Origin of the sequence: Variovorax boronicumulans, from assembly GCF_019352895.1 — a bacterium.
In the GTDB taxonomy this organism is placed as follows: domain Bacteria; phylum Pseudomonadota; class Gammaproteobacteria; order Burkholderiales; family Burkholderiaceae_C; genus Variovorax; species Variovorax boronicumulans_A.
Map to the genome: position 1 here is coordinate 1,901,642 of NZ_JAAAFX010000004.1, position 55,117 is coordinate 1,956,758.

53 protein-coding genes and 1 pseudogene (2 of these 54 cut by a window edge) are annotated in these 55,117 nt (G+C 68.5%); 25 read left to right on the forward strand and 29 right to left on the reverse strand.

Annotation, left to right across the window (positions count from 1 at the left end):
- From gshA to K0H49_RS10370, 3 genes are all read left to right on the forward strand, one after another.
- Nucleotides 1-238 carry the end of a glutamate--cysteine ligase gene (gshA, locus tag K0H49_RS10360; RefSeq protein WP_257624651.1) on the forward strand. Its footprint begins 1,319 nt before the window's first position, so the window shows 238 of its 1,557 coding nt (coding positions 1,320-1,557); its start codon lies beyond the left edge, outside the window; its stop codon occupies nt 236-238.
- Between the two features lie 150 nt (nt 239-388).
- Nucleotides 389-757 (forward strand): response regulator, encoded by a 369-nt coding sequence (locus tag K0H49_RS10365; RefSeq protein WP_219211778.1) that lies wholly within the window; start codon nt 389-391, stop codon nt 755-757.
- 96 nt (nt 758-853) lie between these two features.
- On the forward strand, nt 854-1,771 hold the full coding sequence (locus tag K0H49_RS10370) for an SDR family NAD(P)-dependent oxidoreductase (RefSeq protein WP_219211779.1): 918 nt from the start codon (nt 854-856) through the stop codon (nt 1,769-1,771).
- Nucleotides 1,772-1,781: 10 nt separating this feature from the next.
- Here K0H49_RS10370 and K0H49_RS10375 read toward each other — a convergent pair whose 3' ends face one another.
- A complete protein-coding gene (locus tag K0H49_RS10375) occupies nt 1,782-3,992 on the reverse strand; it encodes a hypothetical protein (RefSeq protein WP_219211780.1) in 2,211 nt (736 codons plus the stop codon).
- Nucleotides 3,993-4,161: 169 nt separating this feature from the next.
- Here K0H49_RS10375 and K0H49_RS10380 point away from each other — a divergent pair, with 169 nt between their 5' ends.
- Complete coding sequence (locus K0H49_RS10380; protein WP_219211781.1) at nt 4,162-5,025, forward strand: D-amino acid aminotransferase; 864 nt, start codon at nt 4,162-4,164, stop codon at nt 5,023-5,025.
- A 56-nt stretch (nt 5,026-5,081) separates the two neighbouring features.
- On the opposite strand, the gene K0H49_RS10385 is transcribed toward K0H49_RS10380, so the two are convergent.
- Nucleotides 5,082-5,510: a CBS domain-containing protein gene (locus K0H49_RS10385; RefSeq protein WP_219211782.1), complete on the reverse strand. Its 429-nt coding sequence runs from the start codon at nt 5,508-5,510 to the stop codon at nt 5,082-5,084.
- Nucleotides 5,511-5,718: 208 nt separating this feature from the next.
- Between K0H49_RS10385 and K0H49_RS10390 the strand changes: the two genes are divergently transcribed.
- The 6 genes from K0H49_RS10390 to K0H49_RS10415 all read left to right on the forward strand — a co-directional run bounded on the left by K0H49_RS10390 (nt 5,719) and on the right by K0H49_RS10415 (nt 12,262).
- On the forward strand, nt 5,719-6,132 hold the full coding sequence (locus K0H49_RS10390) for a PaaI family thioesterase (protein ID WP_219211783.1): 414 nt from the start codon (nt 5,719-5,721) through the stop codon (nt 6,130-6,132).
- A 91-nt stretch (nt 6,133-6,223) separates the two neighbouring features.
- Nucleotides 6,224-7,180 carry a ribosome biogenesis GTPase YlqF gene (gene ylqF, locus K0H49_RS10395; protein WP_219211784.1) on the forward strand — a complete coding sequence of 319 codons (957 nt, stop codon included), beginning with the start codon at nt 6,224-6,226 and terminating at the stop codon, nt 7,178-7,180.
- Between the two features lie 165 nt (nt 7,181-7,345).
- Nucleotides 7,346-8,572 carry an ABC transporter substrate-binding protein gene (locus K0H49_RS10400; RefSeq protein ID WP_219211785.1) on the forward strand — a complete coding sequence of 409 codons (1,227 nt, stop codon included), beginning with the start codon at nt 7,346-7,348 and terminating at the stop codon, nt 8,570-8,572.
- A gap of 107 nt (nt 8,573-8,679) precedes the next feature.
- Nucleotides 8,680-9,555, forward strand: a complete 876-nt coding sequence (locus tag K0H49_RS10405) for a branched-chain amino acid ABC transporter permease (RefSeq protein ID WP_183023303.1) — start codon at nt 8,680-8,682, stop codon at nt 9,553-9,555.
- Nucleotides 9,556-9,560: 5 nt separating this feature from the next.
- Complete coding sequence (locus K0H49_RS10410; RefSeq protein WP_219211787.1) at nt 9,561-11,528, forward strand: branched-chain amino acid ABC transporter ATP-binding protein/permease; 1,968 nt, start codon at nt 9,561-9,563, stop codon at nt 11,526-11,528.
- A gap of 11 nt (nt 11,529-11,539) precedes the next feature.
- Nucleotides 11,540-12,262, forward strand: coding sequence for an ABC transporter ATP-binding protein (locus K0H49_RS10415; RefSeq protein WP_219211789.1), 723 nt, complete (start codon nt 11,540-11,542; stop codon nt 12,260-12,262).
- 132 nt (nt 12,263-12,394) lie between these two features.
- Here the strand turns inward: K0H49_RS10415 and K0H49_RS10420 are convergent, their stop codons facing one another.
- Nucleotides 12,395-12,616 carry a hypothetical protein gene (locus tag K0H49_RS10420; RefSeq protein WP_219211791.1) on the reverse strand — a complete coding sequence of 74 codons (222 nt, stop codon included), beginning with the start codon at nt 12,614-12,616 and terminating at the stop codon, nt 12,395-12,397.
- A gap of 184 nt (nt 12,617-12,800) precedes the next feature.
- On the opposite strand from K0H49_RS10420, the gene K0H49_RS10425 reads away from it, so the two are divergent.
- The 9 genes from K0H49_RS10425 (at nt 12,801) to K0H49_RS10465 (ending at nt 22,219) form a co-directional block, all read left to right on the forward strand.
- A complete protein-coding gene (locus K0H49_RS10425) occupies nt 12,801-13,736 on the forward strand; it encodes a succinylglutamate desuccinylase/aspartoacylase domain-containing protein (RefSeq protein WP_219211793.1) in 936 nt (311 codons plus the stop codon).
- 162 nt (nt 13,737-13,898) lie between these two features.
- A complete protein-coding gene (locus K0H49_RS10430; protein ID WP_374122330.1) occupies nt 13,899-15,497 on the forward strand; it encodes an ABC transporter substrate-binding protein in 1,599 nt (532 codons plus the stop codon).
- Between the two features lie 130 nt (nt 15,498-15,627).
- Nucleotides 15,628-16,605, forward strand: coding sequence for an ABC transporter permease (locus K0H49_RS10435; protein ID WP_219211795.1), 978 nt, complete (start codon nt 15,628-15,630; stop codon nt 16,603-16,605).
- On the forward strand, nt 16,602-17,564 hold the full coding sequence (locus K0H49_RS10440; protein WP_219211804.1) for an ABC transporter permease: 963 nt from the start codon (nt 16,602-16,604) through the stop codon (nt 17,562-17,564). The genes K0H49_RS10435 and K0H49_RS10440 overlap by 4 nt, the downstream gene beginning before the upstream one ends.
- Nucleotides 17,565-17,572: 8 nt before the next feature.
- Nucleotides 17,573-18,568 carry an ABC transporter ATP-binding protein gene (locus K0H49_RS10445; RefSeq protein ID WP_257624653.1) on the forward strand — a complete coding sequence of 332 codons (996 nt, stop codon included), beginning with the start codon at nt 17,573-17,575 and terminating at the stop codon, nt 18,566-18,568.
- A gap of 7 nt (nt 18,569-18,575) precedes the next feature.
- Nucleotides 18,576-19,613, forward strand: a complete 1,038-nt coding sequence (locus tag K0H49_RS10450) for an ABC transporter ATP-binding protein (protein ID WP_219211808.1) — start codon at nt 18,576-18,578, stop codon at nt 19,611-19,613.
- Nucleotides 19,610-20,497 carry an N-formylglutamate amidohydrolase gene (locus K0H49_RS10455; RefSeq protein WP_219211811.1) on the forward strand — a complete coding sequence of 296 codons (888 nt, stop codon included), beginning with the start codon at nt 19,610-19,612 and terminating at the stop codon, nt 20,495-20,497. Before K0H49_RS10450 ends, K0H49_RS10455 begins: the two co-directional genes overlap by 4 nt.
- Nucleotides 20,494-21,699, forward strand: a complete 1,206-nt coding sequence (locus tag K0H49_RS10460) for a M20 aminoacylase family protein (RefSeq protein WP_219211812.1) — start codon at nt 20,494-20,496, stop codon at nt 21,697-21,699. Before K0H49_RS10455 ends, K0H49_RS10460 begins: the two co-directional genes overlap by 4 nt.
- A 40-nt stretch (nt 21,700-21,739) precedes the next feature.
- A complete protein-coding gene (locus K0H49_RS10465) occupies nt 21,740-22,219 on the forward strand; it encodes a hypothetical protein (RefSeq protein WP_219211813.1) in 480 nt (159 codons plus the stop codon).
- Between the two features lie 73 nt (nt 22,220-22,292).
- Here K0H49_RS10465 and K0H49_RS30960 read toward each other — a convergent pair whose 3' ends face one another.
- The 3 genes from K0H49_RS30960 to K0H49_RS10480 all read right to left on the reverse strand — a co-directional run bounded on the left by K0H49_RS30960 (nt 22,293) and on the right by K0H49_RS10480 (nt 24,957).
- Complete coding sequence (locus tag K0H49_RS30960) at nt 22,293-23,264, reverse strand: asparaginase (protein ID WP_219211814.1); 972 nt, start codon at nt 23,262-23,264, stop codon at nt 22,293-22,295.
- Nucleotides 23,261-24,043 carry an aspartate/glutamate racemase family protein gene (locus tag K0H49_RS10475; protein ID WP_219211818.1) on the reverse strand — a complete coding sequence of 261 codons (783 nt, stop codon included), beginning with the start codon at nt 24,041-24,043 and terminating at the stop codon, nt 23,261-23,263. The genes K0H49_RS30960 and K0H49_RS10475 overlap by 4 nt, the downstream gene beginning before the upstream one ends.
- Nucleotides 24,044-24,144: 101 nt before the next feature.
- Complete coding sequence (locus K0H49_RS10480) at nt 24,145-24,957, reverse strand: helix-turn-helix domain-containing protein (RefSeq protein ID WP_219211820.1); 813 nt, start codon at nt 24,955-24,957, stop codon at nt 24,145-24,147.
- Between the two features lie 147 nt (nt 24,958-25,104).
- On the opposite strand from K0H49_RS10480, the gene K0H49_RS10485 reads away from it, so the two are divergent.
- The 3 genes and pseudogenes from K0H49_RS10485 to K0H49_RS10495 all read left to right on the forward strand — a co-directional run bounded on the left by K0H49_RS10485 (nt 25,105) and on the right by K0H49_RS10495 (nt 28,447).
- The gene (locus K0H49_RS10485) at nt 25,105-26,430 is read left to right on the forward strand and encodes an MFS transporter (protein WP_219211822.1); all 1,326 of its coding nucleotides are present in this window, start codon (nt 25,105-25,107) and stop codon (nt 26,428-26,430) included.
- A 14-nt stretch (nt 26,431-26,444) separates the two neighbouring features.
- Nucleotides 26,445-27,905 carry an N-acyl-D-amino-acid deacylase family protein gene (locus tag K0H49_RS10490; RefSeq protein WP_219211823.1) on the forward strand — a complete coding sequence of 487 codons (1,461 nt, stop codon included), beginning with the start codon at nt 26,445-26,447 and terminating at the stop codon, nt 27,903-27,905.
- A gap of 59 nt (nt 27,906-27,964) precedes the next feature.
- Nucleotides 27,965-28,447, forward strand: a pseudogene (locus K0H49_RS10495) (GFA family protein).
- Between the two features lie 70 nt (nt 28,448-28,517).
- Here the strand turns inward: K0H49_RS10495 and K0H49_RS10500 are convergent.
- From K0H49_RS10500 to K0H49_RS10550, 11 genes are all read right to left on the reverse strand, one after another.
- A complete protein-coding gene (locus tag K0H49_RS10500) occupies nt 28,518-29,345 on the reverse strand; it encodes an alpha/beta fold hydrolase (protein ID WP_219211826.1) in 828 nt (275 codons plus the stop codon).
- Nucleotides 29,346-29,364: 19 nt separating this feature from the next.
- Nucleotides 29,365-30,405 (reverse strand): ABC transporter ATP-binding protein, encoded by a 1,041-nt coding sequence (locus K0H49_RS10505; protein WP_307886034.1) that lies wholly within the window; start codon nt 30,403-30,405, stop codon nt 29,365-29,367.
- Nucleotides 30,402-31,421 (reverse strand): ABC transporter ATP-binding protein, encoded by a 1,020-nt coding sequence (locus K0H49_RS10510; RefSeq protein WP_219211829.1) that lies wholly within the window; start codon nt 31,419-31,421, stop codon nt 30,402-30,404. Before K0H49_RS10510 ends, K0H49_RS10505 begins: the two co-directional genes overlap by 4 nt.
- 2 nt (nt 31,422-31,423) lie before the next feature.
- Nucleotides 31,424-32,278, reverse strand: a complete 855-nt coding sequence (locus K0H49_RS10515; protein WP_219211832.1) for an ABC transporter permease — start codon at nt 32,276-32,278, stop codon at nt 31,424-31,426.
- Between the two features lie 6 nt (nt 32,279-32,284).
- Complete coding sequence (locus K0H49_RS10520; protein WP_219211834.1) at nt 32,285-33,202, reverse strand: ABC transporter permease; 918 nt, start codon at nt 33,200-33,202, stop codon at nt 32,285-32,287.
- 30 nt (nt 33,203-33,232) lie between these two features.
- Nucleotides 33,233-34,753: an ABC transporter substrate-binding protein gene (locus tag K0H49_RS10525; protein WP_219211836.1), complete on the reverse strand. Its 1,521-nt coding sequence runs from the start codon at nt 34,751-34,753 to the stop codon at nt 33,233-33,235.
- A gap of 12 nt (nt 34,754-34,765) precedes the next feature.
- Nucleotides 34,766-36,868, reverse strand: a complete 2,103-nt coding sequence (locus K0H49_RS10530; protein WP_219211846.1) for a beta-galactosidase trimerization domain-containing protein — start codon at nt 36,866-36,868, stop codon at nt 34,766-34,768.
- On the reverse strand, nt 36,865-38,388 hold the full coding sequence (locus tag K0H49_RS10535) for an amidohydrolase family protein (RefSeq protein WP_219211848.1): 1,524 nt from the start codon (nt 38,386-38,388) through the stop codon (nt 36,865-36,867). The genes K0H49_RS10530 and K0H49_RS10535 overlap by 4 nt, the downstream gene beginning before the upstream one ends.
- A gap of 1 nt (nt 38,389) precedes the next feature.
- Nucleotides 38,390-39,247 carry an MTAP family purine nucleoside phosphorylase gene (locus tag K0H49_RS10540; RefSeq protein ID WP_219211852.1) on the reverse strand — a complete coding sequence of 286 codons (858 nt, stop codon included), beginning with the start codon at nt 39,245-39,247 and terminating at the stop codon, nt 38,390-38,392.
- A gap of 20 nt (nt 39,248-39,267) precedes the next feature.
- Nucleotides 39,268-40,599, reverse strand: coding sequence for an amidohydrolase family protein (locus K0H49_RS10545; protein ID WP_219211855.1), 1,332 nt, complete (start codon nt 40,597-40,599; stop codon nt 39,268-39,270).
- 169 nt (nt 40,600-40,768) lie between these two features.
- Nucleotides 40,769-42,250: an aminotransferase-like domain-containing protein gene (locus K0H49_RS10550; RefSeq protein ID WP_219211857.1), complete on the reverse strand. Its 1,482-nt coding sequence runs from the start codon at nt 42,248-42,250 to the stop codon at nt 40,769-40,771.
- A 381-nt stretch (nt 42,251-42,631) separates the two neighbouring features.
- Here K0H49_RS10550 and K0H49_RS10555 point away from each other — a divergent pair, with 381 nt between their 5' ends.
- Entirely contained in the window at nt 42,632-43,705 is a 1,074-nt protein-coding gene (locus K0H49_RS10555; RefSeq protein WP_219211858.1) for a porin, read from the forward strand.
- Nucleotides 43,706-43,756: 51 nt separating this feature from the next.
- On the opposite strand, the gene K0H49_RS10560 is transcribed toward K0H49_RS10555, so the two are convergent.
- Nucleotides 43,757-44,710, reverse strand: coding sequence for a LysR family transcriptional regulator (locus tag K0H49_RS10560; protein WP_219211860.1), 954 nt, complete (start codon nt 44,708-44,710; stop codon nt 43,757-43,759).
- 130 nt (nt 44,711-44,840) lie between these two features.
- Between K0H49_RS10560 and K0H49_RS10565 the strand changes: the two genes are divergently transcribed.
- Entirely contained in the window at nt 44,841-46,088 is a 1,248-nt protein-coding gene (locus K0H49_RS10565) for an MFS transporter (RefSeq protein ID WP_219211862.1), read from the forward strand.
- Here the strand turns inward: K0H49_RS10565 and K0H49_RS10570 are convergent.
- The 8 genes from K0H49_RS10570 to K0H49_RS10605 form a co-directional block, all read right to left on the reverse strand.
- Nucleotides 46,058-46,768 (reverse strand): ABC transporter ATP-binding protein, encoded by a 711-nt coding sequence (locus K0H49_RS10570; RefSeq protein WP_219211864.1) that lies wholly within the window; start codon nt 46,766-46,768, stop codon nt 46,058-46,060. The genes K0H49_RS10565 and K0H49_RS10570 overlap by 31 nt on opposite strands.
- On the reverse strand, nt 46,765-47,661 hold the full coding sequence (locus K0H49_RS10575) for an ABC transporter permease (protein ID WP_219211866.1): 897 nt from the start codon (nt 47,659-47,661) through the stop codon (nt 46,765-46,767). The genes K0H49_RS10570 and K0H49_RS10575 overlap by 4 nt, the downstream gene beginning before the upstream one ends.
- Nucleotides 47,658-48,806: an ABC transporter substrate-binding protein gene (locus tag K0H49_RS10580; protein WP_219211868.1), complete on the reverse strand. Its 1,149-nt coding sequence runs from the start codon at nt 48,804-48,806 to the stop codon at nt 47,658-47,660. The genes K0H49_RS10575 and K0H49_RS10580 overlap by 4 nt, the downstream gene beginning before the upstream one ends.
- Nucleotides 48,803-49,228: an ExbD/TolR family protein gene (locus K0H49_RS10585; protein ID WP_219211870.1), complete on the reverse strand. Its 426-nt coding sequence runs from the start codon at nt 49,226-49,228 to the stop codon at nt 48,803-48,805. The genes K0H49_RS10580 and K0H49_RS10585 overlap by 4 nt, the downstream gene beginning before the upstream one ends.
- A gap of 39 nt (nt 49,229-49,267) precedes the next feature.
- Nucleotides 49,268-49,693 carry an ExbD/TolR family protein gene (locus tag K0H49_RS10590; RefSeq protein ID WP_219211872.1) on the reverse strand — a complete coding sequence of 142 codons (426 nt, stop codon included), beginning with the start codon at nt 49,691-49,693 and terminating at the stop codon, nt 49,268-49,270.
- Nucleotides 49,694-49,695: 2 nt separating this feature from the next.
- Entirely contained in the window at nt 49,696-50,562 is an 867-nt protein-coding gene (locus K0H49_RS10595; protein ID WP_219211873.1) for a MotA/TolQ/ExbB proton channel family protein, read from the reverse strand.
- 97 nt (nt 50,563-50,659) lie between these two features.
- Nucleotides 50,660-51,319, reverse strand: coding sequence for an energy transducer TonB (locus K0H49_RS10600; RefSeq protein ID WP_219211874.1), 660 nt, complete (start codon nt 51,317-51,319; stop codon nt 50,660-50,662).
- 327 nt (nt 51,320-51,646) lie between these two features.
- Nucleotides 51,647-51,793 carry a hypothetical protein gene (locus K0H49_RS10605; RefSeq protein ID WP_219211875.1) on the reverse strand — a complete coding sequence of 49 codons (147 nt, stop codon included), beginning with the start codon at nt 51,791-51,793 and terminating at the stop codon, nt 51,647-51,649.
- Nucleotides 51,794-51,860: 67 nt separating this feature from the next.
- Between K0H49_RS10605 and K0H49_RS10610 the strand changes: the two genes are divergently transcribed.
- Nucleotides 51,861-52,832, forward strand: a complete 972-nt coding sequence (locus tag K0H49_RS10610) for an aldo/keto reductase (protein WP_219211876.1) — start codon at nt 51,861-51,863, stop codon at nt 52,830-52,832.
- A 71-nt stretch (nt 52,833-52,903) separates the two neighbouring features.
- On the opposite strand, the gene K0H49_RS10615 is transcribed toward K0H49_RS10610, so the two are convergent.
- The 3 genes in view from K0H49_RS10615 to K0H49_RS10625 are tightly spaced (at most 36 nt apart) and all read right to left on the reverse strand, a layout consistent with a single transcriptional unit that may run on beyond the window.
- Entirely contained in the window at nt 52,904-53,911 is a 1,008-nt protein-coding gene (locus tag K0H49_RS10615; RefSeq protein ID WP_219211877.1) for an aldo/keto reductase, read from the reverse strand.
- Between the two features lie 36 nt (nt 53,912-53,947).
- Complete coding sequence (locus K0H49_RS10620) at nt 53,948-54,565, reverse strand: GrpB family protein (RefSeq protein ID WP_219211878.1); 618 nt, start codon at nt 54,563-54,565, stop codon at nt 53,948-53,950.
- Nucleotides 54,566-54,570: 5 nt separating this feature from the next.
- A protein-coding gene (locus tag K0H49_RS10625) for a TauD/TfdA dioxygenase family protein (RefSeq protein ID WP_219211879.1) crosses the window boundary here: on the reverse strand, nt 54,571-55,117 show its 3' portion. The gene runs 395 nt beyond the window's last position; only the last 547 of its 942 coding nucleotides appear in the window; its start codon lies beyond the right edge, outside the window; the stop codon is at nt 54,571-54,573.

Sequence of the window (55,117 nt, forward strand, 5' to 3'; positions counted from 1 at the left end):
CAACTCGTTCACCTCCTTCGTGCGGGCGCAGTCCGAGGCCACGCGCCAAGCCCTGCTCACGCTGCCCTTCGCGCCCGAGGACCAGGCGCGTTTTGCACGGGAGAGCGCCGACTCGATCGGCGCGCAGAAGGACATCGAGGCGGCCGACACCATGCCCTTCGAGGTCTATCGCCAGCAGTACGTGTCGCCGGCCCGGCTGGGCCTGAGCGAGCGAGCCCGCAGCGCCGCGACGGCCTGAGCCGCTGTCGTTTGGGGCCCGGCAGGGGCAGGCCGTAGGCATAGGCCTACCGTCATTGGACTGCATGGCCCACCGCCCGGGCCCGGGGGGGAGAGCGATCATGGAACTCAGAGATTCTTCTGAGCCGCACGACCCGTGACCCCTCTTCTCATGCACTCCAAGACCTACCTGGTCGAAGACAACCCGGTGATCCGCGAAAACCTCACGGACTTCCTGGAGGATGCCGCCGACACCACCGTGGTGGCCCACGCCTCCACCGAGAACGAGGCCGTCACCTGGCTGCACAGCCACCGCGACGACTGGGACATCGCAATCGTCGATCTGTTCCTGCTCGAGGGCAACGGCTTCGGTGTGGTCGATGCGTGCCGTGACCGCGCGGACCATCAGAAAGTGGTGGTGCTGAGCAACTACGCCACCACCGACATGCGCGAGCGCTCGCGCCGGCTCGGCGCCGACGCCTTCTTCGACAAGTCCGCGGAGATCGACCAGCTGCTCGCCTACTGCCGGATGGAGCGCTGAAGCGAGCGTCGGGCGCGTCGCTGTCCCGTGCGTGCTGCCCATGGGTGCGGGCTTGAGGTACAACCTCGGGTCCGAATTCATGGAACACCCAAAGAGATGAACAGCTCGATCGATTTCAAGGGCCGCGTCGCCATCGTCACCGGCGCAGGCGGCGGTCTGGGGCGCCAGCACGCGTTGGCACTGGCGGCGCGTGGCGCCAAGGTGCTGGTCAACGACCTGGGCGGCGCACGCGACGGCTCGGGCGGCTCGGTGAGCGCGGCGCAGGCCGTGGTCGACGAGATCGTGGCCGCGGGCGGCGAAGCCCTGGCCAATGGCGCCTCGGTCACCGACTACGAAGCGGTGCAGGCCATGGTGCAGCAGGCGATCGACGCCTGGGGCCGGGTCGACGTGCTGGTCAACAACGCCGGCATCCTGCGCGACAAGAGTTTCGCCAAGATGGAGCTGGCCGATTTCAAGCTGGTGGTCGACGTGCACCTGATGGGCGCGGTCCACTGCACCAAGGCGGTCTGGCCGCACATGACGGCACAGAAGTACGGCCGCATCGTGATGACGACTTCGTCTTCCGGCCTCTACGGCAACTTCGGCCAGAGCAACTACGGCGCGGCCAAGATGGCGCTGGTCGGCCTGATGCAGACCCTGAGCATCGAAGGCGCCAAGAGCGACATCCGCGTCAACTGCCTGGCCCCGACCGCGGCCACGCGCATGACCGAGGACCTGATGCCGCAGGCCGTGCTCGACGCGCTGCAGCCCGAGGCCGTGGTGCCCGCGATGCTGGTGCTGGCCGCGCAGGATGCGCCCAATCGCACCGTGCTGTGCGCGGGCGCGGGCGGCTTCGAGGCGGCCCACATCACGCTCACGCAGGGCGTGTTCGTCGCGCCGGGCGCCGATGCGCCCGAGCAGCTCGCGGCGCGGCTGGCCGAGGTGACGGCACGCGAAGGCGAGCAGGTGCCGCAGAGCGGTGCCGCGCAGGGCACGCTGGAGATCGAGAAGGCGACGCGGGCCGCGGCCCGCTGATCGCGCGCCCTCAGGCGCCCGGTGCCGCGGGCGCCGACACCGCGCTCGGGTTGCGTTGCAGGGCCGGCGGCAGTTCGCCGTCGAGCCAGTCCATGCGCCAGGCCAGCACCAGCAGCGCGCAGAGCGTGACCACGACGGCCACCGTGCCGGTCAGCCGGTGCCGTTCGGCATAGGGATCGCGCAGCACGCGGTGCGCATGCGCCGGCAGATGCGCGGTCTGCGACAGCGAGCCGCCCAGTCGCACGTTGACGTGCATGCGGCCGTTGATGGCCCAGCCGCTGGCATCCAGGATCGGGCCCAGGCTGCGCTGGCGCAGCTTGAGCCAGGCGATCAGCATGCTGGGCCCCGAGATCGCGAGCACCAAGCCGAGCACCGCGATCGGGATCCACTGGCCCAGGTCGACGAACTTGCTGAACACCGCCACCAGCACCGCGCTGATGCTGCCCAATGCCACGCCGATGGCCGCCACAGTGCCCACATCGACGCGACCCGGCAGCTTGATCGGCTCGGCCGGCTTGGCGCCCGCCGCGAGGGACTTGTCGGCGGTGGTCAGCGTCGAGGCCAGCGAACCCAGCGAGCCCTGGGCCACCGTGTCGCTGGCGGCCGCACGCTTGGCCACCTGTTCCTCGATCATGCGCAGGAATTTCTTGTAGGGCGAGAAGAAGGCCTGCGCCACGCTGGTCGGGTTCTCGATCACCTTGGTGATGGTCGCGTCCCAGTCGCGCCCCTGGCGGTCGTAGAACACGCCGTTGCGACCGACGAACAGGAAGTCGGTGTCGCCGGCCGTGAAAGCCGACACCACCGTCATCTTCTCGCCCTTGCGCGTGCACACGCAGTAGGCCAGGCAGGCCTTGGCCAGGCCGGCCAGCGGCGCATGCTTGGCCGCGTCGGCCACGGCCACGCTGAGGTCGCAGCTGCGGCCGTCGAGATAGAGCCGCCCGGCCTGGAAGATCGCGCCTTCGCGGCGGTAGAAGTCCTTGAAGGCCACGAAGTTGTTGACCAGCGTGAGCAGGTCGCGCTGGAAGCGCAGCAGCTTCTCCAGTTCGCCGATGCGCACGTTGTGCGGCTCGACGCGCTCGTCGTCTTCGATCAGCTGCATCAGCGGGCCCTGCAGCGCCAGGCTGTCGACCAGTTCGGCGGCGCTCAGCGCTCCGAGCTGTGTGGCGGGTCGCGCCGCGAGCCAGCGCTGGCAGGACGCGAGCCGGTCCTGCAGCGTGCGCCAGTCGGCCTCGCCGAGTTCCTGCCGATCGGGCAGGTGGGCGCCGTCGGCATCCGGCAGCAGCGGCAGCGCGTCGCGCTGCAGCGTGCGCAGCGCCTCGGCCCAGGCCGGGTTCACGCCGCGCAGCAGCGGCAGCGTGCGGCCGGCCGCGATCGGTGCCAGCGGCAGGCGCGCGATGCCGTCCGACTGCATGCGCAGATCGGCCTGGGCCGCCAGCGCCTCGTAGTCCTCGATCGAAGGGTTGAGGGCCGGCACCGCGCGCGGATCGTAGGCCGCGACGCGGCAGCGCGCGAAGAAATCGTCGACCTTCTCGCGCACCGCGCCCACGGCCTGTGCGGCGGCGAGCATCGCGGTGCCGTCGGTCGTGCCTTCGGTTCCCTGGCCTGTCTGCCAGTCGTGCAGCGCCTTGGCCTCGGCGAAGAAGGTCTCGGCCCTTTTGCGGTCCACGCCGTCCAGGCCCTTGCGGTCGCGCGCGGCCCCGTGGGTCTTCATGATGCGGCGCAGAAGGGTCTGCAGCGCCTCGTCGTCGGTGCTCTCGGGCGGCACCACGCCATCGCCGTTGAAGCGCATCGCGGCCAGCAGTTCGCTGCGGTCGGTCACGTCGGCCAGCGAGAGCCGGTCGGCGCCTTCCTTGCCGCGCAACTGCAGGATGCGCCGCGCCTCCTCGGCCAGCGGCACCGCCTCGCCCTCGACATCCGCGATGGCGTCGAGCGCGAGCGTGTCGCCGCCCTGCATCAGCACGTCGGGGTCCTGGAGGTGCCTGCAGGCCCATTCGCAGGCGGCGATCAGTTCGGGCGGGCGGATGCGGCCGTCGCCATCGGTGTCGATCAGGGCCAGCGTGCGCGGATCGATCTCGATGCCGCTGGCGGGGCAGGCCAGCGCCACCCAGAGCTTCTGGTCGAGCTGGCCGATGCGCGCGATGTCGGTGCCGTTGCGGATCAGGACCTGGTCCACGCCGCCGGCGCGGAAGAACTGCCAAGTGTGTGCTTCGTCAGGAACCATCGATCGGAACGCTTTCTTTCTTCGGTGCAGGGAAGTGCCGAGTGTCGCTTTCTGCAGCGGCCGCGCGCGTAGGCGAGAGGGCCGCGTCGGGGTGCGCGGCGCTCTGGCAGCCCGCGGGTGCAAAGGCGACAATGGCTGCGACCTTCTCATCCCTTTTTGTCCGCTTCGCATGTCCGCTCTTCCCGACACCCTGTGCTATCTCAACGGCGAGTACTCGCCCGTCGCCGAGGCGAAAGTTTCCGTGCTCGACCGCGGCTTCATCTTCGGCGACGGCATCTACGAGGTGGTGCCGGTCTACGGCCGCAAGCTGTTCCGTTTCGCGCAGCACATGGCGCGCCTCGAACGCAGCCTGGCGAGCGTGCGCATTCCGCAGCCGCTGACGACCGATGAATGGCTGGCGCGCTGCCGCCACCTGATCGCGGCGCATGCGGCCGAGGACCAGATGGTCTACATCCAGGTCACGCGCGGCGTGGCGCCACGCGACCATGCGATGCCGCCGGGCATCGTGCCCACGGTGTTCATGATGTCCAGCGCGATGAAGGCGCCGAGCGCCGCCGTGCTCAAGGCCGGCGTGGCCTGCGTCACGGCGCGCGACTTCCGTTGGGAGCGCGCCGACATCAAGAGCACCTCGCTGCTGGGCAACGTGCTGGCGCGGCAGATCTCGGTGGACGCGGAGGCCGTCGAGACGGTCCTGCTGCGCGACGGCCTGCTGACCGAGGCCTCGTCGTCCAATGTGTGGGTGGTGAAGGACGGCGTGGTGCACGGCGCGCCCAAGAGCGTGCATGTGCTCGAGGGCATCCGCTACGAGCTGATCCGCGAACTCTGCGAGGCCGAAGGCATCGTGTTCGACCTGCGGCCGATCTCCGAGGCCGAGGTGCGCGAGGCCGACGAACTGCTGCTGAGTTCGGCCAGCAAGGAGGTGCTGCCGGTCAGCACGCTGGATGGCCGCCCGATCGGCAGCGGCGCACCGGGGCCGGTGTTCGCGCGCCTGCATGCGGCGTATCAGCGGGCCAAGGCGGCGCAGTCGATCTAGGCGCAGCGCAGCCTCGAATGGCGGCCGGTCCGCCAGCAGGCACCGCGCCCGGCGCCTCAGCTCTGGATGTAGCTCGTGAGCTGCTCGATGGTCTGCTCGTGGTCCGCGATGATGTCGTCCATCAGGTCGCGGATCGACAGCATGCCGATCACCTTCTCGCCGTCGACCACCGGCAGGTGGCGGATGCGCTTCTGGCTCATCAGCGCCATGCAGTCATGGGTGGGCGTCTGCGGGGTCACGGTGAACACGTTGGCCGTCATGATCTCGGCCACGCGCACTTCCTTGGAGCTCTTGCCGAGCAGCGCGACCTTGCGGGTGTAGTCGCGTTCGGAGAACACGCCGACCAGCTTGTCGCCCTGCAGCACGACCAGCGCGCCGACCTCGTGCCTGGCCAGCACATGGAGGGCATCGAAGACGGTGGCGTCGGGCTCGGTGTGGTAGAGGCCGTCGGCGCGGCGCTGGAGCAAGGAAGAAACAGGTTTCATGGTCACTCCGAAAGACAAGGTGGGACGAAAAACGTCGTGGGCTCGTGCTGCATTCCATCATAGGGGCGCACCGAGGCAGTTGACCAGCCGGTCGCGCCTTGTCGTGGCCGCTGTCGCGCATGCAACTGTGCGCCGTGTCCGCGTCACCGGTGCGACGCGCGCCGGGCGCACCCCTTCGTACAGTGCCCGGACACCCCCGAAAGACACCATGCGCGACACCCTCCAGGCCCTGAGTTCCACCGCCACCTTCAACCGCTGGGCCGGCTTCGAGGTGGTCCGCGCCGAGGCCGGCGAAGCCGAATTGCAGATGGACTGGCGCGCCGAGGACATGGGGCAGTACGCGGGCTTCCTGCACGCGGGCCTGATCGGCGCGCTGCTCGACACGGCCTGCGGCTTTGCCGCCGCCACGGTGGCGGGGCAGGTCACGGCCTCGCATTTCTCGGTCAACTGCATCGCGCCCGGCGTGGGCCGGCGCTTCGTGGTGCGCGCACGGGTGGTCAAGGCCGGGCGGCGCCAGGTCTTCACCACGGCCGAGCTTTTCGGGCAGGGCGAGGATGGCGAACTCCGGCTGGTGGCCACCGGCAACACGATCCTGGTGCCGCTCGAGGCCCCCGCGCGCTGACGGTCGGAAGGGGCACTTCGAAAGGGCGCCCGCGTCTTCGCGGACAATGCGGGCCCTCCCGCACATCAGCAGACACAAGGAAAAGCGCGCCATGGCCATTCAGTGGTTTCCCGGCCACATGCACCTGACCCGCAAGGCCATCGGCGAACGCATCAAGGACATCGACGTGGTGATCGAGTTGCTCGACGCCCGGCTGCCGGCCTCGAGTGCGAACCCGATGCTCGCCGAGCTCACCGGCCACAAGCCGGGGCTCAAGGTGCTCAACAAGCAGGATCTGGCCGACCCGGAGCGCACCGCGCTCTGGCTGGCGCACTACAACGCGCTGCCCGAGACCCGTGCCATCGGCCTGGACGCCAGCCAGGCCACGCCGGCGCGCGCGCTGGTCGAGGCCTGCCATGCGCTGTCGCCCAACCGCGGCGGCATGGCCAAGCCGATGCGGGTGCTGATCTGCGGCATCCCGAACGTGGGCAAGTCCACGCTGATCAACACGCTGGCCGGCGGCCGCAAGGCCAAGACCGGCGACGAGGCCGGCATCACCAAGCTCGAGCAGCGCATCACGCTGGCCGACGACTTCTACCTCTGGGACACGCCCGGCATGCTGTGGCCGCGCATCATCGTGGCCAAGAGCGGCTACAACCTGGCGGCCAGCGGCGCGGTCGGGCGCAATGCCTTCGACGAGGAGGAGGTGGCGCTGGAGCTGCTCGACTACGTCAAGCGCCGCTATGCAGGCACGGTGGCGGCGCGCTTCAAGCTCGATCTTGATGCCGCCGCGGTGGCGGCGCTGTCCGACGAAGACCTGCTCGAGGCCATCGGCCGCAAGCGCGGCGCGCTGCTGGGCAAGGGGCGGGTCAACCTGCAGAAGGCGGCCGAGATCGTGATGCACGCCTTCCGCGACGGCAGCCTGGGCCGGATCACGCTGGAAACGCCCGAGGAGTTCGCGGTCTGGCTGGCCGAGGGCCAGCAGCTCGACGCCGACCGCCAGGCCAAGAAGGCCGCGCGCGGGGCCGGCAAGGGCGGGCGCCCGCCCGCAGCCCCCAGCGCCGACTGAGCCCGGGGGAGGGCGGCTCGCACCAGCGCGGTGCGGCTGCCCGCTAGGGTTGTCACTCTCTGCAACAGGTGACGTTCTGGCTATGTTCGTTGAAGTCCCGCTCGACCGTTCGGGCGCGGCGCGAGACCTGAGTCCCGTAGTACTTCGACAACATTGGAGACACACATGCAGTTCCGCTTCAAGCACCTGGCCCTGGCCGGTGCCATTGCCCTCTCGACCGCCGCCTTTGCCGCCGACCCGATCAAGATCGGTGTCGACGGGCCCTTCACCGGCGGGTCGTCGTCGATGGGCGTCAGCATGCGCGACGGCGTGCGCCTGGCGACCGAGGAGATCAACAAGGCCGGCGGCGTGCTGGGCCGGCAGCTGCAGTTGGTCGAGCGCGACGACGAGGCCAAGAACGAACGCGGCGTGCAGATCGCCCAGGAGTTCATCAACAAGGAAAAGGTGGTGGCCGCAGTCGGCTACATCAACACCGGCGTGGCGCTGGCCTCGCAGCGCTTCTTCCAGGAAGCCAAGATCCCGGTGCTCAACAACGTGGCGACCGGCTCGATCATCACCAAGCAGTTCGAGAAGGAGCCCGAGAACTACGTGTTCCGCAACGCGGCGCACGACAGCATCCAGGCGCCGATGATCGTGGAGGAGGCCATCACGCGTCGCGGCTACAAGAAGGTCGCGATCCTGGCCGACTCCACCAACTACGGCCAGCTGGGCCGCGAGGACCTGGAGAAGGCGCTCAAGAGCAAGGGCATCACGGCCGTGGCGGTCGAGAAGTTCAACATCAAGGACGTCGACATGACGGCCCAGCTGCTCAAGGCCAAGGAAGCCGGCGCCGAAGCCGTGCTGACCTACGGCATCGGGCCCGAACTGGCGCAGATCGCCAACGGCATGACCAAGCTGGGCTGGAAGGTGCCGATCGTGGGCAGCTGGACGCTGGCCATGGCCAACTTCATCGACAACGCCGGCCCGGGCGGCGATGGCGCGCGCATGCCGCAGACCTTCATCCAGGAGCCGACCACGCCCAAGCGCAAGGCCTTCATCGACAACTTCGTGAAGACCTTCAAGCCCAAGAACAACCGCATGGACTCGCCGGTGTCGGCGGCGCAGGGCTACGACTCGATCTACCTGCTGGCCGCGGCCATCAAGCAGGCCGGCAGCACCGAGGGGCCGAAGATCAAGGCCGCGCTCGAGGACCTGAAGACGCCGGTCGAAGGCGTGGTCACGACCTACGACAAGCCCTTCTCCAAGACCGACCATGACGCGATCACCGCGAACATCCCGGTGTTCGGCGAGGTCAAGGGCGGCCGCGTGGTCTATGCCAATGCCGAAGACCAGAAGAACGCCGCCAAGGTGCAGCTGAAGGATCCGGCCGCCAACGCCGCCCTGATCAAGTAAGTCCCCTGGCGCTCCGGCGCCGTCCGGCGCCGCCCCGGGGTCTTCCCGCGGCGGCGTCTTTCTTGATTGACCGTCGGCGCCACGCCACGTCTTGCGAGAGCTTCGCCATGCAAATCCTGACCCAACTCATCTTCAGCGGCATTGCGCTGGGCATGATCTACGCCGTCATCGCCTTCGGCTACCAGCTGACCTTCGCCACCTCCGACACGCTGAACTTCGGCCAGGGCGACGCCCTGATGCTGGGCGCGCTGGTCGGCCTCACGCTGGTGGGGCTGGGCGTGAACTACTGGCTGATGATCCCGATCGTCTGCCTGTTCGGTGCCTTCCAGGGCATCGTGGTCGAGCGCATCGGCGTGCGGCCGGCGATCAAGATCAAGTCGGAATTCGGCTGGATCATGTCGACCATCGCGCTGGGCATCATCTTCAAGAACGTGGCCGAGAACGTCTGGGGCCGAGACGACCTCAAGTTCCCCTCGCCGCTGCCCGAGTCGCCGCTCAAATTCCTCAACGCCAACGTGCTGCCGATGGAGATCCTGGTGGTGGTGGGCGCGCTGCTGATGATGCTGGCGGTCGAGTTCTTCAACCGCAAGACCATCTACGGCAAGGCCGTGGTCGCGACCTTCAACGACCGCGACGCCGCCAAGCTGATGGGCATCAACACCGGTCTGGTCATCACCTTCTCCTATGCGCTGTCTTCGATGACGGCTGCCTTCGCCGGCGTGCTGATCGCGCCGCTCACGCTCACCGGCGCCACCATGGGCGCGGTGCTGGGCCTGAAGGCCTTCGCGGTCGCGATCATCGGCGGGCTGACCAGCGGCATGGGCATCGTGGTGGGCGGCATCATCCTGGGCGTGGCCGAAACCACCACCGGCTTCTACCTGAGCACCGGCTACAAGGACGTGCCCGGCCTGGTGCTGCTGCTGATCGTGCTGGCGGTGCGCCCGCAGGGCCTGTTCGGCAAGACCGCCATCAAGAAGGTCTGAACGAGATGGCTGTCCACACCGAGAAACTCCAGCCCCGCCACCTGCTGCTGGCCGTCGCGGGCGTCGTCGCGCTGCTGCTGTTCCCCATCGCCTTCGACAACCCGTACTACATCCACCTGCTCGAGACCATCATGATCTACGCGATCGTGCTGTTCGGGCTCGACATCGTGGTCGGCTACACCGGCCAGGTGTCGCTGGGCCACGCCGGCCTGTTCGGCCTGGGCGCGTACACCGCCGGCGTGCTGGTGTTCAAGCTGGCCGCGCCCTTCTGGGTCACGGTGCCGGCCGCGATCCTGCTCACGGCCGGCTTCGGCGCGCTGCTGGCCCTGCCGGCGCTGCGCGTGTCGGGGCCCTACCTGGCGATGGTCACGCTGGCCTTCGGCACCATCATCCAGATCCTGATCAACGAGATGAGCTTCCTGACCGAGGGGCCGATGGGCATCAAGCTCGAGAAGCCCTCGCTGTTCGGCCACAAGCTCGACGAGCGCGAGTTCTACTGGGTGGTGGTGGTGCTGATGGTGCTGGCGCTGATCGTGGTGCACCGCATCCTGCGCTCCCACCTGGGCCGCGCCTTCGAGGCGCTGCGCGGCAGCCCGGTGGCCTCGGACTGCATGGGCGTGTCGGTCTACCGCTACAAGGTCTACGCCTTCGTGATCAGCGCGGGCTTCGCCGGGCTGGCGGGCTGCCTCTATGCCTATTCCGAGCAGTACATCTCGCCCAACTCCTACAACTTCGAGCTCACGGTGCTGTTCCTGCTGGCCGTGATCATGGGCGGCCGCAAGAGCCGCATCGGCTCGATGCTGGGCGCGGCCATCATCGTGCTGCTGCCCAAGCTGCTCGACGACGTGGTGCTGTTCCGCTACGTGTCGGTGGCGCTGGCGGTGCTGGTGTTGATCACGGCGGTGGTCGCTGTGCAGCGCCAGCGCGCCACGCCGGTGCAGATGGCGATTCCCGTGGTGGGCAGCATCGCGCTGGCTGGCCTGGCCTTCTGGCTGCAGACCATGACCGATTGGCGGCTCTCGATCTTCGGCGTGATCATGCTGTTCGTCGTGTATTACCTGCAGGACGGCATCGTCGGCTTCGTGCGCAAGGCCTTCAACATGCGCCGGCCCGCGCCGGTCGTCGAGGTCACGGCCGGGGGCGCCGGCGCGGCCGATGCGGTCTCGGTCTCGGCCGCGGGCCAGACCGGCGACGAGGTGCTTAACGCCGCCGGCGTGCTGATGCAGTTCGGCGGCCTCAAGGCGCTGAACAACGTCGACCTGAGCATCCGCCGCGGCAGCATCCACGGCCTGATCGGGCCCAACGGCTCGGGCAAGAGCACGATGATGAACGTGCTCACCGGCATCTACGTGCCGACCGCCGGCGCACTGACCTTCGCCGGCCGCTCGCTGGTCGGGCGCACCTCGGCCGACATCGCGCTGTCGGGCATCGCGCGCACCTTCCAGAACGTGCAGCTTTTCGGCGAGATGACCGCGCTGCAGAACGTGCAGGTGGGGCTGCACCACACCTTCGACAGCAACCTGGCCGACGTGGCCCTGCACACGCCGCGCTACCGGCGCGAGCGCGACGCCGCGGCCAGCCGCGCGCTGTCGCTGCTGGGCTTCGTCGGGCTGGCCGAGTTCGCGGTGGAGGAGGCACGCAACCTGCCCTACGGCAAGCAGCGCCTGCTCGAGATCGCGCGCGCGCTGGCGCTCGACCCGCAGCTGCTGCTGCTCGACGAGCCCGCGGCCGGCCTGACCGCGCCCGACATCAAGGAACTGATCGCGATCATCCGCAAGATCCGCGACCACGGCATCACCGTGATCCTGATCGAGCACCACATGGACGTGGTGATGAGCATGTGCGACACGGTCTCGGTGCTCGACTTCGGCCAGAAGATCGCCGAGGGCGTGCCGGCCGAGGTGCAGGCCGACGAGAAGGTCATCGAGGCCTATCTCGGCGGCCAGGCCGACGCCGCTCCGAACCCCGCCTGAGGAACCCGCACATGCTGACCATCCACAATCTTTCGGCCGGCTACGGCAAGGTGCAGGTGCTGCACGGGATCTCGATCGAGGTGCCCAAGGGCAAGGTCGTGACCTTGATCGGCTCCAACGGCGCCGGCAAGACCACCACCATGCGCGCGGTCTCAGGAATGATCGCGCCCACCGCGGGGGAGATCACGCTCAACGGCAAGCGCATCGACGGGCTAGAGAGCTACCACATCGCCAAGCTCGGCCTGGCCCATTCGCCCGAAGGTCGGCGCGTGTTCGCGACCATGACGGTGACCGACAACCTCACGCTAGGCGCCTTCCCGCGGCTCACGGGCAGCCGGCCGCGCGGCGACGTGGCGGGCGACCTGGAACGCGCGCTGGAACTGTTCCCGCGGCTCAAGGAGCGCCGCATGCAGCTGGCCGGCACGCTCTCGGGCGGCGAGCAGCAGATGCTGGCGATGGCGCGTGCCGTGATGCTCAACCCCGAGGTGGTGCTGCTCGACGAACCCTCGATGGGCCTGGCGCCGATCCTCGTGGCCGAGGTGTTCCGCATCATCGAGCGGCTCAAGAGCGAGGGCGTGACCATGCTGCTGGTCGAGCAGTTCGCGGCCGCCGCGCTGGGCGTGGCCGACTACGGCTATGTGCTGGAGAACGGCCGCATTTCGCTGCACGGGCCCGCCGACAAGCTGCGCAGCGATCCGGCGGTGAAGGCGGCCTACCTGGGCGGTGGGCACTGACGGAGCGCGCACCGCCGGAACGCGGACTTCCGGACGCAGAAGGCGCCAAAAAGAGAATCCAGGATCTGGTCTTGCTTTTGCGTCCTCTGCGAAACCTCTGCGCCTTCTAGGTCCGGTATCCGATCCCGAAAACTAGGCGTCCTTCAGCACGATCTTCCCGGCCTCGACGTACTCCTCGTACTGCATCAGCGGGATCGCCGTGAGGCCGAGCACGCCTTTCTCGGCTTCCCAGCTCAGCGTGGCGCTGTCGGGCGCGAGCACGACCTCGACCACCGTGCCTTCGGGAATCACGAGCGGCACGCCGTCGCCGGGCGAGTAGGTGACGTGGCCGCGGATGGTTGCGAATTGGCTCATGGGTTCCTCCGAAAAAAGACGAGCCTGCAGGACGCAGGCCACACCCGATTGGAATCGGGGCCGGGCGCGGCGCGTGTCGGAGAAGGGGCCGTGTTGCGCTGCGGCAAGCAGGGCGCGGCCGACGCGTTGTTGCGATGTGTAGCAAACTGGCGGTCCCCCGCACGAACCACTTCATTTCATCTTCATGACCTCCCCTGAATCCGCGCTCGAAGTCCTGCCCCGCGACCTGTCGGCCTACCGCGAAGGCAACACCGGCGTCGACTACGTCCACCGCTTCGAATCGGGCAAGCCCGGCCCGCACGTGCTGATCAACGCGCTCACGCACGGCAACGAGATCTGCGGCATGGTGGCCGCGACCCACCTGCTCGACACCGGCGTGCGGCCCAAGATCGGCACGCTCACGGTGAGCTTCTCGCACATCGAGGCCTACAACGCCTTCGACGAAGCCAAGCCCTACGACAACCGCCAGATCGTCCACAACCTCAACCGCATCTGGTCGGCCGAACTGCTCGACGGCAGCGAGGACAGCCCCGAGCTGCGCCGCGCGCGTGAACTGCGCCCGGTGATCGACGCGGCCGACTACATCCTCGACATCCATTCCACGAGCCAGGACGTGGTGCCGTTCTGGGTGTATCCGGCCTACGAGCGCAATGCCGCCGTGGCCCTGTCCGTGGGTCTGCCGCCGGTGCACCTCGTGATGCCCAACGGCCTGGGCTCGGGCACGCCGCTGATCCAGTACGGCCACCACGGCGAGGCGGAAGGGAAGGGCGCCGCGATGGTGGTCGAATGCGGCCAGCACTTCAAGCAATCGGCAGCCGACCTGGCCACGGCCGTGACGCTGGGCTTCCTCGCGCACTTCGGCCTGATCGACAAGGACCCGGCCGCGCCCGCGCCCGGCCCGCAACGCCGCTTCGAGCTGCTGCAGACCCACATGGTGAAAGACGCGAGCTTCGCCTTCACCCGCCCGCTGATCGGCTTCGAGACCTTCGCCGAGGGCGAGCTGATCGCGATGAACGGCACCGAGGAGATCCGCTCGCCCTGCGACGACTGCACGATCTTCATGCCCACGCGGCTGCCGATCGTGGGCCGCGAAGCGGTCTACCTGACCCGGCCCATCTAAAGCGGCCGCCCGGAGGCGGCGAGCGGGTTATCACGGGGACGCGGCGGCGGCCGCGAACCCTATTCTGGAAGACACGTCCGATGCGACGTGGTGCAGTTCTTGCAAGACCTGCTCCACGCCTCATCGACATCCTTTTCCCGAACCCGCTGGAGAACTCCGCCCATGCCTGGAAACCCGTACCGCCGTCCGATCGCCTTCAAGCTGCTCGCCACCCTCGTGGTGGCCGGCTCGGCTTTCTCGGGCACCGTCTTCGCGCGCGACCTGGTGGTCGCGCTCAAGACCGAGCCCACGTCGATGGACCCGCAGTACCACGCGCTCACGCCGAACATCCAGCTCTCGCAGACGCTGTTCGACCCGCTGGTGTGCGTCGACGCCGACCTCGCGCCCGAACCCTGCCTGGCCCAGTCCTGGACCGCCGAGGGCAAGGTCTGGACCTTCAAGCTGCGGCCCAACGTCAAGTTCTCCGACGGCTCGCCCATGACCTCGGCCGACGTGCTGTTCACCATGGACCGCGTGCCCAAGGTGCCCAACAGCCCGTCCTCCTTCAAGGTCTACCTGCAGAAGGTCGAGAAGATCGAGGCGCCCGATCCGCTGACGGTGCGCATCACCACCACCGAGCCGTACCCGCTGCTGGCCATCAACATGGTGGGGCTGCCGATCATGTCGGCCAAGGCCGCGGCCGGGGCCGCGCCCGAGGGCAAGACCACCACCGAGCTCAACGCCGGCAACGGCCTGGTCGGCACCGGCCCCTACAAGTTCGTCTCGTGGAAGCGCGGCTCGGAGATCATCTTCGAGCGCAACCCTAACTACTGGGGCAAGGCGCCGGCCTGGGACAAGGTGATCTACCGCCCGATCAGCAACCCGGCCGCGCGCACCGCGGCGCTGCTCGCGGGTGACGTGGACCTGGTGGAAGACCCGCCGACCGACGACCTCGAGCGCCTCAAGAAGGACGCCAAGCTGCGCGTCGAGACCAAGGCCTCGAACCGCATCATCTACGTGGCGCTCGACCAGAACGGCGAGACCACGCCCGGCATCACCGGCACCAACGACAAGAACCCGCTGCTCGACAAGCGCGTGCGCGAAGCGCTCTCGCTGGCCATCGACCGCTCGGCGCTGGTGTCGCGCACCATGGGCGGCGTGGCCTCGCCCGCGGCCCAGCTGCTGCCGTACCCGATGTTCGGCGCCAGCAAGAACCTCACGACGGCTGCCAAGCCCAACCCCGAGAAGGCCAAGGCGCTGCTCAAGGAGGCCGGCTATCCCGACGGCTTCACGCTGGTGCTGGGCACGCCCAACGGCCGCTACATCAACGACAGCAAGGTCGCGCAGACGCTGGCCGCGATGTGGACGCGCATCGGCGTCAAGACCTCGATCGACGCCAACGCGCCGGCCGTGTTCTTCAAGAACCGCGACAGCTACACCTACAGCGCCTACCTGGCCGGCTGGGGCACCGCGACCGGCGAGATGTCGAACACGCTGAACTCGCTCTTGGTCACGCCCGACAAGGACAAGGGCCTGGGCACCACCAACCGCAGCCGCTACTCGAACCCCGAGATGGACAAGCTGGTGGCCGAGTCGGCCAACCAGATGGACGACAAGGCCCGCGCGGCCACGCTGGCCAAGGCCAGCGAGATCGCGATGGCCGATTTCGCGATGCTGCCGATCCACTTCGAGCATTCGGTGTGGGCGATGAAGAAGGACGTGAGCTTCAAGGGCCGCGCCGACCAGCAGACCATGATCCAGTACGCGGTGCCTTCGAAGTAAGCCCGCAGGCATCCGACGCTGCCGCAGGGGCGACGGGCCGCAGAGCCCGCGCCCGATCGATCTTTTTTCCACGATGACGGCCGGCTGCTCTTGCTGAAGAGGCCGGCCCCCACGATCCCTTCCTGACGCGATGTCCGCCTTCATCATCCGCCGCCTGCTGCAGGCCGTGCTCGTCATGGCCGTGATGTCGGGCCTGGTCTTCGTCGGCCTCTACGTGGTCGGCGACCCGGTCTCGATGATGGCCAGCGCCGAGGCCACCGACCTCGAGCGCGACGAGATCCGCGCAGCCTTCGGGCTCGACAAGCCGCTGTGGCAGCAGTACGCGCTGTTCATGCAGCATGCGGTGCAGCTCGACTTCGGCAAGAGCTTCCTCACCGGCCAGTCGGCCATGGGCCTGATCCTCGAGCGCATGCCCGCCACGCTGGAGCTGGCGGTGGTGTCGATGGGGCTCGCGATGCTGCTCGGCGTGCCGCTGGGCATCTGGGCCGGGCTGCGGCCGCATGCCCTGAGCACGCGCGGCATCATGACCGGCTCGGTGCTGGGCTTCTCGCTGCCCAACTTCTGGGTCGGCCTGATGCTGATCATGGTGTTCGCGGTCTACCTGGGCTGGCTGCCGGCCAGCGGGCGCGGCGCCACGGTGCACCTGGGGCCGCTGGACCTCAGCGTGCTCACGCTCGACGGCTGGTCGCGGCTGGTGCTGCCGGCCGTGACCATCGCGCTGGCCAAGGGCGCGCTGATCATCCGCGTGACGCGGGCCGCCACGCGCGAGGCGCTGCCCATGGACTACATCAAGTTCGCGCGCGCCAAGGGCCTGGGCTGGAGCCGCATCCTGCGCGTGCACCTGCTCAAGAACATCATGATCCCGATCGTCACCGTGGGCGGCCTCGAGTTCGGCCAGGTGGTGGCCTTCGCGGTGGTCACCGAGACCATCTTCGCCTGGCCCGGAATGGGCAAGCTGCTGCTCGACTCGATCATCACGCTCGACCGCCCGGTGGTCGTGGCCTACCTGATCCTCATCGTGTTCTTCCTCGTGATGCTCAATCTCGCGGTGGACATCCTCTATTCGGTGCTCGACCCGCGCGTGCGGCTGCAGGGAGCCAAGGCATGAACGACACCACCCTCCAGGCCGCGGTGGCCGCCCCCGAGGCGCTGCCCGCGCTGATCGCCGAAGGCCCGGTGCTGCTGCCACCGCCCGAGACGCCCTGGCAGCGCTTCCGGCGCGAGTTCCTGGCCAACAAGCTGGCGGTGTTCGGCCTGGTGCTGCTGACGCTGGCGGTCGGCGTGGCGCTGCTCGCGCCCTGGATCTCGCCGCAGAACCCCTACGACATCGGCAAGCTCGACATCTTCGATTCCAAGCTGCCGCCCGGCAGCAAGGACGCGGCCGGCACCATGACCTACTGGCTGGGCACCGACGGCCAGGCGCGCGACCTGCTCTCGGCCATCTTCTACGGCCTGCGCACCAGCCTGATGGTGGGCGGCATCTCGGTGGCGGCGGCGCTGGCCATCGGCAGCGTGGTCGGCCTGGCCGCGGCCTACTTCGGCGGCTGGATCGACGCGCTGCTGATGCGCATCGTCGACATCCAGCTGTCCTTCCCGGCCATCCTGGTGGCGCTGATCCTGCTGGCCATCCTGGGCAAGGGCGTGGACAAGGTGATCATCGCGCTGGTCATCGTGCAGTGGGCCTACTTCGCGCGGGCCGCGCGCGGCGCGGCGCTGGTCGAGCGCGCCAAGGAATACATCGAGGCCGCGCAGTGCATGTCGCTGGGCTGGCCGCGGGTGCTGCTGCGCCACATGCTGCCCAACTGCATGCCGCCGCTGATCGTGATCGCGACCATCGACCTGGCGCACGCCATCGCGCTCGAATCGACGCTGTCCTTCCTGGGCGTGGGCGTGCCTGTGACCGAGCCCTCGCTGGGCATGCTGATCGCCAACGGCTTCGAGTTTTTGCTCTCGGGCAACTACTGGATCTCGTTCTTCCCGGGCATCGCGCTGGCCTTGTCGATCGTGGGCATCAACCTGGTGGGCGACCACCTGCGCGACATCCTGAACCCGCACAACGCACACTGAGCATGACGATGGCATCGAAGACATCCAGCGTGCAGCCCGTGCTCGAGGTGCAGGGCCTGCAGACCCATTTCTTCACCCACGGCGGCGTGGTCAAGGCGGTCGACGGCGTCGACCTGCGTGTGAACGCCGGTGAGATCCTCGGGCTGGTGGGCGAGTCGGGCTCGGGCAAGAGCATCACCGGCTTCTCGGTGATCGGCCTGATCGATGCGCCCGGGCGCATCGCGGGCGGCCACATCCGCTACCTGGGGGAGGAACTGGTGGGCGCATCGGAAGCGCGACTGCAGAAGCTGCGCGGCAAGGAGATCGCGATGATCTTCCAGGACCCGATGATGACGCTCAACCCGGTGCTGCGCGTCGACACGCAGATGGTCGAGGCCATCCATGCGCACGAGAAGGTCAGTGCCAAGGCCGCGCTGGCCCGAGCGCGCGATGCGCTCGCGATGGTTGGCATCCCCTCGCCCGAGGAGCGGCTGCAGACCTATCCGCACCAGCTCTCGGGTGGCATGCGCCAGCGCGTGGCGATCGCCATTGCGCTGCTCAACCGGCCCAAGCTGATCATTGCCGACGAGCCGACCACGGCGCTCGACGTGACCATCCAGGCACAGATCCTCTACGAGGTGCAGAAGCTGTGCCGCGAGACCGGCACCGCGATGATCTGGATCACCCACGACCTGGCGGTGGTCTCGAGCCTGGCCGACCGCATCGCCGTGATGTATGCGGGGCGCATCGTCGAGAGCGGCACGACGGCCGACGTGATCCGCGCGCCCTCGCATCCCTACACGCGCGGCCTGATCGATTCGATTCCCACGCGCGCCACGCACGGCACCCTGCTGCGGCAGATCCCGGGCATGACGCCTTCGCTGCTGCACCTGCCGCAGGGCTGCGCCTTCCGGCCGCGCTGCGGCCATGCGACCGACACCTGCCTGGCCGTGCCGCAACCCGAGCCCGCGCCCGCGGGCAAGACGGTGCGCTGCTGGCACATGCTGACCCCCGAGATGGCCTGAACCGCTCATGGAAACCCTTCTCGAACAACCCACCCCCGTGACGACCGGCACGCCGCTGCTGCAGCTGAAGGGCATCTCCAAGCGCTTCACGCAGGACATCGACCTGGCCGCGCGCATCGCCAACCTCATGGGCGCCCAGAACCGCGCCTCGGTGGTGCACGCAGTGGCCGACGTCGACCTGGAGATCCGGCCCGGCGAGGTGATCGGCGTGGTCGGCGAATCCGGCTGCGGCAAGTCGACCCTGGGCCGCGTGATCGCGGGCATCAACCCGCCGACCGAAGGCACGGTCAGCTACCAGGGCAGGCCGATCGCGCAGATGAACGCCACCGAGCGCCGCGCCTGGGGCCTGGGCGTGCAGATGATCTTCCAGAACCCGATGGCCTCGCTCAACCCGCGCATGCGGGTGCTCGACATCGTGGGCGAGGCGCCGGTGGTGCACGGCCTGGTCAAGGCCTCGCAGAAGGCCGAATACGTGGGCGCGCTGATGCGCCAGGTCGGGCTCGACCCCGACTATGCGCAGCGCTACCCGCACCAGTTCTCGGGCGGGCAGCGCCAGCGCATCGGCATCGCACGCGCGCTGGCCCTCAAGCCGCGGCTGATCGTCTGCGACGAGGCGGTGGCCGCGCTCGACGTGTCGATCCAGGCCCAGGTGCTCAACCTGTTCCTCGCGCTGCGCCGCGAGTTCGACCTGACCTACCTGTTCATCAGCCACAACCTGGGCGTGGTGGGCCATGTGTCGGACCGCGTGGTCATCATGTACCTGGGCCGCATCGTCGAGGTCGCACCCACCGAGACCATCTTCAGCGCGCCCAACCATCCCTACACGCAGGCGCTGCTGTCGGAGCTGCCCACGCTCGAGACCACGCGCCGCGCCTACCAGCCCATCAAGGGCGAACTGCCATCCCCCCTGGCGCCGCCGCCCGGCTGCGCCTTCCACCCGCGCTGCCCGCACGCGATGCCGCGCTGCAAGACCGAGGCGCCGCTGCTGCGCACGCTGCAGACCGGCCACACCAGCGCCTGCCACCTCAACGACATGCCCTCATGACCACGACCGTCCTTCCGAGCGTTCCGACGCCGTTCCCTCCTTTCACGCTGCGCCTGCCCGAGGGCGAGCCCGTGCCGCTGGTCTGCGACTCGCCGCACAGCGGCACGCAGTACCCCGACGACTTCGGCTACGCCGTGCCCTTCGACGTCCTGCGCGGCGGCGAGGACACCGACGTGCACGTGCTGTGGCAGGCCTTGCCCTCGGTCGGCGCCACCTTGCTCGCGGCCGAGTTCCCGCGCGCCTACATCGACCCCAACCGCGACATCGAGGACATCGACGCCGAACTGCTGTCCGGGCCCTGGCCCACGCCGCTGCAGCCCAGCGAGAAGACGCGCCTGGGCATCGGCCTGATCTGGCGCGACGCCGAGAAGAACGGCAAGTCGCCGATCTACGCGCGCAAGCTGCCGGTGGCCGAGGTGCAGCAGCGCATCGCGACCTACCACGCGCCCTACCACGCGGCGATGCGCGAGCAGATCGAGGCTGCCTATGCGCGCTTCGGCGCGGTGTGGCACCTGAACCTGCACTCGATGCCCGCCGATTCGTACGAGGGCCTGCAGATCCAGAGCGACCACCCGCTGGCCGACTTCGTGCTGGGCGACCGCGACGGCACCACGGCCGCACCCGAGTTCACGGCGCTGGTCGCCGAGTCGCTCAAGAAGCGCGGCTTCAGCGTGGCCATCAACGACCCGTTCAAGGGCGTGGCGCTGATCGCCCGCCTGGGCCGGCCGGCCGAGCGCCGCCACAGCCTGCAGGTGGAGATCCACCGCGGCCTGTACCTGGACGAAAAGACCCGCGAGCGCAGTGCGGGCTTCGATGCGCTGCAAGATGCGCTCACCGCTGTTTCCAAAGAGATTGCCGACTACGTGAAGGACCAAGTCAAATGACCGTGATTGCCGACATCGAAGAACGCCACGCGGAATTCACCGCGCTGCGCCGCGACATCCATGCGCACCCCGAGCTCGCCTTCAAGGAGACGCGCACCTCCGACCTGGTGGCCGAGCGCCTCGCGGCCTGGGGCATCGAGGTGCACCGCGGCCTGGGCCAGACCGGCGTGGTCGGCGTGCTGCACGGCAGCCGCGGCCCGGGCGAGCGCGCCATCGGCCTGCGCGCCGACATGGACGCGCTGCCCATGCCCGAGCACAACCTGTTCAAGCACGCCTCGAAGAACCCGGGCCGCATGCACGGCTGCGGCCACGACGGCCACACCGCGATGCTGCTGGGCGCGGCGCACTACCTGTCGACGCACCGCGATTTCGAGGGCACGGTCAACTTCATCTTCCAGCCCGCGGAGGAGGGCGGCAACGCCGGCGCCAAGGCCATGATGGACGATGGCCTGTTCGACAGATTCCCCTGCGAGGAGATCTACGGCATCCACAACATGCCCGGCTTCACGACGGGCCACTTCGCCTTCCGCAAAGGCGCGGCCATGGCCTCGAGCAACCGCTTCGACATCATCGTGCGCGGCACCGGCGGCCATGCGGCCCAGCCGCACAAGGCGGTCGACACCATCGTGATCGCGGCCGAGATGGTCGGCGCGCTGCAGACGCTGATCTCGCGCCACAAGAACCCGATCGACGTGGCGGTGGTGAGCGTGACGCAGATCCATGCCGGCGATGCCTACAACGTGCTGCCCGGCGAGGCCGTGATCCGCGGCACCGTGCGCACCTTCAGCACCGCGGTGCTCGACGAGATCGAAAGCAACATGCGCCGCATGGCCGAACTGCTGCCGCAGGTGCACGGCGGCACCGGCGAACTCAAGTTTCACCGCGCCTACCCGCCGCTGGTCAACTGGGACGCGCAGACGGACTTCGCGATGCAGGTCGCCAAGGACACCTTCGGCGCCGACAAGGTCGACCCGAACACGCCCCAGCACGGCGGCGCCGAGGACTTCTCCTTCTACCTGGAGAAGGTGCCGGGCTGCTACCTGTTCGTGGGCAACGGCGGCGGCGGCCACCGCGAGAACACCTACCACGGCATGGGACCGTGCGAGCTGCACAACCCGAACTACGACTTCAACGACGAATTGCTGCCGGTGGGGTCGACCTACTGGGTGCGGTTGGTGGAGGCGTTCTTCGCGCGGGAGTAGCCGCCCCCGTCGCGCTTGATCAGGAGCGGGCCTCGACGCGATGAAAAGCGCCGAGGACCGGCGCTCGTTTTTGCCGCACCAGATCCGACTGCTCGACCCAACGTCAACCATGCTGACCTACACCACGCTGAAGCTCGGCCCTTCCGACGGCAAGACCGCCGGGGTGTCCGATCCCGCGGCGGCCCTCGCCCTCGTGAAGGGCGTCGATTGGGCAACCATCATGGTGGCGTGGCTGGAGACGCAAGAGGCGCCCCTGCCTGCAGTGATCTTTTGTTCGCCGGATCGGCGGGCCAGGCTTCATGTGAGCACCATTCCGCTGTCATTGCCCGGCTCGTCCTGTCAGCAGGTGATGCTGATGTGGAAGGAGAAGACTGGCTGGTTCCAATCGCGCCGTCATGTGCTCTCGGCCGAGGTGCACGACCATGCCCTGTTGACGCGGTGCCTGGCCGACCTCGCTGCGGGGGAGATCGAGGCCCTCATTCAGCTTCTGCGTGCCGAGGGCGTCAGCGTGCTGGATTGAAGGATGACCGTTGGGCGCTGGCATCGGTGGGTGGTCGGTCGTGCGGCTGCGCATCGCCGCATGCAGCCCGTGCTCACATCTCCCCGCAAAGATCCTGCCGTAACCAGCGTTCGCAGCCATCGCCACGCAGGCCCGCCGCCAGCAGCACATGCAGCTTCCCGAGCGCCGCCTCGGCAGTCATGCCGCCGCCGTCGATCACGCCGGCATCGGCCAGACGCCGGCTCGCTTCGTAGCTGTCCATGCGCACCCGGCCATCGGCGCATTGGCTCACGGCCAGCAGCAGCACGCCGGCGCGGTGGGCGCGCGCCAGCGCGGCCATGAAGGCGGCATCGCCGGTGGGTGCGGTGCCGCTGCCGTAGCAGGCCAGCACGCAGCCGGCGATGCCCGCGTGCGGCAGCGCGTCGAGCAGTTCGGGCGCGAAGCCGGGGTGCAGCGTGAGGAGGGCGACGCGACGCGGCTGCCAGCGCTGGCGCAGCGACCACGGCGCCGGCACGCGATCCGCCACCGGGCCGGGAGCGCGCTCCGCGAAGGTGTCGAAGCCCTCGCTGCGCCGCTTGCTGCAGCGCACCGCGCTCAGGGTGCGGCCCGCGAAATGAAGCCGCAGGCCCGAGGCACCGGGCTCGCGCAAGGCAGCGACGGCACCGCGCACGTTGGGCCAGGCATCGCTGTGGGGGGCGATGGCCGGGAGCATGCTGCCGGTGAACACGACCGGGATGGGCAGCCCCTGCAGCAGGAAAGCCATCGCCGCGGCGCTGTGGGCCAGGGTGTCGGTGCCGTGCAGCACCAGCACGCCGTCGCAACCGGCATCCGCCAGCGCCAGGATCGCGTCGGCCATCGCGTGCCAGGTGGCGGGGGTGGCGTCGGCGCTGTCGATGGGCGGAGCGAGCGCGGCGATGCGCCACTGCAGCGCCTTGCCGTGCAGGGCCTGCAGGGTCGCCTGCAGGCTGTCGGCGAGCGCGGCCGACGGTGCCAGCGTGCCCGCGTGTGGCTGCATGCCGATGGTGCCGCCGGTGTAGAGCACGCCGATGCGCGGCGCGGCGTTCACGACGACGACGCGGCCGGAACGCCCGTACGGTCGAGCAGGGCCTCGGCCACGAGCTGGGTCACGTCGACCAGGCGCCCGTCGCCCGGCAGTTCGGCCACCAGCGGCAGCTCGGTGCAGGCCAGCAGCACGACAGGCGCCTCGATGCCCGCGAGCAGCGCGGCGAAGCGCTTGCGCAGGCCCGGGTGTGCGGCACCGCGCCACTTGATGTCGTAGATGAGCTGGTGCAGCGCTTCGGTGGCCTCGCTGCCCAGCGGCTCGAAGTCGAAGCGCGTGCGCAGCGTGCGGTAGGGCGACCATTCGCCCAGTTCGGCCACCGGCCGCGCGCCCAGCAGGCATACGCGTTGCGCACCGATGCGCGCCAGATGCTCGCCCACGACCTCGGTGAAGGACAGCAGTTGGGCGCGCAACGCCAGCGCCTGCAGCCGGTCGGCGAACAGGTTGAGCGTGTTGCAGGCGATCGCATAGACGGCGACCCGGCCGTCGAGCGCCTGCGCGTCGGCCTTTAGCGCGGCCCAGACCTGCGCCTCGGTGCGCTCGAGTTCCATCGACAGGCCCAGCACCGGGTCGGAGACGACGTGGACCGTGGGCGCGTCGATGTCGCCACGGAAGGCCGGGCCCAGGCGGCGACGGTTCTCGTGCAGCAGCTTGGTCCAGAGGTCGATGCCGGCTTCGGGGCCCGAGCCCGTGAGGATGCCGATGGCGGGGCGGCTTCGGGGTTCGGCGTGCGAGAGGTCGGTGGGGCCCGCCGCAGCGGTGCCCAGGGTGCAGGAAGAAGTCATGGGCAAATTCTCGAAGCCGGTCCCGGCCCGGGCAATTCCGCGACCCTTGCGCTTTCGCCGCGACTTGCCGCCGCCGCCGTCGCGAACTGATGCGCGCCCCGTCAGCGCAGTTGGAACAAGCCCTGCTCGAGCTTCACGGCCTGCAGCTGTTCGCGGATGTCCGAGCCGATGGCCGGATCGTCCGGCGCGAACAGGCCCAGCTGCCGGTAGCAGCTCACGCGCCGGATCTCGGTGCCCAGGTAGTCCCACACCACGCGGCTGCAGCAGGGTGCGCGCTGGTCGTTCGAGGCCACGCCCAGCTTGAGCCCGTTGAGCCGCGTCACGCGGTTCTTGAAGCTGGGCGTGAGCACGGTCTGCGAGATCTCGTTGGAGGTCAGCGATTCGTAGTCGACCAGGAACAGCTTGCCCTGCAGGTCGAAGGCGGTGCCGATGTAGCGGCAGCGCACATGGTCGGCGGGTGCGTCGGCCTGCTGCAGGCGTTCGGTGCGCTCGTAGCTGAAATAACCGGCGTCCGCGCGCAGGTGGACCAGCGAACGCAGGATGTGGCCGGGCGAGGACATCGAGTGGTAGTACTCGAAGTAGTAGCCGACATGGCGCGCGAGCCGGGACTCGGAGGACTGCGCCCGCAGGTGCTCGAGGTGCGCGAGCGGCGGCGACTTCGGCTGGGCCTCGGCCCCCCCGTCGCGGCGCACGCCGATCAGCTGCGCGAAGGCGGGCGCGGGCTGTGCGATCTCGAGTTCGTCGACGCCGAAGAAGTCGCAGATGCGCTTGAGGTTGTGGGCCGTCGGCACCGACTGGCCGCTCAGGTACTTGTTGAACTGCGCGCGGTTGATCTCGAGCCGCCGGCAGACGTCGGCGATCGAGCGGTAGTGGCTGCACAGCAGCTTGAGGTTGCCGGGGAAGTACGCGTTCATGCGCGGGAGCGTAGCAGGGCAAGGGTGGCGCAAGATGGCGCGCGCATCGCGCCGATTCGCGCCATCTTTGGTCGGTCGCGAAATTGCGGCGCCGGGGGCCGGAACCGACAATTTCGCCACCCCTCCCGCCGCTTCACCGCACCTCGCATGAACACCACCCACCCGCTCCAGACCCTGTCCCCGCCGCTGCCCGACGCGGCCGATCCCGACGCGTCGCGGCGCCTGTTCCGGCGTCTCGACTGGCGCATGCTTCCGCTGTTAATGGTCTGCTACATGGTGGCCTACATCGACCGCGTGAACCTGGGCTATGCGCAGCTGCAGATGAAGCAGACGCTGCCCTTCGGCGACGAGGTCTACGGCCTGGGCGCCGGCATCTTCTTCATCGGCTACTTCCTGTTCGAGGTGCCCAGCAGCATGCTGCTCAAGCGCATCGGCGCGCGCGCCACGCTGCTGCGCATCATGTTCTGCTGGGGCCTGGTCGCGGCCGGCATGATGTTCGTGCAGACGCCCACGCAGTTCTACACGCTGCGTTTCCTGCTCGGCGTGTTCGAGGCCGGCTTCCTGCCCGGCGTCGTCTACTACCTGACGCAGTGGTACCCCTCGGCGCGGCGCGGACAGGTGGTGGCGATCTTCATGGCCGCCGCCGTGGCCGCCGGCGTGCTCGCCGGCCCGATGTCGGGCTTCATCATGAAGCACTTCGACGGCGTCCACGGCTGGACGGGCTGGCAGTGGCTGTTCCTGCTGCAAGGGCTGCCGGCCTCGGTGCTGGGCGTGGTGGTCTGGTTCTGCCTGCACGACAGCCCCGAGCAGGCGCCCTGGCTGTCGGCCGAAGAGAAGGCCCTGCTGCGCCGGGAGCTCGCGACCGACCCCGCCGTGGCGTCGGCGGGCCACGGCAGCATGCGAGCGCTGCTGAAAGACCCGCGCGTCTACGCGCTGGCGCTGGTCGACTTCCTGCTGATCGGCGCCAACTACGCGCTGGTGTTCTGGATGCCCACGCTGATCAAGGGCTGGGGCGTGACCGACCTGGTGCAGATCGGCCTCTATGCGGCGGTGCCGCAGGTGCTGGGCGTGATCGGCATGATCCTCATCGGCCGCAGCTCCGACCGCCGCGGCGAGCGGCGCTGGCACTACGCGGCCTCGAGCTTCCTCGCGGCGCTCGGGCTCTGGATCACGATCCAGGCGCAGAGCCATCTGGCGCTCTCGATGCTGGGCCTGTGCATCGCGGTGATCGGCCTGGCCGCGGCCACGCCGCTGTTCATCACCGTCGTCACCGAGTACCTGGCCAAACCCGTCGCCGCCACCGGCATCGCCTTCATCAACAGCCTCGCAATCCTGGGCGGCGCGGTGAGCCCGCCGGTCATCGGCATGATCAACGCGCGCGCCGGCAACCCGGTGCCGGCCATCTACTTCGTGCTGACGCTCTATGTGCTGTCGGGCCTGCTGATGCTGGCCGTGGTGCGCCGCCGGCGCTGAACCCGAGAAACGAGATGAACCCCACCGAGACCGATTCCTTCGACCTGCTGCTGCGCGGCGGCACCGTGATCGACGGCACGCGCGCGCCGCGTCTGCGTGCCGACGTCGGCGTGCGCGACGGGCGCATCGCCGCCATCGGCGACCTGTCGCAGGCCCGGGCCGCAGAGGTGATCGACGCCACCGGCCGCATCGTGGCGCCGGGCTTCGTCGATGCGCACACGCACGACGACCAGGCGCTGCTGCTGCAGCCCGAGATGCGCTTCAAGGTCTCGCAGGGCGTGACCACGGTGGTTACCGGCAACTGCGGCATGAGCGCCGCGCCGCTGCGCACGGGCGACGTGCTGCCGATGCCCATGGGCCTGATGGACGATGCCGACGGGTCGCGCTTTGCGCGCTTCGGCGATTACCTGCAGGCGTTGCGCGAGCACCCGCCCGCGCTCAACGTCGCGGCCTTCGTGGGCCACACCAACCTGCGCGTCTGGGCCATGCGCGACCTGCAGCGCAGTGCCAATGCAGGCGAGATCGACGCGATGCGCGAACTGCTGCGGGAAGCGCTCGAGGCCGGCGCGCTGGGCCTGTCGGCCGGCACCTTCTACCCGCCCGCGGCCCATGCCTCGGCCGAGGAGATCATCGCCGTCGGCCGCGACCTGGCCGCGCATGGCGCGCGCTTCGCGACCCACATGCGCGACGAATCGGGCCAGGTGATGGACGCGCTCGAGGAAACCTTCGCCATCGGGCAGGCGCTCGGCGTGCCGGTGGTGATCTCGCACCACAAGGTGCAGGGACGCGCCAACTTCGGGCGCACCGCGCAGACGCTGCCGCGCATCCGCGAGGCCATGAAGCACCAGTGCGTGGCGCTCGACTGCTACCCCTACGGCGCCGGCTCCACCATGATCCGCACCGACCGCGGCATGCTCGACGGCCGCGTGCTGATCGCCTCCAGCACGCCGCACCCCGAGTGCGCGGGCCGCGACCTCGACGACATCGCGCGCGACTGGGGCGTGCCGCGCGAAGAGGCCGCGCGCCGCCTGCAGCCCGGCAGCGCGATCACCTTCCTGATGGACGAGCACGACGTGCAGCGCGTGCTGGCCTTCGACGACACCATGATCGGCTCCGATGGCCTGCCGACCGGCCCGAGCCCGCACCCGCGGCTGTGGGGCACCTTCCCACGCGTGCTGGGCCACTACAGCCGCGACATCGGCCTGTTCCCGCTCGAGACCGCGGTCTGGAAGATGACCGGGCTCACGGCGCGCAACTTCGGCCTGCAGGGGCGCGGCACGCTGGCCGTGGGGCAGCAGGCCGACATCGTGGTCTTCGACGCCGCCACCGTGCGCGACGCCGCCACCTACGCCGATCCCGAGCAGGCCGCCGAGGGCATCGAGGCGGTGTTCGTCAACGGCGTGCCGACCTGGCGCGCGGGTGCCTCGACGGGCGCGCGGGCCGGGCAGGTGCTGACGCGCGCACGGGCCGGGTGAGGCGCGTTGTGTAGAGTGGGACGCACCGGATCATCCGATCCGTTCTCGACAGGAAACCCATGCACCTCGAAGGCTCCTGCCATTGCCGCGCCGTCCGCTTCTCGCTCGACGCCGACAGCCCGGTCCCGTTCATGCACTGCCATTGCTCGATCTGCCGCAAGACGGCCGGGGGCGGGGCTACGCGATCAACCTGGGCGGCGATGCCCGCACGCTGAAGGTCAAGGGCGCGAAGCACCTGGGCACCTACCACGCCGTGATGCGGGAAGAGGGCAAGCGCGCCACCCGCTCGAAGGCCGAGCGCCGCTTCTGCCTCAAGTGCGGCAGCGCGCTGTGGCTGTGGGACCCGCGCTGGCCCGAGCTGATCCATCCGCATGCCTCGGCCATCGACACGCCGTTGCCCAAGCCGCCCGAGGTAGTGGAGGCGGCGCTGGACTTCGCCGTCGGCTGGGAAGACGCCCAAAGGCCGAGGCCACAAGCACTTCGCGCGCTTTCCGTCCGAGTCGCTGGCGGAGTGGCACCAGCGGCACGGGCTGGAGGGTTGAAGGCGCAGATCCCGGAGGCTTGCCGCCGGGTTCGCCAGCAGAAGCCGCAGAGAAGCCTCGCCGAATCTGGCTAAGTGTGTCTCTCGTGCTCGGCGACTGCGCTGGCTGGGGGGCGGGTCAAGAGGGCCTCGATCTCGGCGACGAACGGGACCGGAGAATCCAGGTGAGGGATATGTGCGACGGGCAGTTGCATGCAGCGTGCGCCTTCGATATTTGTCGCGATGGATTCACCCAACGCCGGCGGCGTCGACAGGTCGTACCGACCCGTGACGACAGTGGTCGGCGCATGGATGCGATGCAGTATCGGACGAAGGTCCATCTCGGAGAGCGCCTCGCCCGCGGCAGCGTAGGCCAAGGGGTCGACGAGCAGAAAGTTCTGCCGCACCGTCGCGATCAGGGCCTCGTTGCGCATGGCATTGGCCTCGAGGAACCAACGCCCGAGCGTGCTTTCGAGCAGCGCGCGCATTCCGCCTGCGCGCACTGTCTCGATGCGTGTCGGCCAGACGCCTTCGGGCAAGCGGGCCGCCGTGTTGGACACCAGCAGCCCCTTGAGCCGATGACTCGCGTGTGCGCCGAGCCAGAGGCCGATCATTCCGCCGATGGAGATGCCGGCGAAATGAAAGCGCTCGGCGCCCGCGGCGTCGGCCACGGCCAGCATGTCTTCGGCGAGCAAGCCGATCGTCCAGGGCGTGCGGACCGCCTGCTGTACAAGCGCCGATGCGCCGTGTCCGCGGTAGTCCATGCGGATGACACGAAATGAATTCATCAGGCGCGGCATCACGCAGTCCCAGAGCGACTGGTCGGTGCCGAGCGAATTTCCGAGCAGCAAGGGCGGGCGTGCGGGGTGGCCGTCGGCACGCCAGTACAGGCGCGCGCTGTCGCGATCGATGAAGGGCATGGTCTTGTTCTTGGAAGGTTCAGGAGGCTGCGGGGGGGCATGGGGTGAGCAAGTGGCAGGCGGCCCAGTGCCGTTCGGCGATCCGGATCATCGGCGGCTCGACCGTGCGGCAGGCTTCACCTACTTCGGCCGCGCGCGGGCAACGTGTGTGGAAGCGGCAACCCGAAGGTGGATTGACCGGCGAGGGCACGTCGCCCTGGAGCACGATGCGCTGGCGCCGCAGCGTCGGATCAGGCAGCGGGATTGCCGACATCAGAGCCTGTGTGTAGGGATGCGCTGGCTGCGCAAACAGCGCACGCTTGGGTGCGATCTCGACCATCTTGCCGAGATACATCACGCCCACGCGTTCGGAGATGTGCTTCACCACCGCCAGCCCATGCGCGATGAACAGATAGGCCAGGCCGAACTCCTTCTGCAGGTCGGCCAGCAGATTGATCACCTGCGACTGCGTGGAGACGTCGAGCGCCGAGACCGGTTCGTCGCAGACGATCAGCTTCGGGTTGAGCGCCAGCGCGCGCGCAATGCCGATGCGCTGGCGTTGCCCGCCGGAGAACTCGTGCGGATAGCGGATGGCATGGGAGCGTGAAAGTCCCACTGCATCGAGCAGGCGCATGACCCGTGCCTCGCGCTCGGCGCCATTTCCCAGGCGGTGGATTGCAAAGGGCTCGCCGACGATCTGTGCCACCGTCATCCGTGGATTGAGCGACGCGTAGGGATCCTGGAACACGATCTGGATGTCACGCCGCACCGCACGCATGCGGGCCGCATCCAGCGCCAGGATGTCCTGCCCTTCAAAGACAACCTGGCCGGCGCTGGCTTCCTGCAGGCGCACGATGACTTTGCCCAGTGTCGATTTTCCGCAGCCCGATTCACCGACGATGCCGAAGGTCTCGCCGTGGCCGATGTCGAACGAGACACCGTCGACCGCCTTGACGCTGCTGCCTCGATGGGCCATCAGGCCGGTGCCGCGCAGCGCGAAGTGCTTCTTGAGATCGTTGACCTGGAGCAACGGATCTGCCAATCGTGGTTCTGCCGAGATGATGTTCTGGTTCGAGATCATGAGGTGGATGCCTGTGTGTTGAACCGCTCGCCCGCGATAAAACAAGCCGCCTTGCGCCCCGGCGCGTATTCCACGAGTGCCGGTTCGGCCTCGCGGCAAAGCGGCATGGCATGTGGGCAGCGTGATGCAAAGCGGCAGCCCGGTGGCGGATCCAGTGGATCAGGCACTTCGCCCTCGATGACGAACAGCCGCTCCTGCTCTTCATGCATGCGGGGGATGGAGTCGAGAAGACCCTGCGTGTAGGGGTGCAGCGGGTGCTTGAAGAGCGAGGTCACGTCGGCCTCCTCGACCACGCGTCCGGCGTACATCACCACCACGCGCTCGCAGGTTTCGGCGACCACGCCGAGGTCGTGCGTCACCAGCACGATCGCCATGCCGCGCTCGCGCTTCAGGCGCTGCAGCAGTTCGAGAATCTGGGCTTGGATCGTCACATCGAGCGCCGTCGTGGGCTCGTCGGCGATCAGCAAGCGAGGGTTGCAGGCCAGCGCCATCGCGATCATCACCCGCTGACGCATGCCGCCCGAGAGCTGGTGCGGGTACTCGTTCACGCGCTGCGCGGGCAGGGGGATTCCCACCAGCTGCAGCATCTCGACGGCGCGCTGCATGCCCTGGCGCTGAGAGACGCCTTCGTGCAGCGCGACCGACTCGGCGATCTGGACGCCGATGCTGCGCAGCGGGTTGAGGCTGGTCATCGGATCCTGGTAGATCATGGAGATGCTGCGCCCGCGGATGGCACGCATTTCGGCGTCGGACTTCTTCAGCAGGTCCTCGCCCTCGAAGATGATCTCGCCGCCGACGATGCTTCCTGGCGGGCTTGGAATCAGGCGCATGACCGAGAACGACGTCACGCTCTTGCCGCAGCCCGATTCGCCGACCAGGCCAACGATCTCGCCGGCGCCGACGTGCAGGCTCACGCCGTTGACCGAGCGCACGGTGCCGCGCTGGGTTTCGAAGTGCGTGTGCAGTGCGCGGATGTCGAGCAGGGGCGCGCGTGCCGCTGTCTGGGGACGTGTCATGTCTAGCGCTCCAGCGTGTTGAGTCGCGGGTCGAGCAGATCCCGCAGGCGGTCGCCGAGCAGGTTGATGCCGACGACGGTGATGAAGATGGCCAGCCCCGGCACGGCCGACAGCCACCATTCGGTCGAGACGTAGGTGCGACCATCGGCGATCATGCCGCCCCAGGTCGGGATGTCCGAGGGAACGCCCAGGCCGAGAAAGCTCAGCGATGCTTCGAACAGGATCATCTTGCCGACCTGCATGCTGCCGATGACGATGACCGAGGACATCACGTTGGGCAGCAGGTGACGGAACATCAGCCGCGCACCCGATGCCCCCAGCGCCTGTGCGGCCTGCACGAACTCGCGCTCGCGCAGCACCAGGACTTCGGCCCGCACGATGCGCGCGAACTGCACCCAACTGGTCACGCCGAGCACCAGCACCAGATTGAACAGGCTCGGGCCGAGCACTGCCACCACGGCCAGCGCCAGCACCAGGAAAGGAACCGCCAGCTGGACATCGGCGACGCCCATGAGCACGCGACCCAGGTGACGGTCGTCATAGCCGGCCAACAAACCAAGCACGACGCCGAGCACGCCCGAGATCAGCACCGAGGCCACGCCGACCAGCAACGACACGCGCGATCCCACGATGAGACGGCTCAGCAGATCGCGACCCAGTGCGTCGGTGCCAAAGAGGTGGAGCGCCCCGGTGTCGGAGCGCGCCAGTGGCGGCAGCATGCGCTGCATGATGTCCTGGTCGGCCGGATCGAACGGCACGAGCCAGGGCGCGAACAGGGCCGATATCACCACCACCAGCACGACGGCGAGACCCAGGGTGGCGAGATGGCTGCGCGTGAACTTTCGCAGGAATTGCATGGCGTTCTATTTCTTCTTCAGACGGGGGTCGATCAGCACGTAGGCCATGTCCACCGTGAGGTTGATGGCCACGATCACCAGCGCCATGAAGAGCACGAAGGCCTGCACGATGGCGAAGTCGCGAGTGGCAATGGCCTGGATGGCCAGCCGTCCCATGCCGGGATAGGCGAACACCTCCTCGGTGATGACCGCGCCGCCCAGCAACGCGCCGACCTGCAGCGCGATGACCGTGAGCGTCGGCACCGCTGCGTTGCGCAGCGCATGGCGCAGGATGACGGCGCTTTCGGCGAGCCCCTTGCCGCGCGCGGTGCGGATGTAGTCTGCCTGCAGCACTTCGAGCATGCTGGAGCGCAGCAGCCGCGTGATGATCGCGGTCGAGTAACCAGCCAGCGCGACCGCCGGCAGCACCAGATGGGCCCAGCTTCCACGGCCCGAGGCCGGAAGCCAATGCAGCTTCTCGGAGAACACCAGGACCAGCATCAGTCCGAGCCAGAAGGTCGGCAGGCTCTGGCCCATGAGCGAGATCACCATGCCGCCGCGATCGAACGCGGAATTTCGGCGCACCGCCGCCAGGATGCCGAGCGGAATGCCGAGCACGCAGGACAGCAGCAGCGCCGCGCCTGCGAGCTGCAGGGTCGCCGGCAGACGCTCGAGCACCAGCTGCATGGCGGGCTGCTGGTAGCGCATCGATTGGCCGAAATCGCCCTGCAGCGCGCGGCCGACGAACTCGAGGTACTGCACCGGCAGCGGTCGGTCGAAGCCGAACTGACGGCGAAAGCGAGCGATCTCCTCGGGCGAGGTTTCGGGCGGCAGGAACAGCGCGGTCGGGTCGCCGCCCAGGCGAACGAGGAAGAACACCAGCACGGAGACCCCCGCGATCACCGCGGCGGCGTAGAGGAGGCGAACGGCTATGTAACGCAGCATGATCGGTAGGCGTGTGGCACGAAACGGGCGTTACCTGGCGTACTGCGCATGGCGCAGGTCGATCAGCGTGTCGCTGCGTGCCTGCCAATTGAGCCGGGCGTTCACACCGAAGATCAGCGGCGCCTGGAACATCGGCAGGTGCGGCGCTTCTTCCTTGATGATCTTCGCCGCGGCTTCATAGGTCTTCTTGCGCCTGTCGACATCCAGCGTGCTGCGACCCTCGAGCAGCAGGGCGTCGAGCGCCTTGTTGCTGAAGTAGCTCTGGTACTGGCCCGTGGCCAGCAGCGGATACCAGACCATGTCGGCGTCGGCGCCGCTCCAGCCCGGATACATGATGCCCTCGCGCCCCTTCTTCTCGGAGACCTGCGCCCATACGCCCGGCTCCATGTACTTGGGAACCACCTTGATGCCGACCTTCGAGAGAAAACCTGCCGCGGCCTCCATGATTTCCTTGTCCTTGAGCAGGTAGCCCTGGCGGGAGGTCATCGGGATGGTGAAGCCGTTCGGGAATCCCGCTTCGGCGAGCAGTGCCTTGGCTTTGACCGGGTCGTAGGGGTAGGGCGCGATGTCGGCCGGGTAGCCGAATGCATCCTTGGGCAGGTTGACGGCCACGCGCTGGCCCGTGCCTTCGAGGATCGCCTTCTGGATGGCGTCGACGTTGATCGCATAATTGATCGCCTGGCGCACGCGCTTGTCCTGCAGCGGGCCCGGCTTGAGCGTGTCGAACGCGAAGAAGAACAGGAAGTCGCTCGGGATGCTGACGATCTTGGAGCTGCCGGCCTGCAGGCTCTTCATTTCCCCGGGCGGGACGTTCTCGGCGATGTCCACACCGCCGGCCTTGAGTTCTGCGATGCGCGTGCGCGGCTCGGAGATCGGACGCCACACGATCTTCTTGATCGCGGGCGCACCGCCCCAGTAGTCGGGATTGGCCTCCATGACAACGCGGTCGTCCTTGACCCATTCGACGAAACGATAGGGGCCGGTGCCCACGGGCCGGGTGGCGAGGATGTTCGCGTCGTGCGCCTTGACGTACCTGGGCGGCACGATCAATGCCGGGAACGACGCCTCGTAGACAGAGAACAGCATCGTCGGGTAGGGCGTAGCGGTCTTGAAGTCGACGGTGTACTTGTCGACCACCACCACCTGCTTGATGGCGGAAATGCGCGAGTAGTACGGTGCCTTGGTGGCCGGATCGAGTGCGCGGTCGAAGGTGAACTTGACCGTCTGTGCGTCGAACGCCTCGCCGTCGTGGAACTTAACGCCCTGGCGCAGTTTGAAGCGCCAGGTGAGCGGATCGGGATTGCTCCAAGACAGCGCCAACGCGGGTGCGAAGTTGCCTTTTTCGTCGCGCGTGACGAGGGGGTCGTAGAGATGCATGAGCACGTTGGCGGTGCTGAACGACGAATGCTTGGCGGGGTCCATCGTGTAGGCGTCGGCCTTCTGCGCCACGACCACCAGTCCCTGGGATGCATGTGTCTGCGCTGATGCGCCGTCGGACGCGGCAAAGGTGGCGATGGCGCAGAGCAGCGATGCGGCAAAAAGTTTTTTCATGTTGGGCATTCGTCAGTTGGCGAGCTCGCGCTCTTCGATCAGTGCGATCGCCGCGAAGGCGTCGAGGCGGTCGAGTTCGAACACGACGTCGTCGCCGTCGCGTGCGAACTGCAGGGGGGTGCCGGTGTCGAGCCGACGCAGCGAAGTGGCAGCACTGCGCACGCGGACCTGGAAACCGGCGAGCGGCGTGGTCTCGACGATGGGCTTGCCCTGCGAGGCCGCGCCGTTGATCGCATGCAGCACCCGACCACGGGGATGTGCATACAGCACGAACTCGACCGACGAAGGCGCGTTCGAACGGATCGGCGCCGGCCCCGCCATCTCGTCGAGCAGGTGGCCCAGCAGTGTCACGTACTCGGGGATGGCGCAGTAGTGGTGCAGCGCGCCGGGCCGCCAGGGCATCCATGCGACGCCACCCTCACCGTGGGGGCGTCGCACCAGTCCGGGCGCGCTGCCGGGGCCCTGTACCACGGTGAACTCCGGCGCGTTGTTGCGGAAGGGGCCGATCAGGCGCAGGTCGGCGCTGCTCAGGCCTGCTGTGTCGAGACCTTCGGGGGTCCAGAAATCGCCATCGCCGCCGATATGCGGGATGTCGCCGAAGACGGCCTGCAGGCGCACATCGGCCAGCTCGAGGTAGCCGCCGAAGATGGTCTGCGAAGCGCCGGGCAGCCAGGGCAACGATGCCAGCGCGGGACGGGGCCGCGGGTGGCCGTTTTCGTCCCCGGCGCCAACGTCGGCGGTGGCGATCAGCTGGCCGCCCCGCGCAACGTAGCGATCGATCGCACCAGCGTCGGCGTCGCTGATGCAACTGGCCGCGGGCAGGATGACGGCGGCATAACGCGCGAGATCGACGCCCGCCAGATCGCCGGCGGGAATCACGTCGCAGGGATAGCGCAACTGCACCAGCATCTCGTAGGTGCCGCGGAACTCCGCCACATGGCCGGGGCTCAGCGGATCGCCCGCGGGGCGGGCGGCATCCGGGCCCCAGTCCACGCTGTCCTGCGAACGGACCAGCGCGATGCGCGCCACCGACGCAAGGCCACGGTACCAGTCGGCATTGGCCACTTGGTAGCGCGCGAACTCGAGCAGGCCCGGCAGCGAACGTGGGTCGTCCTGTTCGAGCCGGCCATTGAGTGCGGGCGCGGTGTTGGCGCCGTGCGCGGCGACCTGGACCAGATTTCGCAGCAGGCGTCCGACCGGCATGGCCGTCTGGCGGCTGGCGAAGAACTCGGAGCCGGTCTGGATCAGCAGCGGCGGCGTGTCGGGCTTCAATGCACGCGACGCCAGCGCTTCTTCCGCGCCCCAGTGGTTCCATTGCGGCTGCGGATCGACCGGATTGACGGCGAGTGGGTTGGAGACCTGCGCGCCGATCATGTCGGACACCTGCGCCATTGCGTGGTAGTTCCAGCCATCGCGAACGTGGTGGTACGGGATCAGCATCGCATTCGGCGAGCGCGCGCGCACGAAGTCGCGCACGCGGCCCATGTAGGCGGCCAGGAAGCCCTGACGCCAGCGTTCGTAGGCCGGCGAGCGCACGCCCTCGGGTGGCACGCCTTCACCGGTCGCGGCCCGCACCACGGCCTGGCAGCGGCTGCAATGGCAACGGCTCACGCTCAGGAAGTTGTAGAAGAAGCCGTCGACGGCATAGCGCTCGAGCATCTCGGCAAGGATGGCGAAATTCTCGACCTGCCAGAAGTCACCGGTGGCGCAGGTCTGCGGCATCTCCCACACCATGTGGGGCGTCCCGTCCTGCCGGTAGCTCAACCATTCCGGATGCGCCTCGAGGGTCTCTGCACGGCATTTGCTGATGTCCATGCGCACGATGGTGCGGATCCCCGCGCGCCGGGCGGCGGACACCACGTCCCCGACGAAGTCGCCGCTCAGGTAGGGGTTGATGCGCTGGGAAGCGAGCGCGGTGGGGTACCAGGCGGAGAAACCGCCGCCCATCGCGATGTAGGCGCCCGCGCCCATGGCCCGGACTTCGTCCATCAGCGTGTCGGCGTCGAGTCCGACCGCATCGACCTCGCGCAGCAGATGCTGGAAGAACCGGATCGGCTGGCGCCACCAGGCATCAGTAACGAGGGGCGTGGACGGAAGAAGGTTGAGGTTGTTCATGGCGTGAGGGATGGCAGGGCGTGAATGCGGCGGTGCATGTGGGCCAGCGGCGCGAAGAGCGGATGCGCAGGGATGGCAGGAGCGGTGCGTGCAACAGATCGGCGTTGGTCCGCGAAGGCCTGCGCTTCGGCCCACAACGCCGCCTCCCGGATTCGGGTGCAGGCACCGTCGCGCACGACGATGCACCCCGCCACCATGACCAGATCGGCGGCGGCCCGTGCATGCGACAGGACCAGTTGTTGTACGGGGTCGTGCAGGGGAACCAGGCCTGGCGCCTGCAACTTGAACAGCGACAGGTCTGCGGCCAGGCCGACGCTGATGGCACCCGTGACGGTGCCGAGGCCGAGCGCATCGGCGCCGTCACGCGTGGCGAGCCGCAGCGCGGTCTGTGGTCCGATCCAGTCGCTCGAATCGTGCGAGCGCGTGTTGTGCAGCAGTGCGGCCCACTTGGCGGTCTCGAGCATGTGATTGCTGTCGTTGCAGCAGGCACTGTCGGTGCCCAGAGCCACCCGGATGCCGCGTCGCAGCATCGCAGGCACCGGCGCGACGCCGCTGCCCAGCCGCGCATTGCTGACCGGGTTGTGGACCACCGCGGCGCCCTTGCGAGCGATGCGGTCCAGGTCTTCATCGTCGACCCAGACCGAATGCACGAGATGGGTTCGCCTGCCGAGCAGGCCGCGCTCGTCGAGATGGCGGATCGTCGAGCCACCATGGAGGCGGCGCCCCATTTCGCGCTGGGCGCGGGTTTCGAGCACATGGGTGTGCAGCAGCAGCCCGTGCGCCTGGGAGAAGGCGCCGCACCGCATCAGCAGCGCGTCGGTGCAGCGCTGCGGGCCCGACGGGCCGATGGCGCCCAGGATGCGCCCTTCGGTGCCATGCCAGCGGCGCACGAAGTCGGCGACACGTGCGACCTGCTCGTCGGCGGGCATCTGCGGTGCGGAAGAAGCCTGGCATGAAGGCAAGCCCGCCATGTCTTCGGCGTCGAGTGGCAGCGTGTCGGCCAACGGCCGGTCGGCAACCACGGGCGCGATCACTGCGCGCATGCCCGCATCGCGATAGGCATTGGCCACCGCGTCGAGGCCATCCGCGTCGAGATGGTCGGCAAAGCGCACGTGGTCGAGTACCGTGGTGGTGCCGCTGCGCAGCATCTCGATGCAGCCCAGCAGGGCCGACACGTAGATCTCGCGCGCGGACGGCGCGCCACGGGCCGCTGCGCAGGCCAGCGACCACTGCTCGAGCGGCAGGGCTGGCGCGGTGCCTGCAATCAGGTTGTCGGGCGAATGGCTGTGCGCATTGACGAAGCCGGGCACCAGCAGGCAGTCGGTTGCATCGATGACCCTGTCGCCGGGCGAGGGCGCAGCGCCATGGCCCGCGGGATTCACTTCGGCGATGCACCCGTGCACCACGAGCACGTCGCAACGCTCTGCGCGGTGGCCGCTGCCGTCGGGCAGCAGGCACAGCGCACCCTCGATGTGGCAACGCGCGCTCTCGGTGTCGGATAACGTGGTGACGCGTGGCATGTCAGGCGGCGTTGTCGAGGCTGCAGCGCGTGAGCCAGCCTGGGCGCTGGCCATGGAAGCCACCGCGCAGCGCATGGCCGCAGCCGCAGCCGCGGCTCGCCGGCAGCGTTGCGATGCTGTCGATCAGTGCCTGCTCGATGCGGTCGTGCGCGCCATTGGCGTAGTAGTCGTCGTTCATGCTGCCCGGCCCCACATGGACCACGGCGGGCGCCATGCCGGCACCGAAATTGATGACCGGGGCGATCGACGCGAAGCACATCTCGGCCTCGCGGGCGAACACCACCTCGGGCACCATCGGCGTGCCGACGATGTCGCCGCCCTCCTGCTGGAACACGCGGATCTCGGCCGGCGTCTCGAAGCGCGGTCCTTCGGTGCAGACGAAGACGCCGCGGTCGATCACGCGCTCGCTGACCTTCTGCGCCGCCCCGATGAGCGCGCCGCGCACCTCGGGGCAGAAGGGCTCCGTCATGTCCACGCGCACCCAGCATTCGGTGTCGTCGAACAGCGAGAGCGCACGCACCTTGGTGCGGTCGAGGAAGTCGTGCGATACCACGATGTCGCCGGGCCGGATGGCGGGGTTGACCGAGCCGATGGCATTTTGCGAGACCACGCGTTCCACGCCCAGCGTGCGCAGCGCCCAGAGGTTGGCGCGGTGGTTGATCTTGTGGCTGGGCGTCGTAAGGTCCGCGCCGTAGCGCAGCACCACGGCAGCATTGCGCCCGCCGATGCGGCCCGTCAGCACGCTGGCATCGCCCCAGGGCGTGGTCACGCGCTGCTCGGCGCGGTCGGTCAGCAGGCGTTCGGAAGCGGCGCTGGTGATGAGTCCGACCGGTGCGGTCGAGGAGCTGGATGTCGTCATGGTTTTCTCGATTTCTGGCTTCAGAAGGGGCGCGGGGCCCGGGATCCATCGAGGCGCGGGAAACGTCCGCCCTCGAAGATGGTTTGGCCACCGACCATCACTGCATGCACGTGCTGGGGACCCGCGGCATAGACGATGTCGGACAGCAGGCGTTCGGAGGTCCAGCCCAAGGGGTGCTGCAGGTCGAGCACCACGAGGTCGGCCAGGCGGCCGGGCGCGAGGCTTCCGATGTCGGCGCCCCAGCCCAGTGCGTGCCCGCCCTCCGATGTCGCCATGCGCAGGGCATCGCGCGCCGTGAGGATCGTGGCGTCGAGCCGGTGCGCGCGTTGCAGCAGCACCGCAAACTTCATCTCCTGGAAGAGATTCAGCGCGTTGTTGCTCAGCGTGCTGTCGGTGCCCAGACCGACCGGGATACCGCGCGCGCGCATCTGCGGCACGGGAGCGATGCCGCTGGCCAGCTTGGCGTTGCTCACCGGGTTGTGCGACACCGCGGCGCCGCTGGCGGCGATGCGCTCGATGTCGTCGGCATCGACGCAGACGCAGTGCGCGAGCAGCGTCTGCGGGTCGAGCACGCCAAGGCGGTGCAGCCACTCTATGGGGCTGCAGCCGTACCGCGTCTGCACCCAGTCGACTTCGTCGCGGCATTCGGCCGCGTGGATCACGAACGGCAGGCCATGTTCGCGTGCAGCCTGCTTGACCTCGACAATCAGTTCCGGTGTGCAACTGTAGGGCGAGTGCGCGCCGAGATAGAAGCGGCTCAGGCCGTCGTCGCGGCGCTGGCCGATGGTTTCGAGCGTTTCCTGGAGCGCCAGCGGCCAGTTGGGTCGGCCGTTGGGGCGCAGCGACGGGGAGTTGGCCAGCGCACCGCTGAGCGATCGCATGCCCATGTCCGTGGCCACAGAGGAGAAGATTCCCGCGCCGTAGCGCGTGCAGTCGCATGCGGTGGTGATGCCGTTGCGCACCATCTCCCGCACGGCCAGCTCGCAACCCTGGCGCGCCTGTTCCAGCGTCAATGCCGAGGTGTGGGGCGCGATGGTCCTGGCCCAAGCGAAGAGACCGCCGTCGTCGCAACAGCCGCGATGCAAGCCCATGCCGCCGTGCGCGTGCGTGTTGATCAGTCCCGGCATGACCACGCGCCCGCCGAGGTCGATGGCGCAGGCCTCCAGCGCACCCGGAATGCTTGCCGCGTCGGCCTCGGGGCCGCACCACGTCACACGGTCGTTCCGGATCAACATGGCCCCGCGCAGATGGCAGGTGTGCGCCGCGTCGCCGGTGTAGATGGCCGCGTTGCGCAGCAACGTGTACCGTGGTTCGAGTGCCGGCGGGGCGGTGATGTCGCGGAGGTCGCTCACAGATCAATCCATGGTCCGAGATGCCGGACCGCATGGAAAAATTCTAGGAAGCGAGGGCGCCGCTGTTCATACACAGTGCGCCGGTGCGACCTCAACCGTGCAGCGAATCGCGCCTGTACAGTTGCGCGCCGTCCGCTGGCGCGCCGTCCGCTGGCGCGATGCCCGTGGGCTAGGCGGCGTAGCCCAACTGCGGCTGCTGGGCGCGAAAGAAGTCGGCCAGCTGCGGCGAGCCGGTGTAGCCGACATTGAAACGGAACCACACCGACTTCGAAGACGACAGCGAGAAGAAGCTGTCGGGCGACAGCAGGATGCCGGATTTGAGCGCCAGGTCGGCCACCTTGCTTGCATTGAATTCGGGCGTAGGCGCACTCTGCCAGCCGGCGCTCACGAACATGCCGCCGCGCGGCTGGGCGATCGGCGAGAGGCCCACCTCGGCGAGCATGTGTACCGTCTGGTCGCAGGCGGCGCGCAACTGCGCCTTCAGGCGCTCGATCATGCGGCGGTAGGAGCTGGTGGTGATCGCCTGGTAGACCGCGCGTTCGTTGATCTCCGATGTGGTGAGGCCCGACAGCATCTTGGCGCGCACCAGGGCCGGCATCAATGCCTTGGGCGCAGCGATCGATCCGACGCGCACCGTGGGCGACAGGGTCTTGGAGAAGCTTCCGACGCGGATCACGCGCTGCAATCCGTCCATGGCCGCCAGCGAAGGGTCGGCGCTGGAGGCGAGTTCGCGGTAGGTGTCGCCCTCGATGAGGATCATGTCGCTGTCGGTGGCCATGCGCAGAAGTTGATGGGCTTGCGCATGCGACAACGAGGTCCCCAGCGGATTCTGCAGCACGGTGGCGACGAGCATCAGCTTGGGGCGATAGGTCGCGATGCATTCCTGCAGCCTGCCGAGGTCGAGTCCCGCGGCGCCGCGCGGAATGCCGACCGGCACGCAATGGTGCTGGCGAATCACTGCGGGCAGGTTGGCATAGCCCGGATCCTCGATCAGCACCGTGTCACCGGGCTGCGTGAGTGCGCGCAGGATCAAGTCGAACGCGTGGACCGAGCCGTGGGTCAGCAGCATCTGGTCGGGCGTGACCTCGAACAGGCCCTCGCTCAGGCTGTTGGCGATCTGGTGGCGCAGCGCCGGGAAACCTTGCGGGTGGCCATAGCCTCGAAGGCGGCCGGATGGCATGCGCATCGCCTGGCGCACCGCATCCATGACCAGGCTCTCGCCATGCCATTCAGGCGGAAGCCAGCTAGCGCCCACCGGCAGGAACTCGGTCGCGCCCGAATAGAGTTCGGTCACCAACGGCTGCATGGCCGCCAGAGCGGGCAGACGCAACTCACCCTGTGCCACACGGACTTCCTTGCGCGCCACGAAGTAGCCCGAGCCGCGGCGAGAGGACAGCAGGCCCGCCGATGACAACCGTTCATAAGCCTCGACGACGGTGAACGTGCTGATCGCGTACCACTTGGCGAACTGGCGGATCGAGGGCATGCGGCTGCCGATGCGCAAGCGCCCGTCGGCCACCAGGGCAGAGATGCCCACGACGATTTTTTCGACGAGGCTGCCTTGCGCATCACGTTCGATTCTGAAGTCGCGCCAGGGCACCTCGGCCTCCGACGACGCCGGCAAGCGCTCGGCGCCCGATTCGTCACTCATTGCAAGAACTCTCCACATGGACCGCGCCGTGAAAGCCACGGCGGCTCCTGACCTTTGCCGATCAGGCGAGCGCTGTCCATCCGTTTGGACCCCAGCATGCCGTCGCTGTAAGTGCAATTTCCGAGCCAGGAATCACTTCTTCGGACTGCCGCCTTGCAACAAGACGCACATGCAGCGCACCGCTGCCGAGCTTTCAAAAACCGTACAGGCCGACCCAGGCAATACGGTTGCGGCCGCCGCTCGGAAGTGTGCTTTTTCAAGTCGGCGGTGGCTTCGCAGAATCGCGTCCCAGCCGGAGGGAGAGGGCGCCGGGTGACCCGAGAGCTCGTGCAGCGCCATCCCTTTTTCGTCAGCTGTCCACCAACCCAGAGAGAAATTCCGATGATCAAGAAGCGCTTCGCGTTCGCCTGCACCGCAGTGGTTTTTGCAGCCATGGCGGCTCCTGCTTCGGCGCAGAGCAGCGTCACCCTGTACGGCCTGGTGGACCTGGGCATCCGGGTCGACAAGACCGCGTTCGGCACCGTCACCGGCCTGCAGTCGGGCATGGAGTCCGGCAATCGTTTCGGATTCCGGGGCATCGAGGATCTCGGTGGCGGCCTGGCCGCCGTCTTCACGCTGGAAGCAGGCTTTCTCGCAGATACCGGCGAGCTGATCAGCAACGGTGCGCCAGGGCCGGGCTTTGGACGCCAGGCGTCGGTCGCCTTGGTTTCCAGCAAGTGGGGGGGTGTCGGCTTTGGCCGTCAGTACAACCCCATCTTCAGTTTCGTGGCGGGCAACCTGGACCCGTTCGGCTTCGGCTTCGTGGGTTCGATCGGCAACAGCGTCGGCTTGCTGGCGGGTGCGCCCGCGCGCAGCGGCAATTCCCTGAGCTATTCATCGCCCGTGTGGGGCGGCTTCAAGGCCGACGTGATCTATGCGCTGGGTGAGACCTCGAAGCCGGATGTGCCGAAGGGGGCAGGAGACCAGATGGGGCTGTCGCTGGTCTACACCGACAAGGCCTTCACTTTGGGCTATGCGTACCACAGGACGCGCGGGATGACCGACATGGCGTCGTCGCCTGAACAGGTTCGGCATGTGATCGGTGGCAACTATGACTTCGGCCTGTTGAAGCTTTACGGCTCCTACGCCCTGAACAGGAACGATGCCGCCGTGTCGCGCATCGACCGTGCGGCTTACACCGTGGGTGTGCGCGTGCCGATCGGTGCGGGCGTGTGGCTGGCGCAGTACCAGGTCTCGAACGACAGGACCGCGGCCGATGCGGACAGCCGACAGGTCGCGCTCGGTTATCAGTACTTTCTGTCGAAGCGAACCGATGTCTACGCCGTGCTGGCCAAGACGGACAACCGGAACCGAGCGGCTTTTGCGATCTCGGACTCGACCAACAGCAGCATCGGGACGGTCACGCCTGGCTTCGACCCCGGGGCCTATCAGGTCGGTATCCGGCACCGGTTCTGAGCGACGGCGGCGTCTACCGACTGAAAGATGCGGGGAGCGCCTTCCCGGGTGCTAGTCCACGTACTGCGCCGCACTGTCCAGCGCCTTCGGCACCGCCACGCGCATGGCGTCGATGAAGCGCCGCAGTCGGGCCGGCTGGAAGCGCGCCTGCGGATAGATCAGGTGCACGGCCAGCGGGTCGGCGCGCCATTGCGGCGCGAGGTGCACCAGCCGGCCCTGCGCGATGTCGTCGCTCACGGTCCAGGCCGAGACGATGCTCGCGCCCAGCCCCATCAGCGTGGCGTTGCGCAGCGCGAACAGGCTGTCGGTGCTCAGGCGCGGGCGGATCGGCACGCGCACGTTCTCGCCGCTGCGCACCTGCGTGAGCGAGAGCTCGTTGCGATAGAAGGTGCGCAGCGCGAGCCAGGGCAGGGCTGCCAGCTCGCTCGCGTGTGTCGGTGTCGGCAGCCCCTGGAGCAGCGCCGGCGCGGCGACCGCGATGCGCGGCACCTCGGTCAGGCGCAACGCCACCGCCGAGGGATCGTTCAGCTCGCCCAGCTGGATCGCACAGTCGATGCCCTGGGCGATGAAGTCGGGCGGGCGATCGTGCAGCAGCCATTCGACCGACACGCGCGGATAGCGGCGCAGGTAGTCGACCAGCGCGCCCATCAGCAGGCGCTGGCCGAAGGCGTGGGGCGCCACCACGCGCAGCGTGCCCTCGGGCTCGTCGCCCGCACCGCGCAGGTCGGCCTCGAAGGCCTCCCAGCTGCCCAGCATTTCCTTGGCGCGCTCGAAGCAGCGCTCGCCGTCCTCGGTCAGCTTCATCGCGTGGGTCGAGCGGTTGAGCAGCCGCAGGCCCAGCGCGCGTTCCAGCGCCTGCAGCCGGCGACTCACAGTCGGCTGGGTCGCGCCGAGTTGCACCGCGGCGGCCGACAGGCTACCGGCCTCCACGATGCGCACGAAGGTCTGCAGCAGTTCGATGCGCCCGGCGGCATTGGGGACGGAGGAAGGATCGGCGGTGGCCATGCGGGCTGTGGGAAGGTGTGGTCGATTGTTATGCGTCAGGCGTATAGGCATTGTGCATTCCCTATGGCTACCACGCCTTGCATTTCCTGGGCACACTCGCGGCTCGCTTCAGGATCTAAGGGTTAACACCATGTCTTCCATTCAATGCGTGCATGCCTCGGCCGCCCCCCAGCGTCCGGCCGAGAACACGCTGCCACCTGCGCTGGTGATGCTGCTCGCCACCTCCGCCGGCTTTTCGGTGGCCTCGCTCTACTACAGCCAGCCCATGCTGGGCGTGCTGGGCAGCGACATCGGCGCCTCGACGCGCACCGTGGGTTTCGTGCCCACGCTCACCCAGCTGGGCTATGCGCTGGGCCTGCTGCTGCTGGCGCCGCTGGGCGATCGTTACGACCGGCGCACCATCATCCTGGTCAAGGCGGCCATCCTTTGCGTCGCGCTGCTGGCCGCCGGTGCCGCGCCCTCGGTCGGCCTGCTGCTCGTGGCCAGCCTGGCGATCGGCCTGTCGGCCACGCTGGCGCAGGACATCGTGCCGGCCGCCGCGGTGCTGGCGCCCGAAGCGCGGCGCGGCAAGGCGGTGGGCACGGTGATGACCGGGCTGCTGCTGGGCATCCTGCTGTCGCGGGTGGTCAGCGGCTTCGTGGCCGAGCACTTCGGTTGGCGCAGCATGTTCGTGGCGGCGGCCGCGAGCATCGCGCTGGTCGGCGTGGCCGTCTGGCGCGGCCTGCCGCGCTTCGCGCCCACCACACAGATGTCCTACGGCGCGCTGATGGGCTCGCTGGTCGATCTCTGGCGGCGCCACGGCACGCTGCGGCGCGCCACGCTGGCGCAGGGGCTGGTGGTGATCGGCTTCAGCGCCTTCTGGTCGACGCTGGCGGTGATGCTGCACGGCGAGCCCTTCCACCTGGGCAGCGCGGCGGCCGGCGCCTTCGGCCTGGCCGGCGCGGCCGGTGCGCTGGCCGCGCCGCTGGCCGGCCGGCTGGCCGACACCCACGGCCCGGCCTGGGTGGCGCGCGGCAGCGTGGCGCTGACGGCTCTGTCCTTCGCGGCCATGGCCGCCGCGCCCTGGCTGTCGCCGCATGCACAGCTGTGGCTGCTGGCGCTGTGCGCCGTGGGCTTCGACCTCGGCGTGCAGGCCACCCTGATCGCGCACCAGACCCTGGTCTACGGCATCGAGCCCGGCGCGCGCAGCCGGCTCAACGCGATCCTGTTCGTCGGCATGTTCATCGGCATGGCCATCGGCTCGGCGCTGGGCGCGCTGGTGCTCGCGCAGTGGGGCTGGATGGCGGTCACGGGGCTGGCCACGGGCTCGGCGGTGGCGGCACTGGTCGTGCGGCTGTGGCCGGCGGCTCAGTCGACCGCCGTCTCCACGCCCAGGTAGTTCAACAGCTGGGCCCGGACCTCGGCGAAGCGCTGGGTTCGTGCCCGGGTCTCGGTGGGCAGGTCGACCGTCAGGTCGGCGGCGATCCTTCCCTCGTCGAGCATGACGATGCGGTCGGCCAACTCGATCGCCTCGTCGACGTCGTGTGTCACCAGCAGCACGGCCGGCCGATGCAGCGCCGACAGGCGCTTGAGCAGCGCGTGCATGCGCAGGCGGGTCAGGGCATCGAGTGCGCCGAAGGGCTCGTCGGCCAGCAGCAGCGCGGGCTCGCTCACCAGCGAACGCGCCAGCGCCACGCGCTGCTGTTCGCCGCCGGACAGTTCGTAAGGCCAGGACTGCGCCCGCGCCCCCAGTTCGACCTCTTCCAGCGCCCTTTGACCACGCGCCCGCGCATCGGCGCTGCCGAGGCCCAGCACCACGTTGTCGAGCACGCGCTTCCACGGCAGCAGCCGCGCATCCTGGAACACCACCGACAGCCGCTGTGGCACCTCGAGCAGTCCGGTGCCGATGGCCTCGTGGTCGAGCCCGGCCACGGCGCGCAGCAAGGTGCTCTTGCCCGAGCCGCTGCGCCCCAGCAGCGCCACGAACTCGCCCTGCGCGATGTCGAGGTCGATGCCCTGCAGCACGCCCTTGCGCGTGAAGCGGCGCTCGAGCTGGCGGATGCGAACGACCGCGCTCATTTCGCCAGCGTCCTGCGCCACACCAGGGCCCTGCGCTCGAGATAGCGAACGCCGTAGTCGGAGGCCAGGCCGAGCAGTGCGTACAGCACCAGGCCCACCAGCATCACGTCGGCCTGTGCGTAGTTGCGCGCGAGGTTGATCATGTAGCCGATGCCGTCGGTGGCATTGAACTGCTCCACCACCACCAGCCCGAGCCATGCGCCCATCACGGCGAAGCGCAGGCCCAGGAAGAAGCCCGGCATGGCGCCGGGCAGCACCACATGGCGGATGAATTCGCTTCGGCTCAACCGTACCGTTTCGGCCAGTTCGACATAGCGCAGGTCGATGCTGCGCAGCGCGTTGTGCGTATGGATGTAGATCGGCGTGAAGACGCCCAGCGTGATCACCGTGACTTTCATGAATTCGCCGATGCCGAACCACAGGATGAAGAAGGGAATGAGCGCGAGTGAAGGCACGGCGCGCTTGATCTGCACCAGGCCGTCGAACACATAGCCGCCGGTCAGGCTCAGGCCCGACAGCAGGGCCACCACCACGCCGATCAGGATGCCGAAGAACAGCCCCTGGCCCGCGCGGACGGCCGACACCAGCAGGTGCGTCTGCAGCCGGCCCTGCTCGATCAGGTCGTAGCCCGTGGTGACCGCGACCCAGGGCGCGGGCAGGATGCGGCTGTCGATGAAGCCGGTGGCCGAGCCGATCGACCAATAGACCAGCAGCAGGATCGGCCCCAGCAGCCAGCCGTAGCGCACGGGCGCGCCCAGGCCCAGCCGACGGGTGGCCGGTCGCCGGTTGTCGGCGGGTGGTCGGGCCACGACGAAGCGCTCGGGTTCGCGGCGATGCAGGGGAAGTGCGGCGGGCACGGGGAGGGCCGCGCGGGGAGGAGGATGTGCGCTCATGGGGTGGGGACCTTCGGGTTCTCTTGGAGGGGGGCATCGGCTGCTGCGACAGCGTTGCGCGAGGCGTGGATGGCGTCGAAGGCGATCTTCTCGAAGCGCCGGTCGAACAAGGTCGCGGCGTCGAAGCTGTCGCGGCCGATCTGTCGGGCCATGAAGTCGACGGTCTCCTGCTGGAGGGCGATCACGTCGTTCCAGTCGGCGGGCACTTCGGTCGGGCCGGTGTGGGTCAGGATGTACTGGGCATCGGCGGCACTCACGCCCTGGTCTTCGATGTAGTAGATGCGGGTCCATTCCGCGCGGTTCTGCTCGGCCCATTCGGTGGCGCGCGCCCAAAGCTGCACATAGGCGCGCAAGGCAGCGGCCTTGGCCGGATCCGCAAGTGTCTCGTCGCGGACGTAGAGGTTGCCGGCGTCGTCGCGGAAGCGGCCATGGCCGAGGATGCGCGCGCCTTCCTTGCCATAGGCATCGAGGTAGCGCTTGGTGCCCAGCGTGGCGCGGCCCAGCGGCGCCGCATCGACCAGGCCGCTGGCGAGCGCACCGGTGTAGACGTCAGAGGTCGAGGGCAGGTCGACCAATGTCACGTCCTGGGGCGTCAGGCCCGCCTCGGCCAGCGTGCGCAGCACCACCGCGCCTTGCGCCTGGCCGGGGCTGAATGCCAGCTTCTTGCCCTTGAGATCGGCCAGCGAAGCGATCTTCGATTTGGGCGACAGGCCGATCACGTAGGTCGGGTACGCGAAGGGGTCGGACTTGTGGCGCCAGGCGATGATCTTGACCGGGATGCCGACCCAGACCGCGTGGATGGGCGGGATGTTGGCCGCCGAACCCACGTCCAGCGCACGCGCCTGGAAGGCTTCGGTCACGCCGGGCCCGCCCGAGATGTTGGCCCATTCGATGTCGAAGGGCAGATTCTTGTCCCAGCCCTTGTGCTTGAGCACGCGCTGCGTGGTCGGGTCGCCGATCACGAGGCGGGTGCGTGGCGGCACCTCGGTGGGCAGCGGTGCATCGAGCGCCAGCTTCGTGGGGGCGCTCGTGGCGGCCGTGCCGCGGTCGAAGGCGCCACGGCCGAACGCGAGGAACGCCGCCACGGCGACCAATGCGACACCCACGGCGGCGAGCGAATATCTTGTGCGGGACGAAGTGCTCACAGGAACTGCTCCGAGCCCACGAGGCCGATCTTGGTGAGGCCATGGCGCTGCACGGCGGCCATCACCGCCGCCACCACGCGGTAATCCACCGCACGGTCCGGGCGCACATGCAGCTCGGGCTGCACCGGCTGCGCGGCGATGCCCGCGAGCCGCGACTCGAGCAGTGGCAAACCGGCAAGCTTCTCGTCGTTCCAGCTCACCGCGCCGTCGGCGGCGATGTTGAGCCGCACCACCTCGGGCTCTTGCGTGATCGTGGGTGGCTGCGGCGCGGGCATGTTGAGGTTCACCGAGTGCAGCTGGATCGGGATGGTGACGATCAGCATGATGAGCAGCACCAGCATCACGTCGATCAAGGGCGTGGTGTTGATGTCCACCATCACCTGGGGCTCCGCCGATGCGCTGGCGCCTAAGTTCATGGCCATGGAAGGGGTCTCCGGGGAAGGGATGGGCCGCGGCAGCGTTCAGCCGCGCGGCGGGGGCTCGGTGATGAAGCCGATCTTCAGGATGCCGGCGCGCTGGCAGGCCAGCACCACGCGGCCGACGTGTTCGTAGGGCGCGCCGCCGTCGCCGCGGATCTGGATCGCGGGCTGCGGCGTCTGCCGGGCGACTTGCTTGAGCCGCTCGACCAGCGCCTCGTCGTTGCCGATGGCGCTCTGGTTCCAGAACACCTGTCCGCTGCGCGTGACCGCGAGCTGGATGTCCTCGGCCTTGGCTTCGCGCGGGCGGTTGACCTCTTTGGGCAGGTCCACCGGCACCGTGCGGGTCACGACCGGGATGGTGATCAGGAAGATGATCAGCAGCACCAGCATCACGTCGACCAATGGCGTGGTGTTGATGGTGGCGATGATCTCGTCGTCACCGCCCGACTGTCCGACGACCATGGCCATGGTCAGGCCCGGGCCGCGACCAGCTTGGCGGGCGCGCTGTGGTTGGCGGCTTCGGTCTGCGGGCTCACCGACACCGCGGCGTTGACGTTCGCGCCGCCCAGCAGCACCGCATGCAGGTCGACCGCGAAGGCCCGCACTTCGTCGAGCGCGGCCTTGTTGCGGCGCACCAGCCAGTTGTAGCCTAGCACCGCGGGCACGGCCACGGCCAGGCCGATGGCGGTCATGATCAGCGCCTCGCCCACCGGGCCGGCCACCTTGTCGATCGAGGCCTGTCCGGCGATGCCGATGGCGGTCAGCGCGTGGTAGATGCCCCAGACCGTGCCGAACAGTCCGACGAAGGGCGAGGTCGAGCCGACGGTGCCGAGCAGCGTGAGCCCGTCCTGCAGCCGCGACTGCACGTTGTCGATGGCGCGCTGGATCGACTGGCCCACCCAGGTGTTGAGGTCGATGTGCTCGCGCAGCCCTGTATGGGTCTTGCGTGCATCGAGCCCGGCCTGCGCGATGAAATGGAAGGCGCCGTTCGGATTGAGCGTCTGCGTGGCCTGCTCGACGCCGCCTGCGTTCCAGAAGTTCTTGCGCGCCTGCTTCGCATGCGAGCGCAGCTTCTGCTGTTCGTAGAGCTTGGTCGCGATCACGTACCAGCTGGCGGCCGACAGGATCACCAGGATGACCAGCGTGGCCTTGGACACCAGGTCGCCCTGGGCCCACAGCGCATCGAGGCCGTAGGGGTTGGAGACGCTGGCCTGGGCCGTGGCGTTGCCGTCCTGTGCAAGGGCCGCCGGGCCGAAGCTCAGCGCGAGGGCGATCGAGGCGAAGGCGGCCGGCAGGGCGGCACGCGCCTTGCGCAGTGCGCGGGAAGTGGGGGTCATGGTTTCTCCAGCAAGAGGGGTGAGGAAGAGCGAGGGGCAGGGAGGGCTGGGCATCGACAGCGCCCGCGCGGCGAGGAAAGGAAATACATGGCGCGGATCAGTTGTCCAGCTTGAACTGGAAGGGCACGGACACGCGCACCGGCTGCCCCTGGCCCACGCACTGGAAACGCGCCACCGCCGCGGCCACGACGTCGTTGAACACCGAGTTCGTGCTCTTCACGATGCGCACGTTGGCGATGGCGCCGGTCTCGCGCACGATGAACTCCACCAGCACGTCGCCGCTGAGGTTCATCTGCAGCGCACGCGGCGGATAGGCGACGCTGCTGCGGATGCTCAGGTGGTTGGGGCAGGTGACGCCCACGCTGGCCACGACGGGTGCGGGCGGTGGCGCGGCCGGTGCCGGCGGAGCGGGAGGCGAAGGGGGCGCGGGCGGCGCAGGTTGCGACTGCGTGGCCTCGATGCGGGGCGCGGGCGGTGCGCTCACCACCACTTCGGGCGGCGGCACATAGGCCGGCGGCGGCGTGACCTTCGGTCGCGGTACCACGACCTTGCGCTCGGGCGGAGGCGGAGGCGGCGGTGGCTGCACCGGCCTGGGCGCCTCGACGATCCTCACCTCGAGCGGATTCGCCAGCACGTCCACGACCTTGCGCGCCAGCCCGTTCACGAGGGCATAGACCAGCGCGATGTGGAAGAGGATCACAAAGCCGATGCCCGTCAGGTGGCGACGGGGATCTCTTTGCTGGCTGGCATAGCTCATCGATGAAGGTCCGGCGCCGGGCGCCCAAGGAAGGAATGAAATGCGGGCGCCGCATGCTGCGCGGCCGCTCGCTCTCGTGGCCAGGACAATTGCAGGGAGCGTGCCACTGCGCGTGCCTGCCGCGCGGCCTGAGAGGGTCGAACGCGGGATGGGAGCGCCAGAAACGGGATCGCCATATGACGCCCGTGGCGGGTGTTGGTCTTCACGCAGCCTTACGTGCCTGCAGCTGCTGCGCAGGCAACAGCATCGGCACGCACGAAGCAGATCGGCCATGCCGGATGCGCACCGCCGCGGCGCCAAATTCGGGCGCTGCATGACGATATGAGGTCATCGCGCTTCGGCCGGACCGAAGGCCTGCCCCTCGACGATGGCGCGCGTGATGCCGTGCGTGCAGCACACCATGTCGGCCGGTGCGAACGCAGCAGCCCGGCGCTGGCGCTGCTCGGTGCACAGCAATAGAAGGCTGGCGGGCATGGCACAGGATTCGCAACATCCGGCAACGCACTCCCGCGTCATCAACTTCTTTTCTCTTCTCTCTTTCATGCAATATCGACGACTCGGCCGTTCCGGCCTCCAGGTCAGCGCACTGTCATTCGGCTCCTGGGTGAACTTCGGCAACCAGACGGATACACGCGGGGCCATCGAGATCCTGGCCGCCGCGCGCGATGGCGGCATCAACTTTCTCGACAACGCCGAGGGCTACGCCAAGGGCGAGTCGGAGCGCATCATGGGCGAGGCCTTGAAGCGGCTCGGCTGGCAGCGCAACCGCTTCGTCATCACGACCAAGTTCTTCAGCGGCCTTGGCAGCGGCCCCAACGAAGGCCGTACGCTCAACCGCAAGTACCTGCTCAACGCCATCGACGGTTCGCTGGGCCGGCTGGGCCTGGACCACGTCGATGTGGCCTATGCGCACCGCCCGGATCCGCACACGCCGATCGAGGAAACGGTCTGGGCCTTCCACGACATCATTTCGCGCGGCAAGGCGCTGTACTGGGGCACCTCCGAGTGGAGCGCCGACGAGATCCGCGCGGCCTGGGACATCGCCGAGCGCCACCACCTGCACAAGCCCGTGACCGAGCAGCCGCAGTACAGCCTGCTGCATCGTTCGAGAGTCGAGACGGAATACGCGCGACTCTGCGAGGACATCGGCCTGGGCCTGACGACCTGGAGTCCCCTGGCCTCGGGCCTGTTGAGCGGCAAGTACCTCGATGGCGTGCCGGCCGGCAGCCGTGCCGCGGTCAATGGCGGCGACCGGCTGCAGCAGCGCATCGCCAACCCCGCGTTGACGCAGGGCCTGCGCGCGCTCGCTACCATCGCGGCCGATTTGCAGACCACCTTGCCTCAGCTCTCGCTCGCGTGGATCCTGCGGAACCCGCGCGTGTCGACCGTGATCACCGGCGCCACCGCGGTCGCGCAACTGCAGGAGAACCTGGGGGCACTGGCGGTGGTGCCGAAGCTCGATGCGCCGGTGCTGACGCGCATCGACGAGGCGCTCGCCGGCTTGATCGGTTGAAGGCGAAGGTCGCGCGGACACGGTGCCGGGCGACCACCTTCAGGGGCTGCGATCGGAGCCCTTGCTTTGCCTCAGCGTGCCGAGTCGCCGCGCCGGTACGCCAGCGTGAGCGAGTCGAGCTTCTGCTTGAGGTCGGGCGCGAGCTGGTAAGAGGCCGCAGCCAGCGTGGCGTCGAGCTGGTCGGGGCTGCTGGCGCCCAGGAGCGGCGCCGTGATGGCCGGGTTGGCCAGCACCCATGCGATGGACAGCGTGGCCAGCGGCACGCCGGCCTGTTCCGCCACCTCGGTGAGTTGGGCGACGGTGTCGAAGGCACGGTCGTTCCAGTAGCGTTCCTGGTAGCGCCCGGCTGCGGTGCCCAGCGTGAAGCGGGTGCCGTCGGGCGGGGCGGTGCCCTTGCCGTGCTTGCCGGTCAGCAGGCCGCCCGCCAGCGGGTTGTACGGAATCACGCCCAGGCCTTCTTCCACGGCCAGCGGCAGCAACTCGCGCTCGATCTCGCGGAACAGCAGGCTGTAGCGCGGCTGCACCGACACGAACTTCGTCAGCCGCAGCAGTTCGGCGCGCCCCAGGGCCTTGGCCAGGCGGTAGGCCAGGAAGTTGGAGACGCCGACATAGCGTGCGCGGCCCGACTTCACGATGGTGTCGAGCGCCTCGATGGTCTCGTCGAGCGGCGTGTGCGCATCGTCCGAATGCAGTTGGTACAGATCGACGTGGTCCGTCTGCAGCCGCGCCAGGGACGCATCGATCGCGTCGAGCAGGTGCTTGCGCGAGGCGCCCTGGTCCCAGGCTTGCGGCCCGACCTTGCCGACCGCCTTGGTGGCGATCACGAAGCGCCGACGGCGCGTGCTGTCGACGGCCAGCCAGTTGCCGATGATTTGCTCGGTGCGGCCGGCGGTCTGGAGGCTCCCGCCCAGCGGGTAGACGTCGGCGGTGTCGAGGAAGTTGATGCCGCCTTCGGCCGCCTTGTCGAGGATGCGGTGCGACACGGCTTCCTCGGTCTGCAGGCCGAAGGTCATGGTGCCGAGCGCCAGACGCGAGACGGTCAGGCCGGTGCGGCCGAGGCGGGTGGTGGGAATGCTCATGGAAGAAGAAGTCCGGTTGAAGAATGAGGAAAGCGCTCAGTGATGGACGGCGCGCAGGGGTGCGCCGCCGATGGGAAAGGGCAGGCCCGCGGCCGCGAGGATGGCGCTGCGTGCGCGCGCCTGGGCGATCAGCCGCGCCACCTCGGCACTCTTGGCGGCCGTGTAGGCGCGTCGGTCCTGCGGGTGCTGCTGTGCGAGGGTGCGCTTGACCACCTGGTATTCGGCCCGCGCCGCGAGGTTGCTGCGCAAGTGGTCGCGCACCAGGAGGTAGTCGTGGAAATGGGGACTTGCGAGCGGCAGCAGGTGAATGCAATGGGTGCGGCCGCGTGGACCGGTCCTTTCGAGCAGATGGCCAGCTTGCGCGCTGCGCCAGCCCAGGTCGCGATAGCCGATGGCGCCCAGCCGCTGCACTGCCTGTGCCGAGGCATGCGGAGTGGCCACCGCGATCGCGATGTCGAGGATCGGTTTGGCCTGCAGGCCCGGCACCGCTGTGCTGCCCACATGCTGCACATCGATGGCGAAGAGGCCCAGCGCGGCTTCGATGCGATGCCGCTCCTGCTCGAACTGTGCCGCCCAGGCCGGCGAATGCGCCGCCAGTCGGACCTGGCCACTTCCTACGCCCAGCGCAGTGTCGGTCTCTGCAACGTTCGCCACCGGGTTCAGCCCAGCACGTTGAAGAGCTCGCCTTCCAGCGCCTGGGAACGGAAGCCGTCCGGTCCCTGAGGCAACTCGCCGGCGACCGTGATGCGGCGCACCACGCGCGGCAGGTCGAAGTGTGCGTAATCGATCGGCCCTGCATGCGCTACGGCCTGGTTGTCCCACAGCACCAGCGCGTGCGGCGACCAGTGGAAGCGCACCTGATACTCGGGCCGGGTGATCTCGTTGATCAGCATCTCGAGAATGCCGCGGCTCTCGGGCTCCTTGAGGCCGACGATGTGGCTGGTGGTGCCCGGGTTCACGAACAGCACTTTTTCGCCGGTCTCGGGGTGGATGCGCACCAGCGGGTGCAGCGATACGAAGGGTCCGGTGGCGCGGCCGTCGCGCCGCGCCTTGCCGCTGCCGGCTCTGTCGTAGCCGCTGGTGCGATGTACGGTCTTGAGCGGGTCGATCAGGCGCTTGATCGGCTCCGAGAGGCCGTCGTAGGCGCGCACGAGGTTGGCGAACAGCGTGTCGCCGCCATAGGCCGGGATGTCGATGCCGCGCAGG

Bases quoted from the DNA above. Each gene is read 5' to 3' on its own strand.
- K0H49_RS10365 (WP_219211778.1), top strand. From the start codon at position 389: ATGCACTCCAAGACCTACCTGGTCGAAGACAACCCGGTGATCCGCGAA.
- K0H49_RS10370 (WP_219211779.1), top strand. From the start codon at position 854: ATGAACAGCTCGATCGATTTCAAGGGCCGCGTCGCCATCGTCACCGGC.
- K0H49_RS10375 (WP_219211780.1), bottom strand. From the start codon at position 3,992: ATGGTTCCTGACGAAGCACACACTTGGCAGTTCTTCCGCGCCGGCGGC.
- K0H49_RS10380 (WP_219211781.1), top strand. From the start codon at position 4,162: ATGTCCGCTCTTCCCGACACCCTGTGCTATCTCAACGGCGAGTACTCG.
- K0H49_RS10385 (WP_219211782.1), bottom strand. From the start codon at position 5,510: ATGAAACCTGTTTCTTCCTTGCTCCAGCGCCGCGCCGACGGCCTCTAC.
- K0H49_RS10390 (WP_219211783.1), top strand. From the start codon at position 5,719: ATGCGCGACACCCTCCAGGCCCTGAGTTCCACCGCCACCTTCAACCGC.
- ylqF (WP_219211784.1), top strand. From the start codon at position 6,224: ATGGCCATTCAGTGGTTTCCCGGCCACATGCACCTGACCCGCAAGGCC.
- K0H49_RS10400 (WP_219211785.1), top strand. From the start codon at position 7,346: ATGCAGTTCCGCTTCAAGCACCTGGCCCTGGCCGGTGCCATTGCCCTC.
- K0H49_RS10405 (WP_183023303.1), top strand. From the start codon at position 8,680: ATGCAAATCCTGACCCAACTCATCTTCAGCGGCATTGCGCTGGGCATG.
- K0H49_RS10410 (WP_219211787.1), top strand. From the start codon at position 9,561: ATGGCTGTCCACACCGAGAAACTCCAGCCCCGCCACCTGCTGCTGGCC.
- K0H49_RS10415 (WP_219211789.1), top strand. From the start codon at position 11,540: ATGCTGACCATCCACAATCTTTCGGCCGGCTACGGCAAGGTGCAGGTG.
- K0H49_RS10420 (WP_219211791.1), bottom strand. From the start codon at position 12,616: ATGAGCCAATTCGCAACCATCCGCGGCCACGTCACCTACTCGCCCGGC.
- K0H49_RS10425 (WP_219211793.1), top strand. From the start codon at position 12,801: ATGACCTCCCCTGAATCCGCGCTCGAAGTCCTGCCCCGCGACCTGTCG.
- K0H49_RS10430 (WP_374122330.1), top strand. From the start codon at position 13,899: ATGCCTGGAAACCCGTACCGCCGTCCGATCGCCTTCAAGCTGCTCGCC.
- K0H49_RS10435 (WP_219211795.1), top strand. From the start codon at position 15,628: ATGTCCGCCTTCATCATCCGCCGCCTGCTGCAGGCCGTGCTCGTCATG.
- K0H49_RS10440 (WP_219211804.1), top strand. From the start codon at position 16,602: ATGAACGACACCACCCTCCAGGCCGCGGTGGCCGCCCCCGAGGCGCTG.
- K0H49_RS10445 (WP_257624653.1), top strand. From the start codon at position 17,573: ATGGCATCGAAGACATCCAGCGTGCAGCCCGTGCTCGAGGTGCAGGGC.
- K0H49_RS10450 (WP_219211808.1), top strand. From the start codon at position 18,576: ATGGAAACCCTTCTCGAACAACCCACCCCCGTGACGACCGGCACGCCG.
- K0H49_RS10455 (WP_219211811.1), top strand. From the start codon at position 19,610: ATGACCACGACCGTCCTTCCGAGCGTTCCGACGCCGTTCCCTCCTTTC.
- K0H49_RS10460 (WP_219211812.1), top strand. From the start codon at position 20,494: ATGACCGTGATTGCCGACATCGAAGAACGCCACGCGGAATTCACCGCG.
- K0H49_RS10465 (WP_219211813.1), top strand. From the start codon at position 21,740: ATGAAAAGCGCCGAGGACCGGCGCTCGTTTTTGCCGCACCAGATCCGA.
- K0H49_RS10475 (WP_219211818.1), bottom strand. From the start codon at position 24,043: ATGACTTCTTCCTGCACCCTGGGCACCGCTGCGGCGGGCCCCACCGAC.
- K0H49_RS10480 (WP_219211820.1), bottom strand. From the start codon at position 24,957: ATGAACGCGTACTTCCCCGGCAACCTCAAGCTGCTGTGCAGCCACTAC.
- K0H49_RS10485 (WP_219211822.1), top strand. From the start codon at position 25,105: ATGAACACCACCCACCCGCTCCAGACCCTGTCCCCGCCGCTGCCCGAC.
- K0H49_RS10490 (WP_219211823.1), top strand. From the start codon at position 26,445: ATGAACCCCACCGAGACCGATTCCTTCGACCTGCTGCTGCGCGGCGGC.
- K0H49_RS10500 (WP_219211826.1), bottom strand. From the start codon at position 29,345: ATGCCCTTCATCGATCGCGACAGCGCGCGCCTGTACTGGCGTGCCGAC.
- K0H49_RS10505 (WP_307886034.1), bottom strand. From the start codon at position 30,405: ATGATCTCGAACCAGAACATCATCTCGGCAGAACCACGATTGGCAGAT.
- K0H49_RS10510 (WP_219211829.1), bottom strand. From the start codon at position 31,421: ATGACACGTCCCCAGACAGCGGCACGCGCGCCCCTGCTCGACATCCGC.
- K0H49_RS10515 (WP_219211832.1), bottom strand. From the start codon at position 32,278: ATGCAATTCCTGCGAAAGTTCACGCGCAGCCATCTCGCCACCCTGGGT.
- K0H49_RS10520 (WP_219211834.1), bottom strand. From the start codon at position 33,202: ATGCTGCGTTACATAGCCGTTCGCCTCCTCTACGCCGCCGCGGTGATC.
- K0H49_RS10525 (WP_219211836.1), bottom strand. From the start codon at position 34,753: ATGAAAAAACTTTTTGCCGCATCGCTGCTCTGCGCCATCGCCACCTTT.
- K0H49_RS10530 (WP_219211846.1), bottom strand. From the start codon at position 36,868: ATGAACAACCTCAACCTTCTTCCGTCCACGCCCCTCGTTACTGATGCC.
- K0H49_RS10535 (WP_219211848.1), bottom strand. From the start codon at position 38,388: ATGCCACGCGTCACCACGTTATCCGACACCGAGAGCGCGCGTTGCCAC.
- K0H49_RS10540 (WP_219211852.1), bottom strand. From the start codon at position 39,247: ATGACGACATCCAGCTCCTCGACCGCACCGGTCGGACTCATCACCAGC.
- K0H49_RS10550 (WP_219211857.1), bottom strand. From the start codon at position 42,250: ATGAGTGACGAATCGGGCGCCGAGCGCTTGCCGGCGTCGTCGGAGGCC.
- K0H49_RS10555 (WP_219211858.1), top strand. From the start codon at position 42,632: ATGATCAAGAAGCGCTTCGCGTTCGCCTGCACCGCAGTGGTTTTTGCA.
- K0H49_RS10560 (WP_219211860.1), bottom strand. From the start codon at position 44,710: ATGGCCACCGCCGATCCTTCCTCCGTCCCCAATGCCGCCGGGCGCATC.
- K0H49_RS10565 (WP_219211862.1), top strand. From the start codon at position 44,841: ATGTCTTCCATTCAATGCGTGCATGCCTCGGCCGCCCCCCAGCGTCCG.
- K0H49_RS10570 (WP_219211864.1), bottom strand. From the start codon at position 46,768: ATGAGCGCGGTCGTTCGCATCCGCCAGCTCGAGCGCCGCTTCACGCGC.
- K0H49_RS10575 (WP_219211866.1), bottom strand. From the start codon at position 47,661: ATGAGCGCACATCCTCCTCCCCGCGCGGCCCTCCCCGTGCCCGCCGCA.
- K0H49_RS10585 (WP_219211870.1), bottom strand. From the start codon at position 49,228: ATGGCCATGAACTTAGGCGCCAGCGCATCGGCGGAGCCCCAGGTGATG.
- K0H49_RS10590 (WP_219211872.1), bottom strand. From the start codon at position 49,693: ATGGCCATGGTCGTCGGACAGTCGGGCGGTGACGACGAGATCATCGCC.
- K0H49_RS10595 (WP_219211873.1), bottom strand. From the start codon at position 50,562: ATGACCCCCACTTCCCGCGCACTGCGCAAGGCGCGTGCCGCCCTGCCG.
- K0H49_RS10600 (WP_219211874.1), bottom strand. From the start codon at position 51,319: ATGAGCTATGCCAGCCAGCAAAGAGATCCCCGTCGCCACCTGACGGGC.
- K0H49_RS10605 (WP_219211875.1), bottom strand. From the start codon at position 51,793: ATGCCCGCCAGCCTTCTATTGCTGTGCACCGAGCAGCGCCAGCGCCGG.
- K0H49_RS10610 (WP_219211876.1), top strand. From the start codon at position 51,861: ATGCAATATCGACGACTCGGCCGTTCCGGCCTCCAGGTCAGCGCACTG.
- K0H49_RS10615 (WP_219211877.1), bottom strand. From the start codon at position 53,911: ATGAGCATTCCCACCACCCGCCTCGGCCGCACCGGCCTGACCGTCTCG.